The organism is Caulobacter sp. LARHSG274, assembly GCF_052871235.1.
This window is the reverse complement of record NZ_JBIXJO010000016.1, coordinates 5001-62671: the sequence shown is the minus strand read 5'-3', so window position 1 is coordinate 62671 and position 57671 is coordinate 5001. Positions and strand designations below refer to the sequence as shown.

The following is a 57671-nucleotide window of genomic DNA, read 5'->3' as shown; positions in this document are numbered from 1 at the left end:
GTCGACCCAGTCCCAGATGAAGCCGCCCTGCAGCTTGTCGTACTTGTAGATGGTGTCCCAGTAGTCCTTCAGATTGCCGCCGGAATTGCCCTGCATGTGGGCGTATTCGCACTGGATCATCGGCTGGGTGCGGGTGGGGTCGGTGGCCCAGTCGACCATCTTGGTCACGTCGTCATACATTGGGGCGTAGATGTCGACATAGGTGTTGGGCACGTGCTCCCAGGGCCGCGCGCCCCAGCCGAGATAGGAAATCAACCGACCAGGGTCGCGCTGGCGGGCGGCCGCCGCGGCCTTCGCGAAGTTCTGGCCGATCCCGGCTTCGTTGCCCAGCGACCAGAAGATCACCGAGGGATGGTTCTTGTCGCGCTCGACCATGTTGAGCACGCGGCTGACATGCGCGCCTTCCCAGGCCGGGTCGAAGCCGATCTGCCGCTTGGCGCGCTGGGCGGGATCGGCGTTGCCGTAGCCCATATAGGCGTGGCTCTCCACGTCGGCCTCGTCCATAACATAGAGGCCGTATTCGTCGGCCAGGGCGTACCAGAGCTCGGCGTTGGGGTAGTGCGAGGTGCGCACGGCGTTGAAGTTGTTGCGCTTCATCAGCTCGATGTCGCGTCGCATCGACGCCTCCGACATCACGTGGAAGGTCTCTGGATCATGCTCGTGGCGATTGACGCCGCGGATGACGATCGGCCGGCCGTTGACCGCCACCCGGCCGTCCTTGATCTCGACGGTGCGGAAGCCGATCCGCTGGGGCGTGGCCTGGATAACCTGGTCCTTGGCGTCCAGCACCTCGACCAGCAGGGTGTAAAGGTTGGGCGTTTCGGCGGTCCATGGGCGCACGCCGGGAACAGATGCGGAGAGAGTCTGGGTGCTGGCCGCGCCGGCGGCGACCTTGATCTCCTTCGTCAGCACCGCCTTGTCGCCGTCGAACAGGCTCATGCGGACGGTGACCGGCCGGTCGCGCGGCGCCATGGCGAGGTCGGCCGACAGCACGCCGTCACGATAGGCCTTGTCGAGGCCGGCATGGACGAAGAGGTCGGTCAGGCGGGCCTTCGGGGCGGCGACCAGATAGACCGAGCGCTCGATGCCGCTGACGCGCCAGAAGTCCTGGTCCTCGAGATAGCTGCCGTCCGACCAGCGGTGGATCTGGATGGCCACCACGTTCCGGCCGGGGCGCAGCAGCCGGGTGACGTCGAAGTCGCTGGGCAGCTTGGAGTCCTCGGAATAGCCGGCCTCCGCGCCATTGACCCAGACCTGGTAGGCCGAACCGGCCGCGCCGATGTGCAGGATGACGTCCTGGCCTGACCAGTTGGCGGGGATCTCGAAGGTCCGGCGGTAGGAGCCGACCGGGTTGGTGGCGTGGGGGATCAGCGGGCGGTTGGCCGGGAACGGATAGGTGATGTTGTTGTAGCGCGCCTGGTCGTAGCCTTCGGTCTGCCACATGGCCGGGACCTTGATGGTCTTCCAGCCGGAGACGTCGTAGCCGGGCTTCTCGAAGCCTTCCGGCGTCGCGTCCGACGACGGCGAGAAGTTGAACGACCATTGGCCGTCCAGCGACTGATAGCGCTGGGACCTGGTCTGGTCGCCGACCAGCGCGGCTTCGCGGGTTTCGAATGGGAAGTGGGTGGCGGTGGCCGGCAGCTTGCCGCGTGCGAACACCGCCGGGTTCTCCCAGTCGGGGCGCGACGGGTCGACTTGGACGGGTTGGATCTGCACGACGTCTTCCGCCTGGGCGGCGAAGGCGAGCACCAGCCAGGCCGCGCCGGCCATGAAACCCTGCCGCATTCGATTCTCCCTTTTCCTCAGGCCGGGGCCTGCGTCTGTTTCGGTCTTGTTAAAGCCAGACAAAACGCGCCGCCGCCATGTGGCACTACTCTACGTCGAAAGCAATATTTTGGCCTGACCAATTTTCTCACATCTGAAAAACATTTCTCTGGTGAATAATACAAAACAAGATAATTAAAGGAAACTTCATTAAAATAGCCATGTAAATCAATATGTTATGGACATCAGTTGCAAAACTGCACCACAAATTCTCCGTTACCGGTAACATCGCCAAGGCAAATTGAAGGCCTTCATGTGACCTGTTATCGCTAAAGAGGTCAGGCCAATAAGTCGTCATCGAAGGCGGCGAGTCAGAATTATGAAGGAGGGAATAATTTGAACCCGAAAATCCGCGCGACGCGCGCCCTGAAGATCGCGCTCTTGTCAGCCACGATCATCGGCGGTCTGCCGGCGGTCGCCGCAGCTCAGGACGCCGCCGCATCGGCCGCCTCCGCCGCGCCCGTCGCGGATGCGATCGACACCGTCATCGTCACCGGCTTCAAGAAAAGCTACGCCGATGCGGTCCGCACCAAGAAGAACACCATCGAGATCACCGACGGCATTTCGTCGGACGGCCTGGGCCGTTTCCCCGACCTGAACGTCGGTGAGGCGCTGCAACGCATCCCGGGCGTGCAGATCAATCGCGAGGCCGAGGGTCGCGACGCCACCATCAACCTGCGCGGCATGCCGGGCGAGTACGCCCGCACCACGCTGAACGGCCAGTCCTTCGCCTATCCGCCGCTATTGCGCGACAACCAGGGCACGCCGCTGGGCGCGTTCAACTCCGACATCTTCTCGGCCTTCGTGATCCAGAAGTCGCCGATGGCCAGCACCGTGTCCGGGGGCCTCAGCGGCAATGTCGACATGCAGATCGCCCCGGCGCTGTCGCGCAAGGACGGCGGCTTCCTGAAGGCCGCTTACGAGCACAACACCCTGGGCGACCTGAACGCCCCGGCCGCCACCGTCGGCTACAACAAGCACCTGACCGACGACTTCGCCGTGTTCGGGACGATCGCCTACAAGAAGGAAAACTTCCGCCGCGATACGGTCCGCCTCAACAGCTACGACTATCTGACCTCGGCGATGACTGGCCTCTCGCCCAGCCAGTTCAACAGCACCTACGGCCAGTATTTCTCGCCGACCGCGTGCCCCACCAGCGCGACCTCGTACTGCCGCTCGCTGGGCCAGGCCCTGGGCCTGTCGCAGGCGGCGGCGACGCCGTTCGTCACCAGCAACACCGGTTCGACCAGCACCAACGGCGTCTGGGCCAACAGCCAGATCCGCCAGTACACCCGCATGAACGTCGGCAAGGTCTGGTCAGGCTCGGCGGGCGTCGAATGGAAGCCGAACGACAACACCAAGATCGGCCTGATCGGCTTCTCGACCGACCGCAACCTGCCCGACACGACCCAGTACTTCCTGATCAACACCGTCCTGCCGTCCTCGACGGCCGGCGCCGGCACGGTGATCACCCCGAGCGGCACGCCGATCAAGACCAATGACGGCCGCTATCTGTACGAAAACTACTCGTTCAACAACATGAACGCGCTTTCCTCGACCCGCCTCTATTCGCAGCACCAGAAGTCGAAAGGGCTGATCGGCAATATCGACTGGAGCAATGACGACTGGCGGCTGGCCGGTGTTCTGAACCTGTCGTCGGGCGCCAACTCGTCGGTCGAGACCGAGGTCGACGTCGCCAACTACACCCGGGCCGGCGGCAACGGCATCTCGGGGGCGCTGACCACCGGCCTGGGCGACATCGGCGCTTTCAGCTACACGACCACCCCTTCGCCGCAGAACTCGATCACCAACGGCCAGACCTGGACCTGGGGCGGCCGCAACGACCCGACGGCGTTCTACAACAACGGCACCAAGGCCAACTCGACCAACCAGATCCAGATCCAGGGCACCGAGAGCTTCGCCAAGACCGACCAGAGCAGCGCCGCCTTCGATGTCGAGCGCTTCGTCAAGTTCGGCCCGATCAACAGCCTCCAGGCCGGCGTGCGCCTCGAGCGCGAGAAGTATGTGTCGACCGGCTACCGGATCTACGCCTACGGCGCCCAGATGGACAAGGTCACCTCAAGCATGATGGTCACGGCGCCGTTCGTCGATGACTTCATGGGCGGCACGGCCGGCGACTACAATCGCAACTGGCAGGTGCTGAACATCCACCAGTTCCTGGACGCTGTCCGTCCGGTTGCGGTCTATCCGGGCGGCGGCCTGTCGAGCCAGGGCTTCAACGTCCAGTACGCCGACAGCAGCTATTACGACAAGAACTTCACCAACGAGAACGACGTCAATCAGTTCTATATCCAGGCGAAGTACGACACTCAGATCTTCGGTCACGGCGTGCGCGGCAACTTCGGCGGCCGCTACGAAGACACCGACAACACCATCACGACCCTGGACCGCACCACGCCGCCGACCGACTCGATCGGCTCGCCCACGGCGTTCAAGACCGACGAGTACAAGAACAAATACCACTACTTCCTGCCGTCGGCGATCTTCGTGGCCGACGTCACCGACGACCTGATCCTGCGCGGCGCCTACTATAAGACCTATGTCCGCCCCCACCCGCGCCAGTATTCGCCGTCGACCAAGGTCAGCCCGGCTGCGATCTTCAACAGCAGTCTGAGCTCGGGTTCGACCAGCGTCTATGACGTCTCGGTCGCCATCGGCAACAACAGCCTCAAGCCGTATCTGGCCGAGTCGTTCGACCTGTCGCTGGAGTGGTACAACCGTCCCAACGGCCTGATCTCGCTGGCCTATTTCCATAAGAAGATCACCGACCGCATCGCCGCGACCACCGATCCGTCGATCATCTGCCCGTCGGACGGCTCGACCTGGGGCTTCGGCGCCCTGTCGTGGGACGGCACCTACTGCAACGCCACCAGCCTGAGCAGCGGCGCCACCCAGGTGCACGTCAACGCCACCGGCTTCTACAACCTCGACAAGCCAACCACAGTCGAGGGCGTCGAGTTCAACATCCAGCAGAACCTCGACTTCCTGCCGGGCTTCTGGAAGAACTTCGGCGGCAGCTTCAACTACGCCTACACGACCTCCAAGAGCCCGGCGATCGCCCCGTTCCCCGGCATCTCCAAGCACAATGTCAACGTCATCGGCTATTACGAGACGCCGAAGTACGGCGTGCGCATGGTCTACAACTACCGTTCCGACTACCCGCTGAACGCCAACGGCACCTATACCGGCGGCGCCCGTTCGGTGAAGCCGCGCGGCCAGCTGGACCTGTCGGCGTCTTACAACGTCAACGATCAGCTTTCGCTGTCGCTGGACGCCTATAACCTGACCGACTCCAAGCGTTTCGAATACGAGAACGACACCAAGGTCTCGCGTTGGGTCGACTACGATGGCCGCACCTACACGTTGACGGCGCGCGCCACCTTCTGATCTTCACGTCTCCCGTGAAGCCCCGGATAGCCGGCCCATGCGTGGGCCGGCTATCCTTTCTCCCTGTAAAGAAGACCGAGGGGGCGCCGGTCGTTTCCGCCCTCGGACGCGTGACTGGAAGGACGTTGCCATGCCGGGACTTCGTGCGAAGCTGTCGCCCCTGGTCGTTCTGATCGCCTTGGCCGCCTTCACGGCCGCCAAGGCCGCGCCCGACCGGCCGCTCTACAAGCTTCCCGCGCTCACCGTCGGCCTCGGCAACGACAACGAGGGCGACACGATCCCCGGTCCCGCGCGTCCCAACGGATCCATCCATCCCTCGCCCGAAACCCCCAACCCCAGCAACGCCGGCTATAACGCCGCCGAGCCGATCAGCGGCTTCGCCCAGTTGCATTCGCAAGGCTCGGGCGGCGTCACCACCTACGGCACGTTCCTGTTGTCTCCCCAGGTCGGCCAGGCCGCCTTCGACGAGGCGGCCCATCTGTCGCCCAAGGCCGAGGAGGTCCTGGCCGCCGACGCCTATTCCGTCCGCCTGACGCGCTACGACACCCGGGTCGAGGTCACGCCGGCGCACTATGCGGCGATCTACCGCCTGAGCTATCCGACCACCGACCAGGCGCAGCTGGTCTTCGACGTCACGCGCAAGGTCGGCGGCCTGGTCGCCTCCGACCAGGCGGACGTGAAGCTCTATCCCGAGGCCGGCAAGATCGTCGGCCACGTCAAGGCCAAGGGTTACTGGAACCCGGCCCTGATCGACATCTGGTTCGTCGCCAAGTTCGACCAGAAGCCCACGGCCTGGGGCGTCTTCGACAAGCAGGACCGCCTGTCCGGCGCCGTCGAGGGCAAGACTGGGCGCGATGAGCGGCTGGGCGCCTGGCAGACCTTCAAGACCACGGCCGACAAGCCGCTGCTGGTCAAGATCGCCGTGTCCTTCACCAGCGCCGAGACGGCCGAGGCCTTGCTGGATCGCGAAATCCCGGACTGGAGCTTCGACCGCGTGCGCCAGGACACGCAGGCCGCCTGGAACGATCGGTTGGACGAGATCGAGGTGTGGGGCCTGTCCGAAGCCCAGACCCGGCGGTTCTACACCGCCCTCTATCACGCCTCGATCCAGCCGCGAGACCGCACGCTGGATCAGCCGGCCAAGGAACTTGGCCGCCCCAACTGGGATGACCACTATACCCTGTGGGACACCTACCGGACCCTGTTCCCGCTGATGTCGGTGCTGCGGCCCGGCGACTACACGGCCAATCTCAATTCGCTGATCCACACCTTCGACAAGTTCGGCGCCGCCGACACCGCCATCATCGGCGGCCAGAACTATCATGTCGGCCAGGGCGGGGACGAGGTCGACAACGTGCTGGGCGAGGCGCTGCTGCGCGGCGCCAAGGGCGTGGACTGGAACGACGCCTGGCGGGTGACCCATTTCAACGCCTTCGAGCGCCGTCGGCCCCGCTATCTCAAGGCCGGCTATTTCGGCGTCGGCGACCTCAGCCCGGAACCAAACAACCAGCGCGCCAAGTCGGGCTCGTCGACGCCGAGCTTCGCGCTCAACGACTATTTCGCCGCCCAGGTCGCCCGGCGCGCCGGCCATGCCGAAGAAGCCGAGCTTCTGCTCAAGCGATCGCAGAACTGGCGCAAGGTCTGGAACCCCGACGCCGAGAGCGACGGCTTCAAGGGCTTCGTGATGCCCCGCTATCCCGATGGCCGCTTCCAGGACATCGACCCCAAGATCGGCTGGGACGGCAAGGTCCACAACAATGTCGGCTTCTACGAGGGCACCGCATGGATCTATTCCTACGACGTGCTGCAGGACCTGGACGGCCTGGTCGAGGCGATGGGCGGCCGCGTCCGGTTCAATGAGCGCCTCAACCACGCCCTCGACGCCGGACTGATCGACATCACCAACGAGCCGTCCTTCTCGACCCCGTGGCTGTTCCACAATCTGGGCCGCGCGGACCTGTCGTCCTACTGGGCGGGGCAGGTGTTCAAGCACTTCACCGACACCGCCTATCCGGGCGACGAGGACGCCGGCGCCATGAGCTCCAACTATGTCTTCAACCGCCTGGGTCTGTTCCCGAAACTGGGCGGCGACCTCTTCTACCTGCACGGCCCGCGTCACCCCCGCAGCCTGATCCATCTGGAAGGCGGCAAGAGGCTGGAGATCCTCGCCGCCAACGCGGGGGCGGACCACCCGTACATCGCCGCCGCCAGCTTCAACGGAAAGCCGCTGCCTACGCCCTTCGTCTCCCAGGCGCAGCTGCTGGCGGGCGGGCTGCTGAGCTTCGTGATGAGCGGCAAGCCGGGCCAGTGGGCCTATGACGGCGCGGTGCTCGCGGTGGAAACCGACGCCCCCGCCCTGACCGACGGCAAGACCTCGACCGTCTGGACCGCCTCGGCCGGCCAGTCGGCGCAGTTCACCCGGCCGGCGCCGGCCTGCCTGAAGGCCTACACGGTGAGCGTCGGCGCGGGGCAGGCCGATCCGTCCGCCTGGCGCTTCAGCGGCTTCGACGGCCGGCGCTGGGTGACGCTGGACGAACGCCGCGACGAGCGCTTCGAGCACCGGCACGCCACCCGCACCTTCGCGCTCAAGGCCCGGGCCTATGCCCGCTATCGCTTGTCGCTCACTGCAGGCAAGTCTGTCGAGGTCGCCGAGGTGGAACTGATCGCCGGCCCGGCCTGCCGCTGATCCCGCGTCGTTCTGGAGTCGCATGATGCGTCTGTTCGTCCGCGCCGTCCTGACCGCGCTCGCGCTGCTGTCGGCGGGTTCCGCCTGCGCCGCGGCCCCGGGAGATCGGCTCGAAAAGGTCGTGATCCTCAGCCGACACGGCGTGCGAGCGGCGATGTCGAGCCCGGAACAGCTAGAACAGACCTCCGCCCGGCCCTGGCCGCGGTTCGCGGTTCCGCCGGGCCATCTCACCGCGCGCGGCGAGGCCTTGGCCGCCCAGATGGGCGGTTACTTCCGCCAGCTCTATGTCGCGGAGGGCCTGCTGGCGGCGGGCGATTGCGGCGCGACCGCCTACTGGGCCAACGTCACCCAGCGCACGATCGCCACGGCCAAGGCCGTGTCCCGGACCCTTTCGCCCGGCTGCACGGTGGCGGTGGGAACGGTGGGCGAGGGCCATGTCGATCCGATGTTCGAGCCGATCAAGGCCGGGTTGGTCGTCGCCGACGCCGATCTGGCCCGCGCGGCGGTCGCCGGTCGGGTCGGCGGCGACCTGGCGGCCTGGAGCGCCAGCCATCGCGACGGGGCCGAGCGCCTGGACGCGCTGCTGATGCAGTGTCCGGCCGGCCCCTGTCCGCCGGCGCCCGGCAAGCGGCGGATCTTCGACGCCAAGCCCGGCTTCGCCCAGAGCGAAGACCTGGTGTCGCTGTCCGGCCCCGAAGCCTTCGCCTCGGGCGTGACCGAGAGCCTGCTGATGGCCTGGGCCGACGGCCAGGACTTCGCGGCCCTGGGCTGGCGGGGACTGGACGAGGACGCCCTGACGCGGGTCTTCGCCCTGCATCAGGCGGAATTCGATCTCAGACTGCGGACGCCCTATGTCGCCAGAACCCTGGGCGGTCACCTGGCGCGACGGATCCTGGCCACGCTGGAAGCGGGCGCCGGACCGGAACGCGCCACGCCGGGCGAGGCGATCGGTCCGCCCGACGCCCGCATCGTCTTCGTGGTCGGCCATGACGGCACGCTGGCGGTGCTGGGCGGCCTGCTGCGGATCGAATGGGCCGTCGCCGGCTACCAGCCCAACCAGATCGGCCCCGGCGGCGCCCTGGTGTTCGAACGCTGGCGCCGGGCCGACGGCCTTCGCGTGATCCGGGCCCGCTTCACCAGCCAGAGCCTGAGCCAATTGCGCCAGGCGACGCGGTTGACGCCGGCGACGCCGCCGCTGTCCGCCCCGGTGTTCATTCCGGACTGCAGCCTGGCGGCCCCGGAATTCGACTGCCCCCTGGACCGGTTCGAGACCCTGGTGTCAAAAGCCTCGGAGCTGTGACCGGCGGCTTGGTCGTGCATGATCTCCACAACAAGACTCGCGTAGGGAGGGCCGAGCCCATGAACAGACTCAAGTCGATCTGGCGCGGCGTCCTGGCCCTCCTGCTGTGCCTGGGAGCCGCCCAGGCCGTTCAGGCAAAGGGGCGGGGCGAGACCGAGACGATCTTCGCCGACACGCTGGCCCGGGGCGGTTTCGTGCTCGTCGAGCCCGGCCGCGCGCCGACGATCGTCGTCGATCCCGCCGATGCGGCGGTCGTGCGCCACGCCGCCGACGACCTGGCGGCGGACATCCAGACCGTCACCTCGCAGCAGCCGGCCGTCTCGGCTGAGCCGGGCGGAAAGACCGCGATCCTGGTCGGCACCCTGGGCCACAGCAAGCTGATCGACCAACTGGTCGCGTCGAAGAAGGTCGACGTCTCGCGCCTGGCCGGCAGCTGGGAAAGCTTCGTGATCGCTTCGCTCAATCGCCCGCTCCCCGGCGTCGACAAGGCCCTGGTGGTGATCGGCAGCGACCGCCGCGGGACGGCGTTCGGCGTCTACGAGGTGGCGCAGGCGATGGGCGTCTCTCCCTGGGCGTGGTGGGCCGACGTCACGCCGCCGCATCGCGACCGGCTGTTCGTCCGCGCCGGCGTCCACCGCTTCGGCCCGCCGTCCGTCCGCTATCGCGGCGTCTTCGTCAATGACGAGGACTGGGGCCTCTATCCGTGGGCCGCAAAGACCTTCGATCCGGCCCGCGGCGACATCGGTCCCAAGACCTACCAGCGGATCTTCACCCTGCTGCTGCGCCTGAAGGCCAACACGCTGTGGCCCGCCATGCATCACACCACGGCGCCGTTCAATTCCGACCCGGCCAACGCCAAGCTGGCGGACGAGTACGGCATCGTCATGGGCTCGTCCCACGCCGAGGCCATGCTGCGCAACAATGTCGGCGAGTGGAAGGACGCGCCGGAGAAGTTCAACTATGCGACCAATCCGGACGGCGTGAAGGCCTATTGGGCGGAGCGCGCCAAGCTCAATGCGAGCTATGAGAGCCTGTGGACCGTCGGCATGCGCGGCATCCACGACACCGGCATGGTCGGCCCCAAGACCCTGCCGGAGAAGGTCGCCCTGCTGGACAAGATCATCGCCGACCAGCGGCAGATCCTCAGCCAGAACGTCTCGCCCGACCTGGCCAAGGTTCCGCAGATCTTCGTGCCCTACAAGGAGGTGCTGGAGATCTATCGGGCGGGGGTGAAGGTCCCGGACGACGTCACCATCGTCTGGCCCGACGACAATTTCGGCTATATCCGCCAGTTCGCCAGCCCCGAGGAGGCCGGCCGCGCGGGCGGATCGGGCGTCTACTACCACCTGTCCTATCTGGGTTATCCGCTGGCCTATCTGTGGCTCGGCACAACGCCGCCGGCGCTGGTGCAGGAGGAGATGGTCCACGCCTGGGACAAGGGCGCGCGCAATGTCTGGATCGCCAATGTCGGCGACATCAAGCCGGCCGAGATCGGCATGACCCACTTTCTGGACATGGCCTGGGACATCGACCGCTGGCGCGGCAAGACCCAGCGCCAGTACCTGGAAGACTGGAGCGGCCGCGCCTTCGGCCCCGCCCTGGCCGGCAAGGCGGCCGACCTGATGGACAGCTATTATCGCCTGAACTTCGAGCGCCGCCCCGAGCACCTCGAATGGCAGCCGCGCGCCGAGGGCCGCCATCTCAGCAGCTACACGCCCGACGAGGTCAATGACCGGCTTCGCAAGTTCCGCCAGCTGGTTGAGGCGACCAAGGCGACCGGGGCGTCGGTCCCGCCGCCGCTGGCCGACGCCTGGTTCGAGCTGGTCGAGTTCCCGATCCGGATCTCGGCCGCCGCCAACATGCGGTTCTTTGCGGCGGAGCGGTATAACGAGCTGATCGAAACTGATCCGGCGATGGCCCGCTCGGCCGGCGGCGCGGCCGTCGACGCCCAGGCCGAGATCTCCGCCCTGACGGATCGGTTCAACAACAAGGTCGCCGGCGGCAAGTGGCGCTGGCTGATGCCCGAGGAGCCGGCCGACAGCCAATGGCGCATCTATCGCGCTCGTTCCATCCCCTTGCCGGGCGGGGGCCTGACCGCCGATCCGGCCAAGTTCCTCGCCGTCGTCGACGGCTCTGCGCTCGCCGCCTCACCGGTGGTGGAGGCCGAGGCCTTCGCCGCCAACAGCGGCTGGCGTTTGGTCGAGGGTGTCGGGCGCGGGCGCGGCGTGATGCTGGCCGACGCGGCGGGGGCGAGCCTGACCCTGAACGTCGATGTGGGGACTGCGGAGGACCGTCGCGCGCAGCTGGGCGTGCTACCGATCTTCCCCGACGGCCAGGCGCGCGAGATCGAACTGGACGTCAGCATCGACGGCGCGGCGGCCGAGCGGGTCCGCCTGCCGCGCGCCGTCGGCTCGCCGGCCTGGGCGCAGGGCGTGCTGGACAATCAGCTGAAGGCCACGGCCGGTCCGACGCTCGCGCCGGGCCGCCATACGATCACCGTCGTCTCGCGCGTGGGCCGCGTCGCCGTTGATCAGGTCCGCCTGGTCGCGCCGGAGCAGATTCCGACGCATGAGAACCACTGAGGAGCGGTGCGCCGAACCTATCCGGCCAGGACCCTGCGCCCGCGTTCGACATGCAGGCGATGGGAGCCGGCAAGCTCGGTGTTGCGGGCCTTGATCGTCTGCATGAACCGCCATTCGCCGGTGACGCGCTGCGGGGTGATGTCGATCATCATGTAGCCGCGCTGGCTGGTGTCCGCCCACTTCAGCTCGGGATTGGCGGCGACGAAGCCCTGGGCGACGATCCGGGGATCGGCCGCGAAGTCGTTCTCGAGGCCATTCGAGGTGACGCTTTGGCCGGCGAACTCGACGCCGGCGGGGCGCCCATCTTCGCTCAACGCATAGGCCCAGGCGTTGTGGCTGTCGCCCGACAGCATGACGAGGTCGGCGTCGGCGGCCTGGGCCGATTTCAGCAGGCGCGAGCGGGCGGCGGGATAGCCGTCCCAGCGATCCATCCACATCGGCAGGCCCGCTCGAGCGGCGCGGATGTTGTTGCGGTAGCCGGCGGCCTTCTTCTCGGAGGTCTCGGGGCGCAGCCAGTCCACGGCGCCCTCGGGCATCATGGTGCGGCCGATGATCGTGCCCATGCCGATCAGCTGCCAGGCCCCGGCCTGGGCCTTCATCGAATGGGCCAGCCAGCTCTCCTGGGTCGTGCCCAGCATGGTGGCGGCGGGATCGCGCCAGACGCCGTCGCGGAACGCCCTGAGCGCGGCGTCGGGATCGGCGGCCATGAAGCTGGCGCCGATGTCGGCCGGCTTGGTGCGGGCCAGCAGCCGCGACTCCGTGCGGTAGAGGGTGGCCAGCGTCCCGATCGGATAGGCCTTCCACGGCTCCTCGGAGACCGGCATCCACTCGCGATAGGCCTGCATGGCGGCGGCGCGGCGGACGGTCCAGTCGCCCTCGGTGGCCGGCTGGTGGTTCTGCGCGCCGCCCTCCCAGCTGTCGTTGGCCGACTCGTGGTCGTCCCACAGGGCCACCATCGGGGCCATCTGGTGCAGGCGCTGCAGGTCTGGATCGGCGCGGTAGCTGGCGTAGCGCAGGCGGTAGTCGGCGATGGCCAGGATCTCGGTCGCCGGCAGCAGCTGTTCCTTGCGGCCCGGCGCCCAGTCGGCCTCACGGGTCGAGGCGACGCCGTATTCGTAGATGTAGTCGCCGGTGTGCAGCCACAGGTCCAGGTCGGTGCGCGCCGCCGCGTGGGCATAGGCGTTGAAGAAGCCCTGGGGCAGGTTCGAGCAGGAGAACACCGCCAGGCCGAAGCGGGCGACGGGTCCCACCGGCAGGCTCTTGGTGCGGCCGATCGGAGACTTGCTCCCGTCGGGCGCCACGAACCGGTACCAGTAGACGGTGCCCGGCTTCAGGCCATCGACCGTGATCTTGGCGGTCCAGTCGCGATAGGCGCCGGTGCGCACGACGCCGCCGGAGACCACCCTGGTGAACGCCGGGTCGAGCGCCACCTCGACCTCCAGGCGGACCGTGTCGTCGCCCGCGACCGGGACGTAGCGCGTCCACAGCAGCATGGAGTCCGGCCCGGGTTCGCCGCTGGCCACATTGTGGGTGAAGCCGGTCGCGCCGAGCATTCCGGCGGCGAGCGCGCGGCCCGCCGGAAGCACGAGGGCGCCCAGTCCGAGTCCGCCGCCCAGAACGACGCCGCGACGATCGATGTTCAGGACCACGACGGGCCTCCGCGATATGAAATTTTGAGGGAAAGCGGCCGCGGGGGGGGGCGCGGGGGGGGGCGGGCGGGGGGGGGGGGGGGGGGGGGGGGGGGGGGGGCGGGGGGCGCGCCGGCGGGGCGGGGGGTTGGTCGCGCCCGCGCGCCGCCCGGCGGCGCCGGGGCGCGGGGTGGGCGGGGGGGGGGGGGCGGCCCGCGCCCCCCCACGTCTCGGACCTAGAAAGTGCCCTTGACGCCGATGTTCCACATCGAGCCGTAGATGCTGTACTGCTGAACCCGGCTGCGAACGTTGGAATAGATGACGTCGGGCGCATTGAAGATGTTTCGGCCCGCCAGCATCACCTCGAACTGCTTGGAGATCTTGTAGCTGGCGCTGACGTTCCAGAGCTCGCGCGAGGCGTGGTAGAGGATGCCGTTGTTGGGCGTGGTCGGCGTGTTGCTCAGAGCGCTGGTGCGATACTTGCCTTGGGCGTTGCCGGTGAGCTGGAGATCGAGCTTGCCGTAGCTGTAGCGCAGGCCCCAGTTGGCCGCCGTCTTGGGCATGTTCACGCGCACGCCGTCGGGGTCGATCTTGGTGAGCGAGCCGCGCAGGCCCAGGCCGCGCAGCGCGCCCGGCAGGAAGGTCAGCTGCTGGTCGTATTCCAGCGTCAGGCCCCGGTTGATGCTGACGCCCGGCAGGTTCTGGGCGCTGCGGAAGGTGTAGCCGGCGTAGTCGCCCGGATTGTAGCCGACATCCTCCGGGTCGACCGTGATGCCGGTAACCTGCATGTCCTTCACCTCCAGCTGATAGGCGGACAGGCCGATGATCCCCGAGGGTTCCAGGAAGTACTGCAAGCCGGCGAAGTACTTGGTCGAGTGCTCGGGCTTCAGCAACGGATTCGGCACGGTGACGATCTGGTTGTTGTCGTCCACGGAGACCACGCCGCCGAGATTGCCGTAGTCGGGGCGCAGGATGGACTGGCTGAAAGCCAGTTGGCCGACCAGCTTCTTGCTGAAGTCGTACTTGGCCCCGCCGCTGAGGAACCAGTCGTCATATTCGCCGTGACGCGTGGTGTAGGCCCCGTTTTCGGCGACCCGGGCCTCCGTCTTGGTGTTCTCGTAGCGCAGGCCCAGGTCGAACTGCGCCTTGCCCACGCGGGGCTGGACCTCGAAATAGGCGGCGGCGATCTCCTCGCCGACCTTCTTGTTGTTGGCGAACTGGCGCTGCAAGTTGCCCACCGTGTCGGGCACGAAATACTCAGGGTGTTCCTTGTAGATGTCGTAGACGGCGTAGTTGCTGTCGGCGCGCCAGTTCTGGTCGTTCATGTTGCCGGCGTCGAAGCCGTGGATCTGGAACTGGTATTTCTGTGTCCACGGAATGAAGGCCTCGGGAGCCTTCTGGGTCAGGTCGCCGGTCGGGCCGACATACTGGAACTGCTTGTAGGACCCCTCGTTGGTCTTCCACACGTTGGTGCGCATGCCCGCCCCGGCCAGAACCTTGACCTGGACCGGTCCGACGTTGAGCCGCTGCTTCAGGTCCAGATAGGCGCTATACATCTGGTTGTTGGCGTTGGACTGCGACGTGCGGACGTTGTTGCCGATGTCGTCGTCGCGGTTAAAGTTCGAAGGAACGCTCCAGGAGCGGCCAGCGGTCTGTTTCAGCGTCCAGGCGTTGGAGTCTTCTGACGCGCGGTCCAGCGTGAAGCCGATGCGGGTCAGGTAACTATCCGTACGCTGAAAGAAGCCCTTGTCGTTGTCCCGGAAGTTGAACTCCGAACTGGAATAGCTGGTTCGCAGCACGGCCTCCGTGGTGTCGCCCCGGTATTCCAGCTTGGGGGCGAACAGCACCGAGGGGGTGCCGGCGTAGCGGTGCGAATACTGGGTGTGAAGCCGGGTGTTGGCGCCGTTCGGATTGACCACGATGTGGGTGGGCGTGGAGTCCGCCGTAGCCCGCGAGGTCGCCGTCGTGCCGAAGATCAGGAATGTGTACTGATTGAAGTATTCGACGTCGTAGAACGAGTAGGTGCTGCGCAGCGACAGGGCCAGCTTGTCGGTCAGCTTGTAGTCGACGCTCAGATTGGCGGCCTTGCGGGAGGTCAGCTTCGGACCCGGACGCCACATCACCTGGTAGGGAATGATCCGGCCGTTGGCGAGATAGGACCAGTCGGTCTGGATGCGGTCCTGCTGGACGTAGTTGGCGTTGTAGCTGGCGTTGAACGCGATCCCCAGGCGGCCGTCCAGGAACACGTCGGCATAGCCGATCTGGGCCGAGGGAAAGATGCGCGGGTGCTTCTTGTCGTCGGGGAAATAGGCCTTCGACAGGCCGGAGTCGGAGGTGCCGACGCCGCCGAGCTGGAAGCGCAGCAGGCGCTTGTTGCGCTGGAAGGCGTACTTGCTGCGCAGGTTGATGGCCCCGCCGGGGGAGTCGGCGTCCATGCTGGCCTGCAGCGTGTTGTTCAGCTCGATGGAGTCGACGCCGGTGATCGACATCTGCTCGAAGGAGTTCTGGCGGCCGTTGTTGTTGTTGGACGTGGCCGTGGCCATGCGGGCGCCATCGGTGGTGAAGGTCGAGTATTTCGGATCCAGCCCGCCGATGCGCACGGCCGTGGCGTCCACCTCGGTATAGTCGATCGAAATGCCGGGCATGTTCTTCATGAACTCGCCGACATCGCCCATGGTCAGGGCCCCGAAATTGTCGGCGGCGACGACGTTCTTGGCGTTGGTCGAGGCGCGGCGTTCCATGATGGCGCCGGCTTGGCCGTCGCGCTTGGCGGTGATCGTCACCGCCTCGACCTGGTCGAGACTGGACAGCGGGCTCAGCGCGACGTCCAGCGCCGCGACCTGGTTCGCGCCGACGGTGACGACCGCGGCGGAGTCCTGCAGGCCGGCATATTTGACCCTGACGGTGACCTCGCCGGCCGGCACGCCGGTGAGGCGAAAGTCGCCGCCGTCCTCGGAATAGGCGACGATGGTCGTGCCCTCGACGCGGATTTCGGCGTTGCGCACATATTCGCCGGTCGCGGTGTTGAGGACGCGGCCGCGCACGACCCCGGCGCCGACGACCGACCCCTCCTGGACGGTCGATCGCAAGGTGATGATCTGGCCGTCATCGGAGTCGATCCGCAGCGGCGTGCCGGCGATGAGCAGGCGCAGGGCGGCCCGGACGTCCATCCGGCCCTTGACCGCGGGCGTGCGAACGCCCTCCAGGTTCCGGGCCGAGGCCACGATCTGCACCTGGCCCTGGCGCGCGAGCTCGGGAATGGCGCGCACCGCGGGCTGGGCCGGAATGTCGAAGACACGCTCCTGCGCGCAGGCCGGCGCCGCGACCGCCAGGGCCACGACGGCGGCCCCACAGGAGAGGATGGAAGAACGAGAACGCATTGGCTGACAGCCCCCAAGATCGTCGCATCGATCGCGACGTTCACGGTTGAGAGGCGTCAGCCGGCGGCTTCCGCTAGCGGTAACAAAAACTTCTTATTGCGCGCCCGTGGCCCGAGGGGCGCTGCGGGTCAGGACGACCGCGTCGCCCTGCTGCTCGAGCCTGGCGTTGAACACATGGGCGACGGCGCGGCTGAAGCCGGCGGGGTCGTTGGCGGCGAACAGGCCGGTCACCGGCTCGCGCGCCAGGCCGGAATCCCGGATCTCGATCCGCGTGTCGCTGTAGCGCGCGAAGGCGTCCGCCGCCTGCTGCAGGGTTTCGCCCTCGAAGGCCAGCTTTCCCTCGCGCCAGGCCAGTTCGCGGGTGACCGCCTCCGGCGTCAGCGGCTGCGGACGCTCGGCGGCGGATCGGCCGTCGACGGCGTCGGGCAGGATCAGCCGCGTATTGGCCGGGAGCGCCAGGCCGTTGGTGGGAGCCATCGGACCGGAGGACGAAACCTCGACCTGTCCCTGACTGACCAGGACGTCGACCGGATCCCTGTCGAGCTTGCGCACCCGGAAGCCCGCCTGCGCCGTGCGCAGGCGTCGTCCGTTCACCGCGACGACGAAGGGACGCTTCTCGTCCCGCGCCACCGAGAAATAGGCCTCGCCCTGGAGCAGGGTCACCAGGCGCTGGCCCGCGTCGTACCTGACCCTGATGCTGCTCTGGGTGTTCAGGAGCACGGTGGAGCCGTCCTTCAGCGGGACCAGGCGGATTTCGCCCCGCTCGGTGCGGATCACCGCCCCGGCGGCGGGCAGGCCGATCGCCAGAGCCGTCAAGCCGGCGGCGGCCGCCGCGCCCCCGGTCCAGGCCAGCGCCTGGCGACGGGACAGGGGCGCAGGCCGCGGCCGCTTGGGCGCTGCGAAGGCGACCGGATCGAAGCCTGCCCCCAGCGCCTGGGCGGACTCGCTCATCATCGACAGCGCCTGGGCGCGCAGCAAAGCGCCCTTGCAGCGCGGATCGCCGGCCGCCCAGGCCTGGAAGGCGTCTTCTTCGTCGGGAGTCAGCAGCCCGCGATCCAGCCGCGCCGTCCAGTCGGACGCCGCCTGATCAATGTCTCGACTGGTTTCTGACTCGGCCATCTCGCGAGGCGATCTCCGCTTCCATATCCCTAGAGGTTTGGCGCCGCTTGTTTCCGCCACGACCGAACCAATCAATCAAGAAATGGATGCCTCGCGAAATGTGAGTCTCGACCGTATTCTCCGAAATGCGCATCCGCGCCGCGATCTCGCGCTGCGGCAGGCCCTCGACCCGGCGCAGGACGAAGGCCTCGCGGGTCTTGGCCGGCATGGCCGCGATCGCGTGGGCCAGTTGGCGCAGTTCATCGCGCTCGATCGCCTGCTGCTCGGGCGAGGCGGCGTCATCGGGATGTTCAAGCCGCTCAAGGTCGTCGACGCCATGGATCGGCACGATGCGCGCGCGCCGCACATGGCGCACGATGACCGAGCGCGCGACCTGGAACAGGTAGGCGCGCGGATGACGGATGGCCTCCACGCTCTCGAGTTCGGCCAGGATCGTATAGGCTTCCTGGATGATGTCGCCGGGGTCGACGCCCGGCAAGGCGCTGCGTGACAGCCAGCCGCGAAGCGCCGGCTCGTGCGGCAGGATGTTCCGCAGAAACCATCGCGTCCTTTGCCTGTCGACGCCGCTCATCCCCCACCCGCTGGCTGGAACCGTTGCCGCGGCGCGATCCGGTGTCGGGAATGACAGGACGGCGCCGCCTCAATTCGGGGCCCTGCCTAGACGCGAATTGTGACAGTCAGACCGGCCTCAGGGCGCGACCACGACCGTCGTGCGGCGGAAGAGCTCGGCATAGGGCGGTTCGAGCGGCTGGTCGGTGACCAGGATGTCGACGTCGTCCGGCTCGGCGGTGCGGATCAGGCCCAGGCGCCCGAACTTGCCGTGTTCGACGACCAGCAGCACCCGGTCGGCCCGGGCGTAGGCGATCTGGGCGATGGCCGCTTCACGCGCGTTTCGATCCATCAGGCCGTGATCGGCATGGATGGCGCCCACCGTCAGTATGGCCAGGTGCGGCGTGAACTGGGCGATGTAGGCCTGGGCCGTGTGGTCGGAGAACGCCTTGTAGTCGTAGTCCAGCTCGCCGCCGGCCAGGAACAGGGTGTTGCCGTTTCGCCCCCCCAGGGTCTGGGCCACCGTCAGGGCGTTGGTGATCACCGTCAGCTTCTGACGCCCGACCAGAGCCTGGGCGACGAAGCAGGCCGTGCTGCCCGCATCGATGAAGATCGTGTCGCCATCGCCGACGAAGCGGACCGCGGCCGCCGCGATGCGCTTTTTCACGTCGACATTTTCCTGCATGCGGCGCTCGAACGGGCCTTCCGGGGCCGGCGTGGCCAGGCTCACCGCGCCATGGGTGCGGACCACCGATCCGCTCTGTTCGAGCAGCTTCAGCTCCCGGCGCACGGTCTCTTCCGAGACGTTCAAGGCGCGCGCGATGTCGATGAGCGCGTGGCTCTCGCCCGGGCGGAGCATGTTCAGAATATCGCGTCGCCGGCTTTCGCGCTTGATCATCTGAGAGGCTCCCCACCGTTAAATTGCGGTATTGTTGTTGATATCATGTCCACATGACGCGGACCCAGGTTTTTTGTGTGGTAGTTTTGTGAATTTGAGTCGGTAATGTCACAGAACCGTGTTGCGCGCTGGCTATAGCGCGGATCGTTCTCAGGAGGGGGCAGATGCAACGATTTACCGATATCGACGCGGCTTCGGCGCGCGCGCACCGGGCTGGAACCCGAAAGCGCGCGCTGATGGCGGGGGTCATGGCGACGGCGGCCTTCGCGGCGGGGCAAGCCTGGGCGGCTGAACCGGCGGCCAAGGCCAGCGACGCAACGACCGTCGACTCCCTGATCATCGTCGCCAAGCGCAACGACGCCGCCAAGGCCCAGATGAACGCCCTGACGCCCGTCGCGGTGCTGTCGGCCGAGGATCTGGAGCACACCGCCGTCCACAACGTCGCCGAAGCCCTGGGCATGATGCCCAGCGTCAATGTGATGAACACCGGCTCGTCGTTCTTCGGCGGCATCGACGGCGCCTCGCGTGGCGAGGGCATGTTCGTGTCGATCCGCGGCCTGAACGCCGAGTTCAACGTCAACATGATCAACGGCGTGACCGTGGCCCAGGGCATGCCCTACAGCCGGCAGGTCCAGCTGAGCCTGCTGCCGCCGTCGGGCCTGCACACCATCCTGCTGAACAAAACCTCGACCGCCGACATGGACGGCGATGCGATCGGCGGCACGGTCGATTTCCGCACCCCCTCGGCCTTCGACTATCGCGACGACTTCCATGGGACGATCACCGCTTCTGGCCGGGTCGAGAGCCGGGCCCGCGACTATGGCGACAAGGGTCTGGGCGGCGGCCTCTCGGGCGAATGGACCCATAAGTTCGGCGTGAACGAGACCTTCGGCGTCTATACCAGCGCGTTCTACGACAAGCGCAACTACGCCAACAGCGAGATGGCCGGCGTCATGGCCGCCCGCAACGACGGCGGCTGGGGCTATCTGGTCAAGGACGCCGCCACGAACGGCAATAGCTATCCCGGTCTGGACCCCGAGCAGAACATCACCCAGACCGGCGTCAACTTCGGGGTCTCCAACGGCTACACCGCCCGTTGGGGCGGCAATTTCACCGTCGACTGGCGTCCGGACGACACGCTGGCCGTCTATCTGCGCGGCTCCTACGCTTCGGCCAAGACCCACCAGAACTCCACGCTCAGCCAGTATGTCAGCGCCAGCAAGAGCTATAAGGAGACCGTCGCCGGCACAGGGCGCTACAACCTCAGCGTTGACGCGATCTCGACCCGCGTCTGGTACGAAACCAATCCCGAAAAAGCCGATCTCGGCACCCTCCAGTTCGGCGCGGACAAGACCGTCGGCGCCTGGACCCTGTCGCCGCAGCTGTTCTACAGCGAGGGCGACAATGATCGCCCCAACCATATCGAGGCCTCGGCCCGCATCAACCAGAGCGACCATTTCAACCACGGCTCGAACCGGCCGCTGGGCGGCCTGTCGATCGGCTATACCGACGACCTGCCCCGGCCGCTGTTCACCCCCGACATCTATAACGACCTGAACAATTCCGCGTCGGCCCTGCTGGCGCGGCGCGCCGGCCAGCTGACCGAGCAGTTCAGCGGCCAGCAGAAATACGGCTTCAAGTTCGACGCCAAGCGGGTCTTCGAGGACGGCGCGCTGCAATGGATCAAGCTGGGCGGAAAATATGTCGACAGCCACCGCCGGGTCACCAACCGCGACTGGACCAACGACCATTTCGCCAACCTGATCGGCCAGGGCGGCCTGACCTGGGAGAGCCTGGGCCTGACCACCGGCTATTATGATCACATCTATCCGGGCGAGTACGACTGGCGGATTCCCAAGGTCAGCCAGGCCAAGCTGTTCGAGTACTTCTACAAGTACAAGACCGACGCCAGCTTCGACACCTGCGGCTCGCTCGCGGTCAACAACTACAACTGCAACACCCAGAAGGGCGACGAGGCGGTGGCCTCGCTCTACGCCATGGCCGACTACAAGTTCGGCGACGTCGAGATCATCCCCGGCCTGCGCTACGAGCACACCAAGATCGACAACACCTATTGGGTGATCCCGACCAAAAAGGGGGTCGAGGAGCCCGGCGACTGGGCTCAAAGCAACACCACCTATGACGAAATCCTGCCCAGCCTGTTCCTGACCTGGCGGCCCAACGGCGTGACGGTCTATCGCGGCTCGGTCTGGACCTCCTACACCCGCCCGGCCTTCATCCAGTTGGCCGGCGGCGAGCGTCGCCAGGTGAGCGACGACGGCAATGAAACGATCACCAAGGGCAATCCCGACCTGAAGCCGATCAAGGCGATCAATCTGGATCTGTCGGGCGAATGGAGCAACAGCCAGGGCGGCTACGCCATGGTCGGCGGCTTCTACAAGCACCTGTCGGACTATCTCTACGACAACGGCTCCAGCCCGGTGAACTCCGATACCCTGACTGATGGCAAGGTCACCACCATCCAGCCCACCAACGGCGGCGACGGCGACGTCTATGGCCTGGAGCTTCAGCTGCGGCAGAAGTTCTCGCAGCTGCCGGGCCTGCTCAGCGGCCTGGGAGCGGGGCTCAATGTCACCCGCCAGTGGACCAGCGTCGACCTGGGCGACGGCGTCGACAACCGCATCCAGAACGCGCCGGACTGGCTGGCCGACGCCCAGCTCTTCTACCAGAAGGGCGGTCTCAGCTTCGACGTGATCTACCACTACACTGGCGCCTATGTGTCCGACTACGACGTGCTGGACCAGCCGGGCGAGTGGGACAATCTCTGGGTTCGCCCCATGCGCAGCGTCGACCTGCATGTCGGCTATGCCTTCGACAACGGGGTGAAGCTGGACCTGTCGGTGGCCAACCTGCTGAAGGGCGAGAGCTACTGGTCGCACATCGGCGAGCACAGCCTGGCGCTTTCCGACGTGGTGGACTCGGGCCGGACCAGCCTGCTGACCCTGAAATACGCCTATTGATCTTGCGGATCCCGGCCGCTTGCGGCTGGGATCCGTGGCTCCGGCGCGGGCAGCGCGCTGACTCCACGACAGGCGCGCCTGATGAAGTCCATTCTTCCGATCCTCGCCGTGGCGGCGCTGCTGGCCCTGGGCGGCGGAGCCGAGGCCCAGACGCCGGCATCGCGCGGTCCGCTCAAGGTCGAGCGCACCGTGATGCTGTATCGCCACGGCATTCGCGCGCCCTTACCGGGCGAGGCGGCGGTCGACGCCTACGCCCATCCGCCCTGGCCGGTCTGGAGCACGCCGCCCAGCCTGCTGACGCCGCATGGCCGCGAGGCGGCGCGGCTGATGGGCGCCTATGATCTCCAGCGCCTGTCCAGCTTGGGGCTGACCGCCGCCCAGGGGTGTCCCGCGCCCGGCGCGATCGCGATCTGGACCAACAGCGCCCAGCGCACCATCGCCAGCGGCGAGGCCTTCGCCGACGGCTTCGCGCCTGGCTGCGGGCTGACCGTGGGTCACCAGCCGCTCGACACCGAGGACCCGCTGTTCCACCCGATCGAGGCCAAGGCGGTGGAGTTCAGCGGCGTCGACGCCGCCGCGGCGATCACGGCCGAGAACGGCGGTCCCGCCGCCCTGGTCGCCCCCTACGCCGGCAAGATCCGCGAAATGGAGCGTGTGCTGGGCTGCGACAGGGTGAAGCCCACCTGCGACATCGGCGCGGCCAGGAGCCGCCTGGCGGCGACCCCGACGGGCGACGGCCTGATCCTGGAGGGGCCGATCGCCATCCTCTCCGGCACGGCCCAGGTGTTCATGCTGCAATATGCCGAGGGCCTGCCCTTCGATCAGGTCGGCTGGGGGCGCGCCTCGCCGAAGACCTTGGAAGACGTCTCGCGCCTGCACGCCCTGCTGTTCGACGTCCATGCCCGGCCGCGATACATGGCCCGGCGCATCGGCGGGCCGATGGCCCGGCGGATCTCCGAGATCCTGGCCGCCAAGGACGCGCCCGCCGTGAACGTCTTCGTCGGGCACGACAACAACATCGCCGCCCTGGCCAGCCTGATCGGCGCCCATTTCAAGATGGACGGCTACGGCCAGGACGACCCGCCGATCGGCGGCGCCCTGGAGCTGCAGGTTCTGGTCGACCGCCAGGGACGCCGGTTCGTCGAGGCCTATTACGAGGCGCAGACGCCCGACCAGATGCGGCGGCTGGTTCCCCTGTCCCTCGCCAACCCGCCGGTCCGGCGCGCGCTCAAGCTGGCGTGTCATCCCGCGCCGGGGGAAAGGCTTTGCCGCCTGGACGCCTTTCTGGCCGAGCTGAAATCAGCGCTGATGAAGTAGAAGGCCGGCCAAGCCTCCTGAACTAACCGGCGTTCATCGAGCCCAGGAACGGCGGATCGCGGCCCTCGGCGAAGGCCCGCAGGCAGGCGTCGATGAAGGCGTGGGTTTCGGCGTGGCCGCTGCTCACCTCGATGGCCGCTTCCAGGGCGAGCACCTGGGCCAGGCCGCTCAGCAGCACGGTCGCGACGATGGGCTGCATGGCCGGGACGATGCCGCGCCGCTCGAGAAGCTCGGTCAGCAGGGCGGTCTGCAGGGCGCGCAGCTCATGGGTGGACTGCGCCACCTGCGCCCTGACGGCGGGGCGGCGGTTGGCCAGGGCGTTGGACTCCATGGCCAGAATCGCCTGTTCGGGATCGCGATTGACCGCTTCGAGGGCGCGGAGCGGTTCGCTCGACGCCATGGCCTCGTGCAGTCGGACTTTCACCGCCTCGGTGTTCTTCTGGATGACCGCGATGAAGATGTCGTCCATCGACTTGAAGTAATAGTGGACGATCTGGCGCTTGAGATTGACCTTCTCGGCGAGATTGCGGGCAGTGACGGCGGGATAGCCGCCTTCGCGGATCAAGCCTTCGGCGGCGTCGATCAAGGCGGCGCGCACCGCCGAGCTTTCACCCCCTCTGCGCCGGTTCGAAACCATCCCTGCTCCCATGGCTGAGCGGCCCGACCGGGCCGCCTCTCGTCGATTCATCCTGCCATGCCGGCGCAGTGAAGTCCCGCCGGCGCCACGATGCCTCGCGCCGGCGATCCAGCCTTCGGGCCGTTCTATATGTACATGCCGCCGTTGACGTTGATTTCCTGGCCGGTGACGTAGCTGGCCTTGTCCGAGCAGAGATATTCGCAGGCGAAGGCGATGTCCTCGGGGGTGCCCGGCCGGGCGATCGGAATGGCCTGGGAAATGATGTCCAGCGAGGGGAACTGGCCGGTGCGGACGCTTTCCTGCGCCAGCGGGGTGTCGACCACCGACGGCGGGATGGTGTTGACGGTGATGCCGAGCGCGGCCAGCTCGCGGGCCAACGAGCGGGTCAGGCCGATGACGCCGCCCTTGGACGCGGCGTAGTGCGCCCGGTCCTGGGCCCCGGATTGGGCGGCCTGGGACGAGATCGTGACGATGCGCCCCCATTTGGCCGCCACCATGTCCGGCAGCGCTGGCTGGATCGTATGGAAGACGCCGGTCAGATTGACGTCGATCATCCGCTGCCAGGTCTCGACCGGCAGGGTCTGGAAATCGGCCGCGTGCGAGATGCCGGCGTTGGCGATGACGATGGCGATCGGGCCGAGATTGTCGCGGACGGCCGCGTAGGCGGCTTCGACTTGGGCGCGGTCGGTGACGTCGACGCGATGGGTCAGCACCTTGGCTCCCTGGTCGCGCAGCGCCGCGCTCTCGCGGGCCAGGGCGCCTTCCTGGACGTCGAGCATGGCGACCGGATGTCCGTTGCGGGCGAACAGCTGGCTGACGCCAAGCCCGATCCCCGAGGCGCCGCCAGTGACGACGACCACGCGCTGGCTGTTCATCTTGGTCTCTCCTAATGCCGGGGCGGACGCTCCGCCCTCGATGATGTTTTTGAAGGTCCGGCGGGCAGATCGGGTTAGCCGATGACGGCCAGCTGGGTGGACATCGCGCCGTCCAGGCGGATGACCTGGCCGTTCAGGAACGGGTTGCGGACGATCGCCTCGACCAGCAGGCCGTACTCCTCGGGGCGTCCCAGCCGCTTGGGGAAGGCGACGTCGGCGATCAGGCGCTGTTGCAGGGCCGGGGGCGCGCCGCTGAGCCGGGGCGTCATGATCGGGCCAGGGGCGATCGCGCAGGCCCGCACGCCGATCGCCGCCAGGTCGCGGGCCATCGACGTGGTCAGGCCGACGATCGCCCCCTTGGAGGCGGCGTAGGCCGCCTGGCGGGCCTGGCCGTCATAGGCCGCCGTCGAGGCGGTGTTGACGATGACGCCGCGCTGGCCGTCGGCGTCCGGGGCGTTGCCGGCGAAGGCCGCGGCGCTCAGGCGCGACACGTTGAACGGCCCGAACAGATGGTTGCGGACCATCTCCTCGAACAGGCCCATCGGATGCGGCGCGCCGTCGGCGTCGGCGACCGGCGGGGTGACGAACACTGCGCCCGCCGCGTTGACGCAGATGGAGAAGATCCCGAGCGTCCGGGCCGCCGCGATCGCTGCCTCGACGTCGGCGTCGACATTCTGGTCGCCGACGACGGCGATCGCCCGTTCCCCCAACGCCTCCGCCAGCGAGCGGGCGCGATCGCCGTCCGGGTCGAACACCACGACCCCAACGCCGAGCTCGACCAGGCGCCGGGCCGTGGCCCCGCCCAGGCCGCCCGCGCCGCCATTGATCAGCGCCGAACATTTGGCCAGTTCCATGCGAAACGTCCTGTTTGAACCTGTGGGGATCGAATCCGGCTAGGCGCCCAGTTGCGCCAGGTCGGCGTCCAGGGCGTCGAGCGCCTCGGCGGAGAACTGGCCCGGGGCGAATTTCTGGATGGCGCGCAAGGTCATGGCCTTGGCCATGCCCATGCGCTTGTCGGTGCTGATCCCGGGGAAGTGCTTGTCGACCAGGGCCTTGGCGGCCGGATCGGCGAGCAGGGCGCCCATCTTGGTTTCGGCCGTCGTGTAGCGCGCGCCGGACGACGCCGCGGCCGGCTGGGCGGCGGGCTTCTGAGCTTGCGGCCTTTCCTTGGCCGGCGCGGCGACGAAGCCCGGGGCCGGGGTCAGTTTCAGGTGCAGATTGGCCAGGCCGCGAATGATGAAGCTGGGCTCGTAGTCGAGATTGCGGGCGCCGCGCGGGCCGTGATGGGCTTCGTCCAGGTCGATGTCCGAGGTCTGTTCGAGGAACTTCTCCAGGATGACGCGGACCTCCACGCGGGCCAGCGGCGCGCCGGCGCACACGTGCTTGCCGCGACCGAAGGCGACGTGTTCCTTGATCCTCGGACGGTCCAGGACCAGGTCCCGCGGGCATTCCCAGCGCCGGGGGTCGCGATTGGCCGCCGACAGCGCCACGAGCACCTTCGTCCCGGCCGGAATCGGCACGTCGCCAAGCGTGGTGTCCTTGCGGGCCAGCCGGGCGGTCTGCTTGGTCGAGCCTTCCAGCCGCAGAACCTCTTCCAGCAATTGCGGGATCAGCGAAGGGGCCTTGCGCAACTGGTCCTGCAGGCCGGGCTGGTCGACGATGTAGCGCATGGTGTTGCCCAGCAGCTTGGCGCTGGTGTCCTGGCCGGCGCCGAACAGGAAGGTCGCGATCCGGACGATCTCCATGGCGTCCGGGGTCGAGCCGTCGGGATAGGCGGCGTTGGCCAGTTCCGACAGGATGTCGCCGGAGGGATTGGCCCGCCGCTCATGCACATAGCCGGCGAAATAGGTCCCCATCACCACCAGGGGGTGGTCGGCGGCGCTGAAGTCGTTTTCCCCCGCTTCGAGGCTGCCGGGTGGCGGGGCCGCCTCGATGGCGTCCATGAAGATCTTGCGGTCTTCCATCGGCACGCCGAGCAGGTCGGCGATCACCATGGTCACGAAGGGGGTGGAAATCTCCTTGATCAGTTCGCAACCGCCGCGCGCCACCGCATCGTTGACGAGCTCATTGGAATAGTCGGTGATGAACCGCTCGTTAGCCCGCAGGCGCGACGGCGTGAACAGCGGGCCGAGCAGGGCGCGGGAAAAGGTGTGCTGCCGGTCGTCGTAATTGACCAGCAGATCGCCGCCGAGAAAGTCTGGACGGTGGGCCTCCACCTGGGCGGTGATGTCCGAGCCTTCCGGCGTGAAGGGCAGCGGCGCGGCCGCGCCCTGGACGCCGATGATGGCGGAGAATTCCTCGGTCTTCTTGAGAACTTCCAGGGTCTCGTCATAACCCGTGACGATGACGTAGTCTCGATCGGGCAGCTTGTAGACCGGCCCCTTGGCGCGGATGGCCTCGAAATAGGCATAGGGATCCTTGAGGATCTCGTAGTCGGTGAAGTAGTCGCGCTCTTCCAGGGGCTGCATGTCTTTTCCTCCGCGGTCTTTTCTCGACGTCCGCTCTGCGGCGGCGTCACGTCATGGGGCAGGTGTTGGATCAGTCCTCGGCGGCGATCCGGACGCGAAGGCCCGACAGCTTGTCGGTCATCCGCACCTGGCAAGAGAGGCGCGAGGTTCCGTCGCGATGGCTGGAGCTGTCGAGAAGGTCGTTTTCGTCATCGCTCATGGTCGGCAGCGCCGCGGCGAATTCCGGATCGACATGCACATGGCAGGTCGCGCAGGAGCAGACGCCGCCGCATAGAGCCAGCAACTCGTCGACGCCGGCGTCGCGAATGATCTCCATGAGGCTGAGCCCGGCTTCGGCCTTGAGCGTCTGCGTCTCGCCTTCCCGGGTCGTGACGATCAATTGGGACATGTCTTGAACGGCTCTTCTGTTGGGGTCGGCCCGGATCGTCGGGCCCGTCTGTCGATATGCTAGACAGGTGCTAGCGTGCTAGACATGAGCTAGCGCCGGCGATCCAGATCGGTCAAGCCGGCGAACGGCGGGCGCGATCGAACGCCGCGGGGGCGATGAATCCCGGCGCACGCGGTCCGCGGCGACCCCGCGGCGGCGCGCCTGAGGACGTCTCGCCTCGGGCGTAGGGGTTTGAAGGAGGGGTCATGGGCGCGTCGCCTTCCGCAAGGTGGTCGATCTGCGGGTCAATCCGGCGATTGACTTGTGAGATTTGATGTCTCACAAAGTGCGCGTTGTCAAATTTCGCTCGCCGCCCTTCGCGATCGAGCCTGTTGCGAGCCTCCGTAGCCGCCAGCGCTTTTCACGGGCGCATCCCCGGCGGCTACGTCACCTGAACCCCATCCGTTCATGCGGATGGGGTTTCTTTTGATATGGGTTTCGGCTGCGGGGCCGGGCGGGTCGCAGGCGTCAGTCGTCGACGCCGTATTCGCTGGCGACGGCCGGACGCACGACCAGGCGATCGAGGTAGGACGCAACGATCTCGGCCGGGACAGGCTGCTCCTGCCTTAGCCACCAGGCCAGAATCTCGAAGGTCCCGGCGACCCCCCAGCTGGCGCCGAGATCGAGCGGAATGTTCCGCTTCGACATATCGACCTGCTTGGGGCCCCGTTCCATCGTCAGGCGGCGATAGATGTCACGCATGGCGCCGGCCGCGCCGCCCGTCAGCAGCGCCGACCATAGGGCCCGGTGACGATCGACATAGCGGCAGACGGCCAGGCAGCTGGCGCGCGTGTCGGTGTCGCTCAGAAGCGGCAGCGCGATGTCCACCAGATGTTCGATTTCGGTGACGCCGACGTGCTCGAGCAGCGCCTCCTTGGTGGGGTAGTGTCGATAATAGGTGGCGCGGCTGACCTGGGAGCGCTCGAGGATGTCGTCGATCAGGATCTTGCTGAAGTCCTTCTCGGCGATCAGCGACAGCAATCCGCGATGGAGCGCCTGCTTGGTCTTGAAGGCTCGGCGATCCTTGAGATCGGCCGCCGCCGCGCGCCGCGCCGAATTGCCGCCTTTGCCTGAACGTGCTGGCGCGGATGACTTGGGCTCCACGGCCTGGACCGCCTCTTGGCCAATGTCGGTGTTAATGTCGGAGTCGTGCGCTGACGGGCTCATGCTTCACGGTTACTCATTTTGGCGCCCTGATGCAGCCCCTCTTTCGTCCGGCCACGTGCGCGTCTGGAGCGGGGACGCTGAGGCCGGCCTCATTCTGACGAACTTTGAAAAACATCGCCGGGGCGGCGTTTTAGCGGACCTTGAGACCAAGATTGTCTTCGATCGAGGTTGACCTATAGAAAATCAATTGTGAGACTCAATGTCTCGTAATGGTGCTCGAGAACCCGTCATAACGGGCCGGGTGCAGGCGCTTCAGCGTCAAGATTTACAGCAAGGCAACCTTGCGGTTGGTCCGACACAGGACCGGGGGAGGAAACAGTCATGAAGCGTCGCCTATGGAAGATTCTGGCGGGGTCCAGCTTGCTGGTGCTGGCGACCGCCGCCAGCGCCGCCGCCCAGGTCGAAACGCCGGTCCCGGCGACGGCCGCCAAGCCGGAAGCCGCCCCGGCCAGCGAGGTCGAAGTCGTCGTGGTGACCGCACGTCGCCGCGACGAAAGCATCCAGGACGTGCCGGCGGTGGTCAACGCGGTGACGCCCGACGAGCTGGTCAAGCTGAACATCCGCGACTTCACCGAGGTCCAGAACGTGGTCCCGGGCCTCAGCCTGACCAACAACGCCAATGGCATCGGCGGCAGCGCCCAGGTCCGCGGCGTCAATTTCGAGGTCAACGCCAGCGGCAACAACGCCACGGTGGAGTTCTACCAGAACGATGCGCCGATCACGGCCGGCGTCGTGCTGCAGCAGATGTACGACATCGGCCAGATCGAGGTTCTGCGGGGACCGCAAGGCACGCTGCGGGGCCGCGCCTCGCCGTCCGGCTCCATCACCGTCACGACCCGCAAACCCGATCTCTATCGCTCCGGCGGCTATGGCAGCGTCACCGCCACCGACACCGGGACCACCAATTTCAACGGCGCGGTCAATATCCCGATCCTTGAAGGCGTCGCCGCGATCCGCGTGGCCGGGGTGTTCAACGGCGACAAGGCCAACCGCGTCCATCCCATCAGCGAGGCGCTCGACAGCCGCGGGCCCGACAGCAAGTCCCAGAGCGGCCGCATCACCGCGCTGTTGCGCCCGGTCGACGCCCTCACGATCGAGGGCTCCTACCAGCAGATCGTCACCCACAGCCGTTTCTTCGACCAGGTGGAATCCTTCAACCAGGTCAACCCTTCCGCCCCCGCCAGTCCGGTGACGATCCGGGCGAAGGACCGGCTGAGCAACCGCGAGACCCCTCGGGAAAACCGCCAGGAGTTCAAGATCTACAATGGGCGGGTGGAATATGCCTTCGCCGGCCAGCGCTTGATCTACCAGTTCCAGAAATACACCCAGGACATCCAGTCGCGGGCCAACCAGGACCTGGCCAATGCGCTGCCGAATTTCGACTATTATCAGTTCAACAATACGCGCAGCGACTCCACCTCGCACGAACTGCGGCTGCAGAACGAGGAGCGGGTCTTCGGACGCTTCGACTATGTCCTGGGCCTGTTCGACGACAAGAACGTTCCGCCGTCCGACCTGATGGTCCAGACCCCGGTCACCCTGCCCGCCTTTCTCGGAGGCGGAGTGGCGACGGTCGCCTTGACGCCGATTCAGCGCATCGGCCGCACGCACGAACAGTCGGCCTTCGGGAACCTCACCCTCCATCTGGGCGAGGCGACCGAGATCGCCGGCGGCGCGCGCTATATCCAGTACAACTCGACCTCGGCCCTGATCGTTTCGGGCGCGCGGTTCGACGACCCGCCCACCGACGTCAACAAGGTGATCTACAGCCTGTCGGCCAAGCATTCGTTCTCGCGCGACTTCATGGTCTACGCCACGACCGGGACCTCGTTCCGGCCCGGCGTCGACGTGGTCGGCAACTTCAGCGTCGCGCAATCGGCGCTGGAGCGCTCGTTCATCCACCTGCGGGCCGAAACCTCGCAATCCTATGAGGTCGGTTTCAAGAGCACCTTGCTGGGCGGCAAGGCGCGGGTGAACGTCAGCGCCTTCCACCAGACCTTCGAGAACTACCCGTACCGGGCCCCCAACAACGGCGTCTACTATGTCAACTACGCCGCCACCGTGACGGGCGGCGTCGTGACCGTGACGCCCCAGGTCTCGCTGTTCAATTTCGTCGCGGCGGTGCCGGTGACCGTCAACGGCGTCGAGGCGGAGGTCAGCTATAATCCGACCGAGCGCCTGAAGTTGAACCTGGTCTCCAGCTATGCGCTGGGCAAGATCAAGAACGCGGTCATTCCCTGCAACGACTTCAACAATGACGGCGTCCCCGACGCGGTGACGGGCGCGCCCACCCTTGCGCAGCTGCAGGCGGCGGTGGGCGCCGACAATGTCGGCTCCTGCACCGTCAGCCAGCGCTCGGCGTCCCAGCCGCCGTTCAGCTCCACGCTGCAGGCCGACTACACCGTTCCGGTCACCGGCAAGGTCGACGGCTATGTGCGCGGCATGCTGTCGTACTTCGGCAAGTCGCAGGGCGATCCTGGCAATGTCTATGACGACGTCGACCGCTACGGCCTGCTGAACCTGTTCGCCGGCGTGCGGGAGTCCGGCGGCGCCTGGGAGCTGAGCCTCTACGCCAAGAACGTCTTCGACACGACCAAGGTGCTCAGCCGCACCACGCCGCTGAGCTCGACCTACCAGGTCCTGCAGCCGCCGACCTTCAGGACGGCGGCCGCCACGACCGTGACCAGCACCTATACCGACATCACCACCACCCAGCCCCGGGAGTTCGGTCTAACCCTTCGCATCGCCCTGGGCTCGCGCTAGGGCGAGCGCCTTATGGAGGTCTAGGCGGGGCGGCCTCGGCCGCCCCGCCTTTCAGGTTACGGCGCTTCGCCCACCCCCACGAGCCGGACCGGGCCCAGCAGGCCCGAGGGCAGCAGCGGCGAGTTGGCGGTGTAGGGCGAGGTCGGGGCGAAGCCGACCGGCGTGGCGCCCGGCTGCTTGTCGCCGATCAGGCGGTTGGGCCACAGGTTCACGACCTCGATGGCCACGGCGTTCCGGCCCGGCTTCAGGGCGCCGGTGACGTCGACCCTGTAGGGGGCGTGCCAGGCGGTCGCTACGGCCTTTCCGTTCACCGACACCGAGGCCAGTTCCCTGACCTCGCCCAGGTCCAACTCAAGGCGATCGCCGGACTTCAGCCAGGCCCGCTTGACCTGGACGTCCCTGGAATAGACGGCTGCGCCCGAGAAATACTTGATGCCCGGATCGGCGACGTCTGGCCAGGAGGTCAGGGTGTCGAACCGCGCCGTCGCGGGCGCGCCGCGGCCCGGCTGGAAGGCCACGCGCCAGGGGCCCTCGACCGCGGCGAGCGTGCGACGCCGGCGCGCCGGGGCGGCCCAGGCGGTCTGGGCGGCGGCCTTGCGGAAGACCACGAAGAACGCCTCGTGCGGATCGAGCTCCAGGGGCGTGCGAACGCCCGCAGGGGTCCGTTCGTAGCTGAGCGGCTGCGTCTGGCCGGACTCCGCGCGCCATATTTCCGGCGCTCGTCCCGGCACCCGGAAGGTCGCCGTGAGCGACCGGGGCAGGGCGCTCTGGTTGGAGATGAAATAGATGTCCGCCTCAGGCGTGCAGCGGTGCAGAGTCAGGAGGTCGCCGACGGCCGCGGGCGGGTCGAAGGCCACGTCGGGCGTGATCTTCTCGGCGGTCAGCGCCGCTTTCAGCTCCGTATAGACGCGCCCCGCCCCCAGGCGACGGCCCGCCGTCCCGTCACCCCAGATCTCGTCCGCCAGCTTGGCGATTTCCGGGTCGGCGTCGCCCATGCCTAGGCCGCCCTGCGGCCGCTTGGCGACCAGCACCGCGCCGCCGGCGACCAGATCGCGGATCCTGCGCAGCGCCGGCAGGCTGAGGCGGCGAACGGTGTCGGGCAGGAACAGGACCCGATAGCTCATGCCGCTCGGCGTCACCAGACGCCCGTCTCGCACCGACAGCAGGGTCAGCAGGGCTTCGGGGTTGATGTAGTCGTAGGGGTAGCCCTGGGGCACGTCGGTGTTGACGCGATCCTTGAACAGCTCGGTGAGATTGTGTTCCTCGCCGTAGAAATAGGCCACGTCGGCGACGTACCGGCCCTGCTGCAAAAGGTATGACGAGCGGCTCAGATAGCGGATCCAGGGCGCGGCCTGCTCGGCCCAGGTTTCGTTGCGGTTGAAGGACTGGCCGAAGATGTAGAGGCCCAGGCCCGGCTTGGCGTCGGCGAGCGGCTGCAGGTGCGATTCATGCAGCAGGATCCGGTTGATGCCGCGGGCGAAGATCTCGTCGGCCACGGGCTTGAGCATGGCCGGCGAAAAGGACCAGGGATCGAGCGGGGCCGCCACGGTGAGCGACTCGGCCGCCGCCAGGGGCTTGCCGTAGACGTGGGCGGCGGAGGCGGCCTCCTCCAGATCGGCCTTCAGCGCCGGCTGTCCGGCAAGGGTGGAGAATGGCCGGTACCAGAACTCCGCGGTCGGAATGTCGGACCGGGCCTTGACGGTCATGCCGTCGGCGATGGCCCTGGGATAGTCGCCCTGCAGTTCGGTGTAGTAGCCCATGCCCCGGGCCTTCAGCTCCTGGGCCAGGACGCCGTAGTGGTTGTCGGCCACCAGGTCCTTGAGGGTCTGGCGATAGTCGAAGAGGAAGCGCTCGGAGGCGTCGGCGCTCCGGACCACCCGTCCGGTCAGCACCGGCAGCCAGGGCGCGGGGTCATAGCCGCGCCGCGTGCGAAATTCCGCCAACATGGCCGGCGTCCAGTTCTGGACGCCGGCCTCCCAGCTGTCGGTCAGCAGGGTCTGGACGCCCTTGGGACCGAGGGCGTCGCCGCTGGCTTGGCGATAGAGCTCCAGATAGTGGTCGAGGTAGCGGCGCACCGCCGTCGCGTCGAGCTTGTCGACCTCCAGGCCGGTGGCGTCGGGTTCGGCCGGGGCGTTGACGGCGCCCGTCAGCGACCAGCCCAGCCGGACGATCGTCCAGCGGCCGGGCGGCGGCGTCCAGTCCAGGGTCCCATCGGGACGCAGCCTTGAGGTCAGGTCGACGACCTTGCCGGGATCGATCAACGCGCCCGTCGGCGGCTCGGGCGTGACCGCGTGGTCGTCGACGCTGGGCTGGAAGCCGGCCTTGGCCTCGAAGCCGTTGATGCGGGCGCCGCCATGCAGCTGAAGCCGGCTGACGGCGTAGGTGATCGTCCTCGGCGGCGGCAGCATCTGGGCGACAGGCGGCAGCGGGACCGGCGGCAGGGGCTGGAAGCGCAGGCGCAGGCGCCGGGTGGTCACCGGCGTGAACGCCAGGGTCTGCTGGGGCGCCCCATGCGCCAGGGGCCCCGCGGTCGCCTCGATCGCGCCCTGGCCGACGACCGTGAAGGCGCCGGAGGCGTCCTCGGCCTCCACCGTCAGGATGGCGCCGAACTGCACGTTCAAGGACACCGCGCCGATCGCCGCCGGCGCGGCGAATTGAGCCTCCAGCCAGGCGGCCTGTCCCGCGTCGTCGGGCGTCAGACGGATGCTCGCGCCCTCGGCGGGCGCGCCGGGCACGGTTTCCGTCAGGACCGCGGGTCCGCTGCTGCGAAGCCATTGTTGCGTGGCCAGCGGGCGCTCCAGCGCTGGCGTCGGGAAGGCGAAGACCGCCGCGTCGCCATAGGCCTGGACGCTCGACTTGCCGGTCCGGGCCCCCTGGAAGCCGCCGCTGGTGCGGGGCGGGAGGGCGAGGGGGGCGGCCAGGGGGCGACCGTCCTCGACCGTCGTTTCGCTCCAGACGTATTTCTTCATCGCGTCAGCGGGCGCCACCCACGGTCCGCCGGTTTCGCTCCAGCCGGGAGAGCCGGCAATGCCCAGCTCCAGGCCGGCGGCGCGGGCTTGGTCCAGGGACTGGCGGAAAATCGCCCGCCATTCGGGCGACATGAACGGGATGGGCTTGGGCACGACGATCGGTTCGGGCAGCTTGCCGCCGGAGAAGGCGTGGACGCCGCCGACGCCGATGCGGCTCATCCAGTCCAGGTCCATCCGGGCCCCTTGGGCCGAGATGTTGCCGCTCATCCAGTGCCACCAGACCCGTGGTTTTGCGGCGTTCGGCGGATTGACGAAGCCAGCCTCAAGGGCGTCCTCGCCAGCCGCGCTGGCGACGCCCGCCTCCAGGGCCAGAACCGAGGCGCAGAGCAACGCCATCGCCCAGCCTCGGCGACTGGCGACCTTGATGCCCGCCGTTTCCTGAGCCAAGCCGATCTCCATCCCTTTGGTGCGCGGCGGGCGCGCTCGCCCAGCTTGGGTTCGCCTGCGCAGCGTTCGCGACGCTCCGCGAGCCGACGAGCCCGGGCCGGTTTGTCATTATCGAACGTATCTGTACGATAATGGGGGTGTCGACGTCAATTTATGGGGGCCGACTTGCTTGAGGATCGAGGTGAGTGGGCCGCGCTTGACGGCGTGAACGCCGTTTGGGGGTAAGTCGGCCCCCGGGTCCCGAAAAACTATAAACTGATCGATATCGTTCAATTTATCTTGCCATGATCCCGGTCGCCCCCGATGATCTTGCCGCCGGTCATCGACGCCCCACGCCTGAGCAGGCGTGCGCGCGGCGCCAAGCGGCCGCAAGAAAACACGGCCGAGGACGCAGGATCCCGGCTCGATGAGGTGGAGGAAACATGTTGAATCGGCGCGACCTCGTCGCCACGGCCGGCTCATGGGTGGCCGCCTCGACCCTGGCTGGAGCCGCTCGGGCCCAGGCCTCGGGCCTGGTCACCGAAACCGTCGACGTCGATCTCACCGCCGATGACGGCCCGCTCGAACATATCTGGTCCGAATGCGTGGGCTCCGACCGCGCCGGCCTGACCTTGCGCGAGGAGTGGCGCCGGGACGCCGCCCGCGCCCAGAAGGAGGCTGGCTTTAAGCGCGTGCGCTTTCACGGCGTCTTCAACGACGACGAAATGGGGGTCCGGCCGAAGATCTCGTTCGGCCCCGGCGCCAACAGCAGCAATTTCCAGAACGTCGACACCGTCTATGACGGGCTGCTCGACCTTGGTCTGAAGCCCTTCGTCGAGCTCAGCTTCATGCCCGGCAAGCTGGCCAGCGGTTCGGCGGTCTTTGGAACCTATCGCGGCAACATCACCCCGCCGGCCTCGATGCCCGATTGGCAGGCGTTCATCGCCGAGTTCGTCCGCCACCTGATCGACCGCTACGGCGCGGCCGAGGTGCGCCAATGGTACTTCGAGGTCTGGAACGAGCCCGACCTCGGATTCTTCTGGAGCGGGACCCAGCAGCAGTATTTCGAGCTGTACAAGGCGACGGCGCAGGCGGTCAAAGGCGTCGATCCGGCGCTGAAGGTCGGCGGGCCCGCCACCTCGAAGGCGCAGTGGATCCCCGCCTTCCTGGACTATTGCGCCCAGAACGACGCGCCCGTCGATTTCGTCTCCACCCACCTCTATGCCGGCGACAACCAGGCCAAGGTGTTCGGCCAGGCCGGCAAGTACACGCAGAACGAGGTCGTACCGGCCGCCATGAAGATGGTCAGCGAGCAGATCGCCGCCAGCCCCTTCAAGGATGCGGAACTGTGGCTGGGCGAATGGTCGTCCGACAGTCCGGCGATGATCACGCACATCATCAAGGGCTGCCTGCCGTACTGCAAAGGCATGTCGTACTGGCAGGTCAGCAAGTTCGAGGAAGTCCTCATTCCCAACTTCGTCTTCAAGGAGGGCGACAACGCCTGGGGCCTGATGTCGGCGCGCAACGTGGCGCGGCCCACCTTCAACACCTTCAAGCTGCTCAACAGGCTGGGGGAACGGCGGGTGAAGTGCTCGGGGCCGGCCCTGGCGTCGCGCACCGCCGGGGGCGGCGGCGCCGTCCTGCTGTGGAACCTGGCGGACGCGCCCCAGGCCTCGGGCATTCCGGGCGCGAGCAGCGTGCGCAAGGTCGTCGGCGAGGCCAAACAGTTCAAGGTCACCTTGAAAGGCGCGAAGGCCGGCCAGGCGGTCAAGGTCAGCTATGTGGACATGGCGCGGGGCTCGCCCTATCCGGCCTGGCGCGCGATGGGATCGCCGCAATATCCCACGCGGGAGCAGCTGAACAGGATCCGGGCGGCGGCCGAGATCGCCCCGTCGGAGGTCCGAAAACTCAGCAAGGCCCGCGAGCTGATGCTTGAGCTTCCGCCGGAAGGCGTCGCCCTGATCGAGCTGGGCTAGTTTCCCGGGCTCGAACCGCTTCGCAGGCAATCAATCGCACGCGGCCTGTCAGAAAGGCCTCGCGCTCGGTCTCACCACGCGGCCCGGCCCTGGAAAATGACGTCGACGGCGTGGTCGGCGTAAGCCTTCGCCTCCTCTAGCGTCACCTCGCGGACGCGGGCATGGGCGTCGTACCAGCCCGTCAGCATGGCCATCAGCATCTCGGCCACCCGGGTCGGGTCACGGGGCGGGGCGGCGAAGTTGCCGGTGCCGCGCACGATGGTCTCCGCCAGGGCGGCGATGGCGGTCCTGTGGCCGACCTCGTGCAGGACGCGCGCCAGTTTCCCATCTTGGTCGGCGCTGCTGGTCAGCACCCGCTGGAAGGCGTGGATCTCCTCGGACAGCAGCGAGTCCAGGATGGTGTGCGCCAGGTGGTGCAGGGCCTGCTTCAGGTCGCTGGGGATCGGTCCGCTCCGCGCGGCGGCGTCGGCCTGCCAGGCCTCCAGCCGGTCGGCGACCACGGCTCGCAGCAGCGCCTCCTTGGTCGGGTATCGCGAATAGAGCGTGCCCTTGGCGGTGCCGGCGGCCAGGGCGACGGCCTCCATCGAGGTTGCGTCGAAGCCGCAGGCCAGGAACTGCTCGCGCCCGGCCGCGAGGATGGCCATGTCGATGGCCTCCTTGCGGGCGGCCGTTGGGCGACCGCCCTTCCTTAGGGGCGGCGCGGCGGGCGCTGGCAGGTCGTCGTCGCTGTGCAGAACTGAAACCGTCATGGGCCTTCTAAGCTGCGAAAACGCGGGGCGTTCGGCCAAGCCTGGCGCGCGCCGGCGTCGTGCGCGTCCGGTCTTCTTCCCGCGCTGGGCGGGGTTCGGCAAGAGCATACATGGACTGGTCCAGAAATCGACCGGTACCGTGCGATTATTCTTGCCTTTGAGGCGAGCGGCGTCATGATCCGCCGAGGAACCGTTCAACTTCGGGATTTCGCTATGCGCTTTGCTCCCATGGCCCTTGGCGCCCTTTGCGCCGCCCTGTCGGCCGCCCCCGCGCTGGGCTTCGGCCAGGCCTCGACCACGCCGCCGGCGACGACGTCGGTGAATCCGGCGACCTTGCCGGGCGCCGCCCAGGCCGCGAAGTTCACGACCAACGACACCCCCATCGGCGACATTCTCGACAACCCGGCCGCCAAGGCCGTGGTGGCCAGGCGCCTGCCGGAGATGATGGCCAACGACCAGGTCCAGATGGCCCGCGGCATGACCCTGAAGGCGGTCCAGCAATATTCGGCTGACACGGTGACCGACAAGGTCCTGGCCGAGATCGACGCCGATTTCACCAAGCTGAAAACCCCGTAGTCAGCGGGGACACGCCGATCAGCGCGTGGCGGCGTGCTGAGGTCGGTCTTGGCGACCCTAATCGAACGGCAGCGATCAGGCGGCCAGGGCGCCGTAGACCAGGCTCGCCGCCAGCGCCAGCATCATCAGGCCGATCGCCAGGTCGAGGATGCGCCAAGCTGCCGGCTGAGAGAACAGCGGCGCCAGGAACCGCGCGCCGAAGCCCAGAGCCGAAAACCAGGACAGGCTGGCCATCGCCGCCCCGGTCATGAAGAACGGCCGCTCAGCGATCGGCAGGCTCGCGCCCACCGCCCCCATCAGCATCACTGTGTCGATATAGACGTGCGGATTCAGGAAGGTGAAGGCGGCCGTTCCGGCCAGTGCGGCGCCCAGGGTCATCCCCGCCTGACGTTCGACGACGAGCGTTGAAGGCCGGGCCGACCGCCGCAGCGCCGAGACGCCGTACCAGCCCAGGAAGGCGCCGCCGCCCAGGCTGAGAACCAGCGACAGGCCGGGGACAACGGCCAGCACCCCGCCCAGGCCGCTGACGCCGGCGACAATCAGGGTGGCGTCCGCCAAGGCGCAGAACAGCACGATCGGCCAGACATGCTCCCGCTTCAGACCCTGGCGCAGGACGAACATGTTCTGGGCGCCGATGGCGATGATCAGGCCCGCGGAAAGCGCGAAGCCCTTGGCGAAGGCGGGGAGGAGGGAGGCGGTCATGGCGGTTTGATGAGGCGCCGCCTGGGTGTAGTACAGCTAATGTTTCTAATCTTGGATTAGCGATTCTAATGCTCGACTATCCCGCGCTCGCCGCCGTCGCCGCCGTGGCGCGGGAAGGCAGCTTCGACAAGGCCGCCGCCGTCCTGGGCGTGACGCCTTCGGCGATCTCCCAGAGGGTGAAGGGGCTGGAGGAGCGACTGGGCGCGATCCTGCTGACGCGCGGCGCGCCCTGCCGACCCACGAAGGCCGGCGCCAAGATCTGCGCCCACGTCGAGCAGGTCCTGCTGCTCGAAAGCGACATGATCGCCGATCTGCCCAGGCTGGCGGACCAGGCGGCCGGCCGGCCGCTGATCCGGGTCGCCGTCAACGCCGACAGCGTCAGCACCTGGTTTCCCCAGGCCGCGGCGCGGTTCGCGGCCGAGACCGGGGCGATGCTGGAACTGGTCATGGAGGACGAGGCCCATACCGCCGACCGTCTGCGGACCGGCGAAGTCCTGGCCGCCGTGACGGCCGATCCCGTCCCGGTCGCGGGATGCCGGACCTATGCCCTGGGAGCGATCGACTATGTCGCGTCGGCGAGCCCGGACTTCGTCAACCGCCACTTCGCCCAGGGCGTCGACGCGGAAAGTCTGCAGCGGGCGCCCATGCTCCGGTTCGACCGGCGCGACAATCTGCAGGCCCGATGGTGCGAGGAGGCGCTGGCGATCCGCCCGACGCCGCCGGTCCATTGGACGCCGTCGACCCAAGGCATGCTCGACATGGCGCTGGCCGGCCTGGGATGGTCGATGACGCCGCTCCATCTGGCGCAACCGCATCTCGCGGCCGGGCGACTCGTCGAGTTGCCGCCGGGCCACCGGATCGCGGTCGCGCTCTTTTGGCAGCGCACGCGGCTGGCCGCGCGCCTGCTCGATCGGCTGACGGAAGCGGTGCGAATGGGTGCGGCCCAGGTCTTGAGCTAGGGGCGGGGAGAAAGGTCGATCGCCGAGGCCATGGCCTTGCCCACCTTGCCCTTGAACGTCAGGGTCAGGCCGGCGGCGGTCACCTCGACCGGGAAACTGCGGACCACGCTCGCGCGCTCGCCCGGCCCTTGGGCGGCGACATCAAAATCGGCGAGCGCCGGCCTGTTGTCGATGAGGACGTCGAAAACGCGCTCGCCCTTGGCGAAGGTCGGCTCGGCGAAGGTGAGGCTCACGGTGTAGCGGCCCGGGGCGGCGGGGATGTGATAGCTGAAATCCCCTTCGCGATAGGTGCGGGCGATCGACCAGGGCGCGCCGCCCTCGAGGCTCGGCGCCTTGCCGCTGATCGCCTTGGCCGCGCCGCCGGTGAAGAACGCATCCGACCCATGGCGCAACGGCCCATCGGTCGCCGCCAGGATGGCCCCGCTGTCGATGGTGAAGCGGTCCTTGCGGTCCGCCGCCAGGCGCCAGGTCAGCCTATCCTCCGTCAGGGTCTCGCCGGTCCGCCCCTTGGCGACGACCAGGTTGTCGCCGACCGCCAGGCGGACGTCCTTCCAGACGCAGACCTTGAGCGGGCAGTCGGTCATCGCCCCCACGGACCGGCCGTTGACGACGAGCTCGGTGGAGGCCGCGTTGCTGTAGACCCGCACGTCGGTCACCGGATAGTTGCGGTCGACATAGCGGCGGCCGTTGATGTGCACCGACGGCTCGGTGCTCCAGTTGGCCTTGTAGAAGTAGAAGGCGTCCTTCTTGACCGCCCGGTCGTAGGTGACCAGGCCCTTGGTGTTGATGCTCTCGGCGTCGCCTTCATGGCGGTCGCCGGTCGCGAAGTCGAAGCTGTTCCACAGCCAGGTGGCCCAGAGATAGGGCCTGGACCGCAGGATCGCCCAGTTCTTCTCGTGGACGTACGCCTGGTACTCCTCCGGCTGGGCGCGGCCGAAGGCGTCGAACGGACCGCCCAGCGGGTCGTCGGTGTGCTGGCTGATCGCGCCGCCGGCCCCGTATTCGCTGACAGACAGCGGCTTGTCCGGGCGCTTGGCGTGCAGGGCGTCCAGGGCCGGGCCCAGCGGGTCGGACGGGGTGTAGTACCAGCCGAAATAGCGGTTGGCGCCGCTGACGTCGGTGATCGCCGCCACTTCCGGGGCGTTGGGCTGCAAGCCTTCGCAGCAGGTGGCCTGGGTGGTCGGCCGGGTCGGGTCCTCGCGCTTGGCCAGGGCCTGCAGGTCCTTGAGCAACGGGATCGGGTCGCGCTGGACGATCTTGGAGGCGCCCATGAACGAGGGCGGCGTGCCGCGCAAATCGACTTCATTGGCGAGGCTCCAGACCGCCACCGAGGGATGATTGGAGTTCTGGCGGATCAGCTCCTGCAGCTGCTGGCGCGCGTTGGCCACCAAGCCCGGGCTGGGCTCGACCTGATCGGCGGCCAGGGTCATGACGCTGACGAAGGGGATTTCGTCCCACAGAATCAGGCCGTAGCGATCGGCCAAGTCATGGATCGCCTGGCCGTGCTGGTAGTGGGTCAGGCGGATGGTGTTGGCGCCCATCTCGCGGATGACGGCCATGTCCTCGGCCACCTCGGCGTCGCTGATCGCCCAGCCCTTGCCCTCGCGATCCTGGTGCAGCCCCACGCCGTGCAGCGGCAGCGGCTGGCCGTTGAGGATCAGGCCCTTGTCCGGATCGATCCGGATCTGGCGCACGCCATAGGCCTGGTCGAGGCGGTCGAGGAGCCGCCCGCGCGTATCGCGGATCTCGGCCCGCAGGCGGTAGAGATAGGGATCCTTGACGCCCTGCCAGAGGTGGGCGTTGGCCAGGGTCAGGTCCTGCCTGAGTTCCGTCGCTTCGCCGACCTTGAGGATCACGGGCGACCGGGCTTCGGCGGCCACGGCCCCTGCAGCGTCGACCAAGGCTGTGACCAGGGTCAGGCGCTCGCGCCGTGCGCCGTCGTTGCGCAGCCTGGCCCGTACGGCGACCGTGGCCTTGCCGCCGTCGATCGCGGTGGTCTGGGCGTAGACCCCAGGGCCGCCCAGGTCGAGCATGTCGAAATGGACCTTGTTGGTGGCGACGAGGCTGACTGACCGATAGAGGCCGCCATGGACGAAGAAGTCGCCGCCCAAGGGCAGGATGTCGGCCGTCGATCCGCCGACGGCCGGGCGGCTGGAGTCGACCCGGACGACGAGGAGATTGGGCTGGCCGGGCTTGAGCGCCTGGCTGGCGTCGAAGCGAAAGCGCGAGAAGCCGCCGGCATGGTCGCCCAGATGCACCCCGTTCAGCCAGACCGAGGCCTGGCGGCTGGCCGCGTCGAACTGCAGCCAGGCGGCCTTGTCGCCGAACGTCGCCGGCGGGGTGAAGGCCAGGCGGTACCAACCCACGCCCTGAACGGTGTTGAGGGTGTCGCGCGTGTGGATGTGCGGGCCGTCGGAGACATAGAAGCCGGCCCGGTTCCAGGTGTGGGGCACGCTGACCGTCGCCCAGCCCTTGTCGTCGAACGAGGACGCCCGGGCGTCGGTCACGGTGTCGCTCTGAGTGAACCGCCAGCCCTCCGCCAGGGGCAGGACCTGGCGCTCGGCCGCCGAGGCGAAGCCGGCGGTTGCGGCCAGGGCCAGGGCGAATGAGGCCGCGGTCGCAGCCAGCTTGATCGTCACGGCGGATCCACCCGGATTTTCTTGTGGTTAGGCGCGCCACTATCAGCGTCGCCGATTCAAAGTCAATAATCGAACGGTTGCGATCGATTATGACGCCGGCCGAAGAGTTCGCACGGCGTTGTCGGCGCGCCGCCCTCCGCTGCGTCCTTGGGGGACGAACAGCGGAGGACTGAGGATGGAAACGATCAAGACGGGCCATGTCGAAGCGGGCGGCGTCCGCTACGGCTATGCGATCCACGGCGCAGGCGCGCCCCTGCTCCTGCTGCATGGCGGGTTCGGCACGATGGAGATGTTCGGCCCCGTGCTGGACAGGCTGACGGCGCGGCGGCAGGTGATCGCCGTCGACCTCTACGGCCACGGCCGCACCGCGCTGACCGACCGGCCGATCGACGCGGTCGCTATGGGCGACGACCTGGCGACCGTGGTGCGCGCCCTCGGCTTCGAGCGGGTGGACGTGCTGGGCTTCTCGTTCGGCGGCATGGTCGCCTTCCGCCTGGCGGTCCAGCACCCCGAGGTGGTCAACCGGCTGATCCTGGCCTCGGCCCCCTACGCCCATACGGGCTTCTATGCCGACATCCGCGAGCAGCAGAAGGCCATCACCCGCGACAGCGCCGCCACCTTCATGCAGACCCCGCTCTATGACGCCTACAAGGCGGTGGCGCCGCGGGTGGAGGATTTTCCGGAATTCGTCGCGCGCATGGGCGAGGCGATCCGCACGCCCTACGACTGGTCGGAAGACGCCAGGGCCCTGAAGCCGACCACCCTGCTGGTCTATGGCGACAGCGACATGTTCGAGCCCGAGCACATCGTGCGCTTCTACCAGCTGCTCGGCGGCGGCCTGCGCGACGCCGGCTGGGACGGCTCCGGCATGGCTCGCCACCGCCTGGCGATCCTGCCGGGCGTCACCCACTACGGAATGTCCGACGCCCCGGGTCTTGTCGATGCGGCGCTGAGCTTCCTGGAGCCATAGGCTGGATGGGCGAAGGGGCGAGCGTGGGGGCGCCCTCATTTTTCACTCTGGACGTCGGCTGCAAAAGGCGCGCCGGAGGGGAGTGTGTCCCTCGCTCCCTCGCTCCGGGGGGACACCAGATCAGGGGGCGATGTCGACCGACTGGCCTGCTTGCGACCAGCGCGCGCCGGTGGCGCTGGAGTCGTCCACCTGAATTGCGGTGACAGTGCGCTTAATTGGTGCTTCGACTTGCGCCCGCTGGGGCGCGGCTGAGCGATTGGCCCGATCGGCGCCAATTAGTGCACTGTCACCGTAATCGGTCCTGCGGTCGATCGCCGACCGAAGGCGGCGCCAGCGCCTCGGGGTCGGCTGACCGATGAAGGCCGCTTTCCCGGCCGACGCCATGTCCGGATTGGGCGCGAGCCACGAATGTCGGGTTGCCGGCGCGGCGCGATGGGCTGCACTCGACCCCAGTCGGACCTTAGGTCTAAGCGCCCGCCCAAAAAATACACCCGTCATTCCGGGCCTTGTGCCCGGAACCCCTGGTTCGGCCCGCACGTGAAGTGCAAGCGGTTCGCCAGCGAACCGCCCCTCCTGCACCTGCGGCGGAGAGAGGGGTTCCGGGCACAAGGCCCGGAATGACGGCTGAGAAGGGAATGGCGAAGGGACTGTTTCCCACACCCTTCTCGAACATTGCGAACGTCCGCTCTGCGAAAACCAGCGTCCGTCCCAGATGCGTCCGCGGCTTAAACCCTTGGAGGAGCGTCGTCCTTGACTCGGCCAGACGCCAGAGCAGGCTTGCCTACAAGGTTTTAAGGCGCGGCCTCGCCGCTGGGGGCGGGCGGAAGGGGGGAGAAGGCGCTCTCTTTCCTACTTTCCACCTTCCCTCCCCATTTCGGGGAGGGTGGCCCCGAAGGGGGCGGGTGGGGAGCGGTGCAGGGTGGTGGACGGGGGGCGATCGGCAGAGTCAGCAGGCCCCACCCGACCCTGGCTCCGCCAGGGCCACCCTCCCCAAAATGGGGAGGGAAGGGATTTCAGGGGGATCGGCGCGCCTCGATCCCCGCCGCTGACGCCAAGAACCCCAACCCTTTCAACGCCCTGAAAAATAACCAGCGTCACCGACGCGCCAGGGCTCGAACCGCGCGCACAATCACAGCTGTCTCCGTCGCGGAGGAGGGCGCTTGGTACCGACCCGAAGCGGCGATGGAGATGGAACCGAGCGGGGCCGCCTGGGCCTGGCGATCGGGTCGCGGCGGGCGGCGGGGCTCAGAAGGCTCCAAGGTCCTTCGCGGACGGTGGCGGGACAGGCGGGTCGACGGGGCCGGGAGGTTCAAACCGGCCTGTTCCAGGATCTGTCGGAGTCGCTGACGGCCCCTTCCGGGCGACTTTGATCCTGCCCGTCCGAGGGGGAACGTCGATCGGGATGAAACAGGCCCTCAGTCGCCGTCCCTCGAGACAAACGGTTCCGCGGAGCGGTCTGTCCAAGCCGAAACGCACACACTAAACCCTACGGTCCCCGGGCCTGGCCCGGCCGCTCCGCGCCTCCTCACCCACTCGTCGCGAAAGCCCGAGGTCGATGAAGCGTGTCCGCCGCCTAATGCCCCGAATTGGTCACCGAGAAGCTGGCGTTGTTGCCGGTGGCGGTGGCGACGCCGGCGATCGAGCGGGCGTTACCGGTCAGGCTGATGGTCGAGCGGGCGCTGACGTCGACATTGTTGGACTGGCTGTTGGTGGCGGTCATCGTGCCGCTGCACTGGTTGCAGACATAGCCGGTGACGGCGTTGCCGATCGCCGTGGCGCTGGAGCCGGCGTCATAGCCGCTGTCGCCGCTGAAGCTGGCGATCACCTCGACCCCGCCGCCGTCATTGACCTGGGTGTTGTCGAGCACCAGGCCCGGGCCGTAATTGCCCGCCATCACCGAATTGCCCACCCCATAGGCCGAGGCCTGGGCCGAGCCGAACTCGTAGGAGCTCTCCTCGGCCTGGCCCCTGACATAGGCGGTGTTGTACTGGTGCGAGGTCACGTCCAGCAGCGGGCCTTCGTTGCTGGCGCTGAGATTGTTGCCCGAGGCGGTCGCCCCGGTGGCGCTCAGATAGCTGTTGCCATAGGCGGTGAACTTCGTGCCGGTGACATTGGCCGCGCCGTTGTTCTGGTCGGTGATCACCCGGGCGGCCGACTGGTTGGCGCCGGTCAGGTCGATATTGTTGCCGGCCGCCGTGCCGGCGACGACGGCCGTGCCGCTGACATAGTGCAGGATCGCCCCGCCGTCGGCGGCGACGTCGGCCTGGTTGTTCTGGCTGACCCGCGCGCCCATCGACCCGTTGACCAGCAGCAGGCCCTGGCTGTTGCCGGCCGCCAGGGTGGTCTCGGCGACGTCGCCGGCCTGGGCGGTCTCGCCCTCGATCTGGCCGCGGGCGGTGACCGCGCCGGTGTTGGTCTGGACCATGAAGCCGCTCAGCGTGCCATAGGCCGCCGTGGCCGTGCCGCTGTTGCCGACCGCGGTGGTGGCGTTGCTGCTGCTGGCCCCCATGGAGCCCGAGGCGTTGATCACCCCGTGGGCCGAGATCACGCCCTGGTTGTCCTGGTTGGACGTCAGGCCGCCGTCGGCGCCGTCGACCGTCATGCCGAAGGTGTTGCCGCCGGCCGTGGTGGTCGCGCTGACGCCCTCGTCGACCGTGACGACGTTCAGGGTCTGGTCGGCGAACAGGCCGCCGACATTGAGCTGGTCGTTCGAACCCTGGCTGGGGACGGTCTGGCTAGTAGCGACCCCGGCCAGCATCGCGCACATCGGGATCGCTGCGATCATTCCAGCGAGACGGGTCTTCGCGGGTTTGCGCATTGTTGGTTCCCAGGTTGTTGTAGGCGGGCACGAAGGCCCCGGTCGCCCCGACCGTGTTGGCGGCGTAGGGGTCGTAGCGCAGGCAGCTTTGCGGGCCCGGCATGCCGTAGAGGTTGGCGCTCATCTCGATGGTCGCCCGCTCGATCAGCGAGCGCACGGCCAGCTGCATGGGCTCCAGCGCCCCGCGGCCGGCGGAGATGTCGAAGATGTTGCCGTTGAGGAAGTCGAACACCCCGGCGCTGATCTCGCGGCCGATCACTTGCTTCTGGTAGGAGATCACGTCGACCACCTCCAGGGTGCGGGTGTTGATCAGCCGCAGGTCCAGGGCGATGTTCATCACGAACACCCGGCGCTTGAAGTTGCCCTTCAGGCCGTCGGTGTCCTTGTCGCCGACATAGGCGTCCACGCCGGCCGAGCGGATGTTGTAGTTCAGCTCGGTGATGCCGCCGGCGACATAGAAGTCCGAGCCCGGCACCTGGCCGGCCAGGATCTTGCGATATTCGGCCGGCACGTCGGCGCCGGGCTTGGGATTGTCGGAAATCAGCTTGTTGTTGGCGTATTTCAGCTCGTACTCCGACACCGAGGTGTCAAAGCGCTCGACCATCGGCATGCCGGCCTTGGCGAAGGCGGTCATGGCCAGCAGCGAGGCGCCCTGGGTGACCTTGCGGCCCGAGCCGTCGGACTCTTCCTTGCCGGTGTAGTCGGCGATGCGGCCGATGGCGACGCGCGGGGCGACCACGTGGTTGGCGCGGGCGTACTGGGCCAGGCAGACCAAGCCGGCGCTGTAGGGCGTGGGGTTGGCGGTGACCGGCGCCGAGCCGATCGGCGTGGCGTAGTTGCCGTCGCCCATGGGGCTGGGCACGCCGCCGCAGGCGCTGAGCGCCGCGCAGGCGCCCGCCAGCAGGAGAAGGAGGCGCTTACTGGCCATTGCCTGAGTTCCCGACATTCGTTCCGGCGCTGACATTGCCGTTGTTGATCTGGTTGGAGTTGACGATCACCGTGTTGTTGTTGCCCTGGGTGACGACCGTCAGGTTGTTGCCGATCGCCGTGGCGCTGCCATAGCCGCCCAGGCCGCCGACGCCGGCATAGCTGTCCAGCGAGCCCGACGAGCGGCCGGAGGAATAGACGCTCTGGTCCGAGCCGGTCAGCATCACGCCGTCGACGATCACCCGGTTGCCGTTGGCGTCGCGGGTCGAATAGTCGACCACGTGGTTCTCCGACCCGGCCACCCGGCCATAGCCGGCGTTGAACGACGCGGAGTTGGTCTCCATCGACTGAGCGTGGGCTGCGCCTGCAACCACGAGGGTCAGAATGGCCGAGCAAAGGGCCGTCGCGCGGCCATCGCCCGGCAGTTTCTTCCTGTGAACAGCCATCTTGAACCCCCGAGCGCCGGCGCTGAGGGCGTTAAGCAACCCCCGTGCCAAGATCGAACAACGTGCGGTATAATCCCAAAGGTCTCGCGAATTGGTTAAGCCGGAGGCGCTTTGGCGCGAAGGCCGCCCGGCGGCCTCACGGAAGCCATTGATCCCCGGCGCGCTTTGCGAGACCCTGTGGAAAACAACGGTGCTCAGGGAGGATTAGGCTTTGCTGGTTTCTCAGATCCTTAAGGACAAGGGCGACCTGGTGTTCACCGCCTCGCCGCAGGAAACGGTGGGGGCGGCCGCGGCCCTGCTCCACACCCGCAAGGTCGGCGCGATGGTGGTGCTGGAGGAGGACGAGTCGATCGCCGGCATCCTGTCGGAACGCGACATCGTGCGGGTGATCGCCGAACAGGGCGCCGCCGCCCTGACCAAGCCGATCTCGACCTGCATGACCCGCGACGTGGTCTTCGCCCAGCCCGAGGAGACGGTCGACGCCTTGCTGACGCGGATGACCGACCGCCGCATCCGCCACCTGCCGGTCTGCAAGAACAAGCGTCTGGCCGGCATCATCTCGATCGGCGACCTGGTAAAGTACAAGATCCGCGAGACCCAGGCCGAGGCCGACGGGCTGAAGGCCTATATCGCGGCGGGCTGAGCGGCCCGGGCGCTCTCTCTATATGGCGCGCTCTCTATATAAGGAGCGCGCTTATATAAGAGCGCTTCAACGGGCCGGTTCGCCGAGCAGCTCGCCCCCCGCGCCCTCGACGGCGTCGGCCAGGCTGTAGCCCTCCAGGACGGCGGCGGTGGCGTCGCGGGCCCGCAGCAGGGCCTCGCGCAGGGAACAGGTCGCCAGGTCGCGACAGTCCTCGCAACGGCGGAAGGCGGTGCGGCTGACGCAGGGGGCCAGGGCCAGCGGGCCGTCGACCAGGCGGATGACCTCGGCGAAGCTGATCTCGGCGGCCGGACGGCCCAGCAGATAGCCGCCGAACTTGCCGCGCCGGCTCGCCACCAGGCCCTGGCGGGCCAGGGCCAGCAGGATCGCCTCCAGGAACTTGCGCGGGGCGTCGGCGCGGATCGCCAGCTCGCCGGCCGTGACCTGGGCGTTCTCTCGGGCCAGTTCGATCATGGCGCGCAGGGCGTAGCGCGCTTTCTGGGACAGCATGGACGCGGGGCCTCCTCTTGAGAGGTCTATGGAGGCAGGGCGGGGCTGGGCGCAAGCGCCCGTGACGCCGCGGGCGGCGGAAACCATGCACAGATCCGCGCACAGGAGAACGGCGAACGAGGATGGCCGCTGTCGCTTTTGCGGTTGCGCCTCCCAGGAGCGCTGTCTAAAAGCCCCCCTCGCTTCGGGGCCGCGCCCCGCCGGACTGAAAACAAGGGCCTTGGCCCTTGCTATTGGGAAGGCGGATCACTAGGTTCCGCGGCTCCAATCGACTCGGTGACGAATTTGCGAAGACCTTGTCTTCAAGGGCTTCGTCGCCGCGCTTCTGTCCTTCGAGGCGGCTTCGGCCAGATCATCGACGGAAGCGAAAAGGCCGATTGACAGGGTGGGTTGGCTTCACTAGAAGCCGCGTTCCCGGGGGTGACGGAGTGAAGTTCGCAAGAGCTTCTGAGGTTACTCTTCAAGTCTTCGAAGAGTTTTTACGAAATTCTTGTTTGACTTGATTGGCGCTCTTCACTAGAAGGTCGCTTCGGTTTGCTGGGCTTGGCCTTCGGGTTGGTTTGGCGGATTGGTTCAGACGGTTTTGTAGAAAAACGGTTTGACACGGAATTCGAGGTTGGATAGATAGCCGCCTCCGCCGACATCGGGCGCTAAACGATGGGGCCTCCGAGAGGGGGTCCGGGTCTTTGACATTGTTGATTTGGAAAGAGAAACGCAGGCGGCGGCGCTCTGGCGATGACCTCACGGGTCATCTCGAACGCTGACAAATGCGGTCTCTTGAAGACACCATGAATATCATGGACTGGAAGCTTCGGCTTTCAATCCATCGATGTGAATGGGAACTCGTCAAGAAACTATGCAAAACCAGACGCCTGGCCTGGGGTTTTCCCCCTGGGTCGGATGACTGGGTTAGCGGTCAACTCAACCTGAGAGTTTGATCCTGGCTCAGAGCGAACGCTGGCGGCAGGCCTAACACATGCAAGTCGAACGGATCCTTCGGGATTAGTGGCGGACGGGTGAGTAACACGTGGGAACGTGCCCTTTGGTTCGGAACAACTCAGGGAAACTTGAGCTAATACCGGATAAGCCCTTCGGGGGAAAGATTTATCGCCATTGGAGCGGCCCGCGTAGGATTAGCTAGTTGGTGGGGTAAAGGCCCACCAAGGCTACGATCCTTAGCTGGTCTGAGAGGATGATCAGCCACATTGGGACTGAGACACGGCCCAAACTCCTACGGGAGGCAGCAGTGGGGAATCTTGCGCAATGGGCGAAAGCCTGACGCAGCCATGCCGCGTGAATGATGAAGGTCTTAGGATTGTAAAATTCTTTCACCGGGGACGATAATGACGGTACCCGGAGAAGAAGCCCCGGCTAACTTCGTGCCAGCAGCCGCGGTAATACGAAGGGGGCTAGCGTTGCTCGGAATTACTGGGCGTAAAGGGAGCGTAGGCGGATAGTTTAGTCAGAGGTGAAAGCCCAGGGCTCAACCTTGGAATTGCCTTTGATACTGGCTATCTTGAGTACGGAAGAGGTATGTGGAACTCCGAGTGTAGAGGTGAAATTCGTAGATATTCGGAAGAACACCAGTGGCGAAGGCGACATACTGGTCCGTTACTGACGCTGAGGCTCGAAAGCGTGGGGAGCAAACAGGATTAGATACCCTGGTAGTCCACGCTGTAAACGATGAGTGCTAGTTGTCGGCAGGCATGCCTGTCGGTGACGCAGCTAACGCATTAAGCACTCCGCCTGGGGAGTACGGTCGCAAGATTAAAACTCAAAGGAATTGACGGGGGCCCGCACAAGCGGTGGAGCATGTGGTTTAATTCGAAGCAACGCGCAGAACCTTACCACCTTTTGACATGCCTGGACCGCCAGAGAGATCTGGCTTTCCCTTCGGGGACTGGGACACAGGTGCTGCATGGCTGTCGTCAGCTCGTGTCGTGAGATGTTGGGTTAAGTCCCGCAACGAGCGCAACCCTCGCTATTAGTTGCCATCAGGTTTGGCTGGGCACTCTAATAGGACCGCCGGTGGTAAGCCGGAGGAAGGTGGGGATGACGTCAAGTCCTCATGGCCCTTACAAGGTGGGCTACACACGTGCTACAATGGCGACTACAGAGGGCTGCAATCCCGCGAGGGGGAGCCAATCCCTAAAAGTCGTCTCAGTTCGGATTGCACTCTGCAACTCGAGTGCATGAAGTTGGAATCGCTAGTAATCGCGGATCAGCATGCCGCGGTGAATACGTTCCCGGGCCTTGTACACACCGCCCGTCACACCATGGGAGTTGGCTTTACCCGAAGGCGCTGCGCTAACTCGCAAGAGAGGCAGGCGACCACGGTAGGGTCAGCGACTGGGGTGAAGTCGTAACAAGGTAGCCGTAGGGGAACCTGCGGCTGGATCACCTCCTTTCTAAGGATGTTCCTCCAGGTCTTCGGATCTATTGGAACTCCGATTATATACAGTGAGCGGATCGCCGCCGTCTTCGTTTCTCTTTCCACTCCTCGTCAGCCGCTTAAGGCTAGCGAGGCGATCGCGAGCCCAGGAACGGGTCTTAGTCTTAGGACTAAGGATCTGGTCTATGCGGCCTATGGGCCCGTAGCTCAGTTGGTTAGAGCGCACGCTTGATAAGCGTGAGGTCATAAGTTCAAGTCTTATCGGGCCTACCAACCTCCTGCATATACGGAACGCATCCGACACCCAGCTCTCCTGGGCTTCAAGCAACTCACACCGAGTGTGAGGGGCCATAGCTCAGTTGGTAGAGCGCCTGCTTTGCAAGCAGGATGTCGTCGGTTCGAATCCGTCTGGCTCCACCACGCCCCATCGGGGGCGTGCGAAAACGCGATCGTGGATATCAAGTTTGCAGTCGCGACTGTTGCCTCCATGAGGCATGCGCGATCTGCGATAATGACATCGTGAAGGTAGGGTTCACCCGCCGAAATCATCTCACCCTTGGGATGGTCTAGGTTTAAGGGCGGACTTTGAAGAAGACATCAAATGTCTGACTGTAAAGCGCATGATGCGTCTCCCTAGAGACGCATGCATGGGTTTTGCTGAGAACGATCAAGCGCATAAGGGCTTCTGACGGATGCCTTGGCATTGAGAGGCGATGAAGGACGTGGCACGCTGCGATAAGAGCCGGGGAGGCGCGAGCACCCTTTGATCCGGCTATCTCCGAATGGGGAAACCCACCTTAATGGCCACTCCACTTTGCTTCAGCTTCGGCTGGAGGACGGTGGGTTGGCTGTGACAGGTATAATGGGCTGAATACATAGGCTCCATTAAGCAAACCCGGGGAACTGAAACATCTCAGTACCCGGAGGAAAGGACATCAACCGAGACTCCCGTAGTAGTGGCGAGCGAACCGGGACCAGGCCAGTGCTGTCGTGACATAAAGCTGAACGACTTGGAAAGGTCGGCCATAGTGGGTGATAGCCCCGTAAGCGTCAAATAGCGACAGACTCGAGTAGGGCGGGACACGTGAAATCCTGTCTGAACATGGGGGGACCACCCTCCAAGCCTAAGTACTCCTCAATGACCGATAGCGAACAAGTACCGTGAGGGAAAGGTGAAAAGCACCCCGACAAGGGGAGTGAAACAGATCCTGAAATCGGAAGCCTACAAGCAGTCGGAGCCACCGCGCGTGGTGACGGCGTACCTTTTGTATAATGGGTCAGCGACTTCATGTGCCGTGCAAGCTTAAGCCGTTAGGTGTAGGCGCAGCGAAAGCGAGTCTGAATAGGGCGAATAAGTACGTCGCATGACGACCCGAAACCAGGTGATCTATCCATGAGCAGGTTGAAGGTAAGGTAACACTTACTGGAGGACCGAACCGGTGAATGTTGAAAAATTCTCGGATGACTTGTGGATAGGGGTGAAAGGCCAATCAAACCTGGACATAGCTGGTTCTCCGCGAAAACTATTTAGGTAGTGCCTCAGACGGACTCCTTGGGGGGTAGAGCACTGAATGGATGCGGGGGGAGCGATCTCTACCAATTCTAATCAAACTCCGAATACCCAAGAGAGATATCTGGGAGACACACGGCGGGTGCTAACGTCCGTCGTGAAAAGGGAAACAACCCTAACCATCATCTAAGGCCCCCAAGTTCTGGCTAAGTGGGAAACGATGTGGGTTTGCTTTGACAACCAGGATGTTGGCTTAGAAGCAGCCATCATTTAAAGAAAGCGTAACAGCTCACTGGTCAAGCGAACCTGCGCGGAAAATGTAACGGGGCTCAAGCCAGACGCCGAAGGTATGGGTTTGCTCTTTGAGCAAGCGGTAGCGGAGCGTTCCGTAAGCCGGTGAAGGTGAGGCGCGAGCCTTGCTGGAGGTATCGGAAGTGAGAATGCTGACATGAGTAGCGATAAAGAGTGTGAGAGACACTCTCGCCGAAAGCCCAAGGGTTCCTGCGTAAAGCTAATCTGCGCAGGGTTAGTCGGCCCCTAAGGCGAGGCCGAAAGGCGTAGTCGATGGGAATCAGGTGAATATTCCTGAACCAGTTGGAAGTGACGGATCTGGTAAATTGTCTAGGCTTATTGGATTGCTCTGGGCAGTGAACAGGTCCCTGGAAATAACTCCAACGGAGACCGTACCCGAAACCGACACAGGTGGGCAGGTAGAGTATACCAAGGCGCTTGAGAGAACTATGCTGAAGGAACTCGGCAAATTGCACGCGTAACTTCGGGATAAGCGTGACTCTGCTTTGGGCAACCAGAGTAGAGTGGCACAGGCCAGGGGGTAGCGACTGTTTATCAAAAACACAGGGCTCTGCGAAGCCGCAAGGCGACGTATAGGGTCTGACGCCTGCCCGGTGCCGGAAGGTTAAAAGGAGCGGTGCAAGCTGCGAATTGAAGCCCCGGTAAACGGCGGCCGTAACTATAACGGTCCTAAGGTAGCGAAATTCCTTGTCGGGTAAGTTCCGACCTGCACGAATGGCGTAACGACTTCCCCACTGTCTCCAGCATAGGCTCAGCGAAATTGAATTCCCCGTGAAGATGCGGGGTTCCCGCGGTCAGACGGAAAGACCCTATGAACCTTTACTGCAGCTTCGCCTTGGCGTTAGCAGCAACATGTGTAGGATAGGTGGGAGGCTATGAAACCGGGGCGCCAGTTCCGGTGGAGCCATCCTTGAAATACCACCCTTATTGTTGCTGACGTCTAACCGCGGCCCGTTATCCGGGTCCGGGACATGGCGTGGCGGGCAGTTTGACTGGGGCGGTCGCCTCCCAAAGTGTAACGGAGGCGCGCGATGGTGGGCTCAGACCGGTCGGAAATCGGTCGTCGAGTGCAATGGCATAAGCCCGCCTGACTGCGAGACTGACAAGTCGAGCAGAGACGAAAGTCGGCCATAGTGATCCGGTGGTCCTGCGTGGAAGGGCCATCGCTCAACGAATAAAAGGTACTCTAGGGATAACAGGCTGATTTTGCCCAAGAGTCCATATCGACGGCAAAGTTTGGCACCTCGATGTCGGCTCATCACATCCTGGGGCTGGAGCAGGTCCCAAGGGTTCGGCTGTTCGCCGATTAAAGTGGTACGTGAGCTGGGTTCAGAACGTCGTGAGACAGTTTGGTCCCTATCTGCCGTGGGTGTACGAGACTTGAGAGGATCTGTCCCTAGTACGAGAGGACCGGGATGGACACACCTCTGGTGGACCTGTCATGGCGCCAGCTGTGCAGCAGGGTAGCTAAGTGTGGAATAGATAACCGCTGAAAGCATCTAAGCGGGAAACTAACCTCAAAACAAGGTCTCGCTGAGAGCCGTGGTAGACCACCACGTTGATAGGCCAGGTGTGGAAGCGCCGCGAGGCGTGTAGCTTACTGGTACTAATAGCTCGATAGGCTTGATCGTTCTTCAGTCAAACCCATGACTGACGCTTTACAACATATCCAGACAGGCGATGTCTTCTTCACAATATGCTCGGGTGAGCTAACCCCTCACCCGACAGCATCCTTTTTGCTGACCTGGTGGCTATGCCGGGGGTTCCCCACCCGATCCCATTCCGAACTCGGTCGTTAAGTCCCCCAGGGCCAATGGTACTTCGTCTCAAGGCGCGGGAGAGTAGGTCGCCGCCAGGTCCGCTAAAAGGATGCTTCCTGTAGAGCTCACGCTCAAAGTCCAGAACCCTCCCAACACGATCACACCACTACCCACTTCGCCGCGGGGTGGAGCAGCCCGGTAGCTCGTCAGGCTCATAACCTGAAGGTCACAGGTTCAAATCCTGTCCCCGCACCCAAGATCAAGAATGGCCTCCTTCGGGAGGCCATTTTCGTTTGGGCCCAGGGCTTTCCGGGTGAGCGGGGGGCCGGCCTGGCCGCGCTCAATCGCCAACAGGTCAGCGGCCTGCGAGACGACGCTCAAGATCCCTCGAGCGACTCGAACGAGCGCTCCAGTTCGCGCCACGATCTCCGGATCCCCGACAGCTGTTCTCGGCGTGCCCCCCACGGAAGCGAGGTCTCCGTCCCGACGGCCAGTGGCTTAACGGCGTCGCGAATCGCCCCGATTCTTCGCCGGCATTGTGTTCCGGTGGCCGGGCGCTTCTCCGTCGCTAGATCGAAACCAGAGAATCGATTGGCGCCAAGGCGCGCCAGCCTGAGGTTCGCCCGGAACGGCGTCCTCCCAAGGCGATCCCCCGCCTCGTCCCCCGCCTTTCGGATTCGCCTGGATCACGCTCTTCGCGCGGCGAATCGCGCCTACCGGTCCCTTGAGAGGCAGGATCGGCGTCGATCGCAGACCACCTGGCCACCGCGCAGCCGTCAATTCGGCGCCGAATGTCCTCTCGCGACGACGGACCGAGTTCGCCCGCAAGTTCTCGTCGGAAGCGGTCGGCGATTCTCTGGCTGCGTCAGCATCAGCTGATCTCCTGGTCAGCGACAGCCTCGATCGAGTGATCCCCGGCGTCCGTCCCGCAGAGATCGACAAGCGGGCGGACGTCCCGCCTCCTGCCGCGGCGCGCGCGCTCCAGGGCAGGCCGAATCGATAGATTGGCGCCGCTCGGCCGGCGTCCTGATGAGCTGGCGAGGAGAAGAGGCCCCCCGATAGCCTCGCGCGCCGGCGACGCCAGGTGGAGCTGGTTATGCGCTGATTGCAGGACACGCCGCCGGTCCCGCTAAAACTCAAGCCGCTGGATCGGGATTCAACCGCAAAGGGGTTGTCACCGTGTCGTCACGCGCCTATATCCGCCCCTCGCTCGGAAACGCGATCGCGGCCGCAAGGTTGAGCCCATAAGGGCCTTGCTTTCTTTGGCCAGTTTCGGTAGCTTCCGCGCTCCAATCGACTCGGTAATGGATCCAGGCGGGCGGCCTTGGCGGCCTGCGGATCCCTTTTTGTCTCTTCGTTGTGGCCACGGCTCTCTGAATGGATTGAAAACGAGGCGGTTGACTCTGGGGTGATGCTTCAATAGAAGCGCCGCTCCTCACTGAAGCGAAGAGTTCAATAAGAATTCCAAGGTTCTGTGAAGTAATCGATCTCAAGGATCTGCTGAAGTTCGGCGAAATTTGAGATTGACAGGGTGGGTTGGCTTCACTAGAAGCCGCGTTCCCGGGGGTGACGGAGTGAAGTTCGCAAGAGCTTCTGAGGTTACTCTTCAAGTCTTCGAAGAGTTTTTACGAAATTCTTGTTTGACTTGATTGGCGCTCTTCACTAGAAGGTCGCTTCGGTTTGCTGGGCTTGGCCTTCGGGTTGGTTTGGCGGATTGGTTCAGACGGTTTTGTAGAAAAACGGTTTGACACGGAATTCGAGGTTGGATAGATAGCCGCCTCCGCCGACATCGGGCGCTAAACGATGGGGCCTCCGAGAGGGGGTCCGGGTCTTTGACATTGTTGATTTGGAAAGAGAAACGCAGGCGGCGGCGCTCTGGCGATGACCTCACGGGTCATCTCGAACGCTGACAAATGCGGTCTCTTGAAGACACCATGAATATCATGGACTGGAAGCTTCGGCTTTCAATCCATCGATGTGAATGGGAACTCGTCAAGAAACTATGCAAAACCAGACGCCTGGCCTGGGGTTTTCCCCCTGGGTCGGATGACTGGGTTAGCGGTCAACTCAACCTGAGAGTTTGATCCTGGCTCAGAGCGAACGCTGGCGGCAGGCCTAACACATGCAAGTCGAACGGATCCTTCGGGATTAGTGGCGGACGGGTGAGTAACACGTGGGAACGTGCCCTTTGGTTCGGAACAACTCAGGGAAACTTGAGCTAATACCGGATAAGCCCTTCGGGGGAAAGATTTATCGCCATTGGAGCGGCCCGCGTAGGATTAGCTAGTTGGTGGGGTAAAGGCCCACCAAGGCTACGATCCTTAGCTGGTCTGAGAGGATGATCAGCCACATTGGGACTGAGACACGGCCCAAACTCCTAC

31 protein-coding genes, 3 tRNA genes, 4 rRNA genes and 1 pseudogene (2 of these 39 cut by a window edge) are annotated in these 57671 nt (G+C 66.0%); 19 read left to right on the top strand and 20 right to left on the bottom strand.

Annotated features, from left to right (window positions below; genetic code table 11):
• A protein-coding gene (locus tag ACIPQB_RS20270; protein WP_446487062.1) for a glycoside hydrolase family 2 TIM barrel-domain containing protein crosses the window boundary here: on the bottom strand, positions 1–1785 show its 5' portion. It extends 1425 nt beyond the left edge of the window; 1785 of the gene's 3210 nt are visible here — the first part of the coding sequence; it begins with the start codon at positions 1783–1785; its stop codon lies off the left edge, out of view.
• A gap of 375 nt (positions 1786–2160) precedes the next feature.
• Between ACIPQB_RS20270 and ACIPQB_RS20265 the strand changes: the two genes are divergently transcribed.
• The 4 genes and pseudogenes from ACIPQB_RS20265 to ACIPQB_RS20250 all read left to right on the top strand — a co-directional run.
• The gene (locus ACIPQB_RS20265; RefSeq protein ID WP_446487061.1) at positions 2161–5232 is read left to right on the top strand and encodes a TonB-dependent receptor; all 3072 of its coding nucleotides are present in this window, start codon (positions 2161–2163) and stop codon (positions 5230–5232) included.
• A 130-nt stretch (positions 5233–5362) separates the two neighbouring features.
• On the top strand, positions 5363–7918 hold the full coding sequence (locus tag ACIPQB_RS20260; protein ID WP_446487060.1) for a GH92 family glycosyl hydrolase: 2556 nt from the start codon (positions 5363–5365) through the stop codon (positions 7916–7918).
• 25 nt (positions 7919–7943) lie between these two features.
• Positions 7944–9218: a histidine-type phosphatase gene (locus ACIPQB_RS20255; protein WP_446487059.1), complete on the top strand. Its 1275-nt coding sequence runs from the start codon at positions 7944–7946 to the stop codon at positions 9216–9218.
• 149 nt (positions 9219–9367) lie between these two features.
• Positions 9368–11800, top strand: a pseudogene (locus ACIPQB_RS20250) (glycosyl hydrolase 115 family protein); the annotation flags it as partial.
• 17 nt (positions 11801–11817) lie between these two features.
• Here the strand turns inward: ACIPQB_RS20250 and ACIPQB_RS20245 are convergent.
• From ACIPQB_RS20245 to ACIPQB_RS20225, 5 genes are all read right to left on the bottom strand, one after another.
• The gene (locus ACIPQB_RS20245; RefSeq protein ID WP_446487058.1) at positions 11818–13449 is read right to left on the bottom strand and encodes an alkaline phosphatase D family protein; all 1632 of its coding nucleotides are present in this window, start codon (positions 13447–13449) and stop codon (positions 11818–11820) included.
• Positions 13450–13664: 215 nt separating this feature from the next.
• Positions 13665–16808 carry a TonB-dependent receptor domain-containing protein gene (locus ACIPQB_RS20240; RefSeq protein ID WP_446487057.1) on the bottom strand — a complete coding sequence of 1048 codons (3144 nt, stop codon included), beginning with the start codon at positions 16806–16808 and terminating at the stop codon, positions 13665–13667.
• A 93-nt stretch (positions 16809–16901) separates the two neighbouring features.
• A complete protein-coding gene (locus tag ACIPQB_RS20235) occupies positions 16902–17927 on the bottom strand; it encodes a FecR family protein (protein WP_446487056.1) in 1026 nt (341 codons plus the stop codon).
• Positions 17896–18498 (bottom strand): RNA polymerase sigma factor, encoded by a 603-nt coding sequence (locus tag ACIPQB_RS20230; RefSeq protein ID WP_446487055.1) that lies wholly within the window; start codon positions 18496–18498, stop codon positions 17896–17898. The genes ACIPQB_RS20235 and ACIPQB_RS20230 overlap by 32 nt, the downstream gene beginning before the upstream one ends.
• Positions 18499–18615: 117 nt before the next feature.
• Entirely contained in the window at positions 18616–19374 is a 759-nt protein-coding gene (locus tag ACIPQB_RS20225; protein ID WP_446487054.1) for a DeoR/GlpR family DNA-binding transcription regulator, read from the bottom strand.
• Positions 19375–19538: 164 nt separating this feature from the next.
• Here ACIPQB_RS20225 and ACIPQB_RS20220 point away from each other — a divergent pair, with 164 nt between their 5' ends.
• Together ACIPQB_RS20220 and ACIPQB_RS20215 are read left to right on the top strand one after the other, a co-directional pair.
• On the top strand, positions 19539–22355 hold the full coding sequence (locus tag ACIPQB_RS20220; RefSeq protein ID WP_446487053.1) for a TonB-dependent receptor: 2817 nt from the start codon (positions 19539–19541) through the stop codon (positions 22353–22355).
• An 81-nt stretch (positions 22356–22436) separates the two neighbouring features.
• A complete protein-coding gene (locus tag ACIPQB_RS20215) occupies positions 22437–23672 on the top strand; it encodes a histidine-type phosphatase (RefSeq protein WP_446487052.1) in 1236 nt (411 codons plus the stop codon).
• Positions 23673–23694: 22 nt separating this feature from the next.
• On the opposite strand, the gene ACIPQB_RS20210 is transcribed toward ACIPQB_RS20215, so the two are convergent.
• From ACIPQB_RS20210 to ACIPQB_RS20185, 6 genes are all read right to left on the bottom strand, one after another.
• Positions 23695–24270: a TetR/AcrR family transcriptional regulator gene (locus tag ACIPQB_RS20210; protein WP_446487051.1), complete on the bottom strand. Its 576-nt coding sequence runs from the start codon at positions 24268–24270 to the stop codon at positions 23695–23697.
• A 164-nt stretch (positions 24271–24434) separates the two neighbouring features.
• The gene (locus tag ACIPQB_RS20205; protein ID WP_446487050.1) at positions 24435–25184 is read right to left on the bottom strand and encodes an SDR family NAD(P)-dependent oxidoreductase; all 750 of its coding nucleotides are present in this window, start codon (positions 25182–25184) and stop codon (positions 24435–24437) included.
• A 74-nt stretch (positions 25185–25258) separates the two neighbouring features.
• Positions 25259–26038 carry an SDR family NAD(P)-dependent oxidoreductase gene (locus tag ACIPQB_RS20200; RefSeq protein WP_446487049.1) on the bottom strand — a complete coding sequence of 260 codons (780 nt, stop codon included), beginning with the start codon at positions 26036–26038 and terminating at the stop codon, positions 25259–25261.
• A gap of 39 nt (positions 26039–26077) precedes the next feature.
• Positions 26078–27652, bottom strand: coding sequence for a cytochrome P450 (locus ACIPQB_RS20195; RefSeq protein ID WP_446487048.1), 1575 nt, complete (start codon positions 27650–27652; stop codon positions 26078–26080).
• A gap of 70 nt (positions 27653–27722) precedes the next feature.
• Positions 27723–28040 carry a 2Fe-2S iron-sulfur cluster-binding protein gene (locus tag ACIPQB_RS20190; RefSeq protein ID WP_446487047.1) on the bottom strand — a complete coding sequence of 106 codons (318 nt, stop codon included), beginning with the start codon at positions 28038–28040 and terminating at the stop codon, positions 27723–27725.
• Between the two features lie 507 nt (positions 28041–28547).
• Positions 28548–29246 (bottom strand): TetR/AcrR family transcriptional regulator, encoded by a 699-nt coding sequence (locus ACIPQB_RS20185; RefSeq protein ID WP_446487046.1) that lies wholly within the window; start codon positions 29244–29246, stop codon positions 28548–28550.
• A gap of 321 nt (positions 29247–29567) precedes the next feature.
• Between ACIPQB_RS20185 and ACIPQB_RS20180 the strand changes: the two genes are divergently transcribed.
• Positions 29568–32009, top strand: a complete 2442-nt coding sequence (locus tag ACIPQB_RS20180; protein ID WP_446487045.1) for a TonB-dependent receptor — start codon at positions 29568–29570, stop codon at positions 32007–32009.
• 56 nt (positions 32010–32065) lie between these two features.
• Here the strand turns inward: ACIPQB_RS20180 and ACIPQB_RS20175 are convergent, their stop codons facing one another.
• Positions 32066–35425, bottom strand: a complete 3360-nt coding sequence (locus tag ACIPQB_RS20175) for a glycosyl hydrolase (protein ID WP_446487044.1) — start codon at positions 35423–35425, stop codon at positions 32066–32068.
• Positions 35426–35847: 422 nt separating this feature from the next.
• On the opposite strand from ACIPQB_RS20175, the gene ACIPQB_RS20170 reads away from it, so the two are divergent.
• Entirely contained in the window at positions 35848–37380 is a 1533-nt protein-coding gene (locus tag ACIPQB_RS20170; protein ID WP_446487043.1) for a GH39 family glycosyl hydrolase, read from the top strand.
• Positions 37381–37451: 71 nt separating this feature from the next.
• Here the strand turns inward: ACIPQB_RS20170 and ACIPQB_RS20165 are convergent, their stop codons facing one another.
• Positions 37452–38129, bottom strand: coding sequence for a TetR/AcrR family transcriptional regulator (locus ACIPQB_RS20165; RefSeq protein WP_446487042.1), 678 nt, complete (start codon positions 38127–38129; stop codon positions 37452–37454).
• A 213-nt stretch (positions 38130–38342) separates the two neighbouring features.
• Between ACIPQB_RS20165 and ACIPQB_RS20160 the strand changes: the two genes are divergently transcribed.
• Positions 38343–38705, top strand: coding sequence for a hypothetical protein (locus ACIPQB_RS20160; protein ID WP_446487041.1), 363 nt, complete (start codon positions 38343–38345; stop codon positions 38703–38705).
• Between the two features lie 75 nt (positions 38706–38780).
• Here ACIPQB_RS20160 and ACIPQB_RS20155 read toward each other — a convergent pair whose 3' ends face one another.
• Positions 38781–39407, bottom strand: a complete 627-nt coding sequence (locus tag ACIPQB_RS20155; protein ID WP_446487040.1) for a LysE/ArgO family amino acid transporter — start codon at positions 39405–39407, stop codon at positions 38781–38783.
• Positions 39408–39475: 68 nt separating this feature from the next.
• On the opposite strand from ACIPQB_RS20155, the gene ACIPQB_RS20150 reads away from it, so the two are divergent.
• Complete coding sequence (locus ACIPQB_RS20150) at positions 39476–40366, top strand: LysR family transcriptional regulator ArgP (protein WP_446487039.1); 891 nt, start codon at positions 39476–39478, stop codon at positions 40364–40366.
• Here the strand turns inward: ACIPQB_RS20150 and ACIPQB_RS20145 are convergent.
• Entirely contained in the window at positions 40363–43005 is a 2643-nt protein-coding gene (locus tag ACIPQB_RS20145) for a glycoside hydrolase family 2 TIM barrel-domain containing protein (RefSeq protein ID WP_446487038.1), read from the bottom strand. The two genes, ACIPQB_RS20150 and ACIPQB_RS20145, sit on opposite strands and share 4 nt — an antisense overlap.
• Before the next feature lie 175 nt (positions 43006–43180).
• Here ACIPQB_RS20145 and ACIPQB_RS20140 point away from each other — a divergent pair, with 175 nt between their 5' ends.
• Complete coding sequence (locus ACIPQB_RS20140; RefSeq protein WP_446487037.1) at positions 43181–43975, top strand: alpha/beta fold hydrolase; 795 nt, start codon at positions 43181–43183, stop codon at positions 43973–43975.
• Positions 43976–45548: 1573 nt separating this feature from the next.
• On the opposite strand, the gene hfaD is transcribed toward ACIPQB_RS20140, so the two are convergent.
• The 3 genes from hfaD to hfaA are packed head-to-tail and all read right to left on the bottom strand — an operon-like array spanning position 45549 to position 48166.
• On the bottom strand, positions 45549–46742 hold the full coding sequence (gene hfaD, locus ACIPQB_RS20135; protein WP_446487100.1) for a holdfast anchor protein HfaD: 1194 nt from the start codon (positions 46740–46742) through the stop codon (positions 45549–45551).
• Entirely contained in the window at positions 46711–47721 is a 1011-nt protein-coding gene (gene hfaB, locus ACIPQB_RS20130) for a holdfast anchoring protein HfaB (RefSeq protein WP_446487036.1), read from the bottom strand. Before hfaB ends, hfaD begins: the two co-directional genes overlap by 32 nt.
• Positions 47711–48166, bottom strand: a complete 456-nt coding sequence (gene hfaA, locus ACIPQB_RS20125) for a holdfast anchoring protein HfaA (protein WP_446487035.1) — start codon at positions 48164–48166, stop codon at positions 47711–47713. Before hfaA ends, hfaB begins: the two co-directional genes overlap by 11 nt.
• Positions 48167–48377: 211 nt before the next feature.
• Between hfaA and ACIPQB_RS20120 the strand changes: the two genes are divergently transcribed.
• Positions 48378–48809 (top strand): CBS domain-containing protein, encoded by a 432-nt coding sequence (locus tag ACIPQB_RS20120; protein ID WP_446487034.1) that lies wholly within the window; start codon positions 48378–48380, stop codon positions 48807–48809.
• 66 nt (positions 48810–48875) lie between these two features.
• Here the strand turns inward: ACIPQB_RS20120 and ACIPQB_RS20115 are convergent, their stop codons facing one another.
• Positions 48876–49316, bottom strand: coding sequence for an RrF2 family transcriptional regulator (locus ACIPQB_RS20115; RefSeq protein ID WP_446487033.1), 441 nt, complete (start codon positions 49314–49316; stop codon positions 48876–48878).
• 922 nt (positions 49317–50238) lie between these two features.
• Between ACIPQB_RS20115 and ACIPQB_RS20110 the strand changes: the two genes are divergently transcribed.
• The 7 genes from ACIPQB_RS20110 to ACIPQB_RS20080 all read left to right on the top strand — a co-directional run.
• Positions 50239–51724, top strand: a 16S ribosomal RNA gene (locus tag ACIPQB_RS20110).
• Positions 51725–51904: 180 nt separating this feature from the next.
• Positions 51905–51981, top strand: a tRNA-Ile gene (locus tag ACIPQB_RS20105).
• Between the two features lie 71 nt (positions 51982–52052).
• Positions 52053–52128: transfer RNA gene (locus ACIPQB_RS20100), tRNA-Ala, on the top strand.
• A 245-nt stretch (positions 52129–52373) separates the two neighbouring features.
• A 23S ribosomal RNA gene (locus ACIPQB_RS20095) occupies positions 52374–55161 on the top strand.
• Positions 55162–55273: 112 nt separating this feature from the next.
• Positions 55274–55388, top strand: a 5S ribosomal RNA gene (rrf, locus tag ACIPQB_RS20090).
• Between the two features lie 81 nt (positions 55389–55469).
• Positions 55470–55546 (top strand) — tRNA-Met (locus ACIPQB_RS20085).
• A 1812-nt stretch (positions 55547–57358) separates the two neighbouring features.
• Positions 57359–57671 (top strand): 16S ribosomal RNA (locus ACIPQB_RS20080) (it continues 1173 nt past the right edge of the window).
• The 16S, 23S and 5S rRNA genes sit together here with 3 tRNA genes alongside, the layout of an rRNA operon.

Coding starts and splice junctions, on each gene's coding strand:
- hfaD (WP_446487100.1), bottom strand. CDS start 46,742: ATGTGCGCGATGCTGGCCGGGGTCGCTACTAGCCAGACCGTCCCCAGC.
- ACIPQB_RS20260 (WP_446487060.1), top strand. CDS start 5,363: ATGCCGGGACTTCGTGCGAAGCTGTCGCCCCTGGTCGTTCTGATCGCC.
- ACIPQB_RS20225 (WP_446487054.1), bottom strand. CDS start 19,374: ATGATCAAGCGCGAAAGCCGGCGACGCGATATTCTGAACATGCTCCGC.
- ACIPQB_RS20165 (WP_446487042.1), bottom strand. CDS start 38,129: ATGACGGTTTCAGTTCTGCACAGCGACGACGACCTGCCAGCGCCCGCC.
- ACIPQB_RS20140 (WP_446487037.1), top strand. CDS start 43,181: ATGGAAACGATCAAGACGGGCCATGTCGAAGCGGGCGGCGTCCGCTAC.
- ACIPQB_RS20200 (WP_446487049.1), bottom strand. CDS start 26,038: ATGGAACTGGCCAAATGTTCGGCGCTGATCAATGGCGGCGCGGGCGGC.
- ACIPQB_RS20240 (WP_446487057.1), bottom strand. CDS start 16,808: ATGCGTTCTCGTTCTTCCATCCTCTCCTGTGGGGCCGCCGTCGTGGCC.
- ACIPQB_RS20255 (WP_446487059.1), top strand. CDS start 7,944: ATGCGTCTGTTCGTCCGCGCCGTCCTGACCGCGCTCGCGCTGCTGTCG.
- ACIPQB_RS20115 (WP_446487033.1), bottom strand. CDS start 49,316: ATGCTGTCCCAGAAAGCGCGCTACGCCCTGCGCGCCATGATCGAACTG.
- ACIPQB_RS20190 (WP_446487047.1), bottom strand. CDS start 28,040: ATGTCCCAATTGATCGTCACGACCCGGGAAGGCGAGACGCAGACGCTC.
- ACIPQB_RS20170 (WP_446487043.1), top strand. CDS start 35,848: ATGTTGAATCGGCGCGACCTCGTCGCCACGGCCGGCTCATGGGTGGCC.
- hfaB (WP_446487036.1), bottom strand. CDS start 47,721: ATGGCCAGTAAGCGCCTCCTTCTCCTGCTGGCGGGCGCCTGCGCGGCG.
- ACIPQB_RS20195 (WP_446487048.1), bottom strand. CDS start 27,652: ATGCAGCCCCTGGAAGAGCGCGACTACTTCACCGACTACGAGATCCTC.
- ACIPQB_RS20185 (WP_446487046.1), bottom strand. CDS start 29,246: ATGAGCCCGTCAGCGCACGACTCCGACATTAACACCGACATTGGCCAA.
- ACIPQB_RS20160 (WP_446487041.1), top strand. CDS start 38,343: ATGCGCTTTGCTCCCATGGCCCTTGGCGCCCTTTGCGCCGCCCTGTCG.
- ACIPQB_RS20155 (WP_446487040.1), bottom strand. CDS start 39,407: ATGACCGCCTCCCTCCTCCCCGCCTTCGCCAAGGGCTTCGCGCTTTCC.
- ACIPQB_RS20220 (WP_446487053.1), top strand. CDS start 19,539: ATGCAACGATTTACCGATATCGACGCGGCTTCGGCGCGCGCGCACCGG.
- ACIPQB_RS20150 (WP_446487039.1), top strand. CDS start 39,476: ATGCTCGACTATCCCGCGCTCGCCGCCGTCGCCGCCGTGGCGCGGGAA.
- ACIPQB_RS20215 (WP_446487052.1), top strand. CDS start 22,437: ATGAAGTCCATTCTTCCGATCCTCGCCGTGGCGGCGCTGCTGGCCCTG.
- ACIPQB_RS20235 (WP_446487056.1), bottom strand. CDS start 17,927: ATGGCCGAGTCAGAAACCAGTCGAGACATTGATCAGGCGGCGTCCGAC.
- ACIPQB_RS20230 (WP_446487055.1), bottom strand. CDS start 18,498: ATGAGCGGCGTCGACAGGCAAAGGACGCGATGGTTTCTGCGGAACATC.
- ACIPQB_RS20205 (WP_446487050.1), bottom strand. CDS start 25,184: ATGAACAGCCAGCGCGTGGTCGTCGTCACTGGCGGCGCCTCGGGGATC.
- hfaA (WP_446487035.1), bottom strand. CDS start 48,166: ATGGCTGTTCACAGGAAGAAACTGCCGGGCGATGGCCGCGCGACGGCC.
- ACIPQB_RS20180 (WP_446487045.1), top strand. CDS start 29,568: ATGAAGCGTCGCCTATGGAAGATTCTGGCGGGGTCCAGCTTGCTGGTG.